55 protein-coding genes and 5 pseudogenes (2 of these 60 only partly in view) are annotated in these 56306 nt (G+C 62.6%); 33 read left to right on the top strand and 27 right to left on the bottom strand.

Features of this window, described 5'->3' with window-relative positions; genetic code table 11:
* The 3 genes from K6I40_RS14045 to K6I40_RS14035 form a co-directional block, all read left to right on the top strand.
* Positions 1-338, top strand: partial view of a M42 family metallopeptidase gene (locus K6I40_RS14045; protein ID WP_222919664.1) — the 3' end only. It extends 730 nt beyond the left edge of the window; 338 of the gene's 1068 nt are visible here — the last part of the coding sequence; the start codon falls outside the window, past its left edge; the stop codon is at positions 336-338.
* A gap of 185 nt (positions 339-523) precedes the next feature.
* Positions 524-769, top strand: coding sequence for a hypothetical protein (locus K6I40_RS14040; protein ID WP_222919663.1), 246 nt, complete (start codon positions 524-526; stop codon positions 767-769).
* A 142-nt stretch (positions 770-911) separates the two neighbouring features.
* Positions 912-2465, top strand: a complete 1554-nt coding sequence (locus K6I40_RS14035; RefSeq protein ID WP_255682049.1) for an SLC13 family permease — start codon at positions 912-914, stop codon at positions 2463-2465.
* Positions 2466-2920: 455 nt separating this feature from the next.
* Here K6I40_RS14035 and K6I40_RS14030 read toward each other — a convergent pair whose 3' ends face one another.
* The gene (locus tag K6I40_RS14030) at positions 2921-4342 is read right to left on the bottom strand and encodes a heme o synthase (RefSeq protein ID WP_222919661.1); all 1422 of its coding nucleotides are present in this window, start codon (positions 4340-4342) and stop codon (positions 2921-2923) included.
* Positions 4343-4488: 146 nt separating this feature from the next.
* Here K6I40_RS14030 and K6I40_RS14025 point away from each other — a divergent pair, with 146 nt between their 5' ends.
* Positions 4489-4815: a hypothetical protein gene (locus K6I40_RS14025; RefSeq protein ID WP_255682048.1), complete on the top strand. Its 327-nt coding sequence runs from the start codon at positions 4489-4491 to the stop codon at positions 4813-4815.
* A 32-nt stretch (positions 4816-4847) separates the two neighbouring features.
* Here K6I40_RS14025 and K6I40_RS14020 read toward each other — a convergent pair whose 3' ends face one another.
* On the bottom strand, positions 4848-5144 hold the full coding sequence (locus K6I40_RS14020; RefSeq protein ID WP_222919660.1) for a hypothetical protein: 297 nt from the start codon (positions 5142-5144) through the stop codon (positions 4848-4850).
* A 107-nt stretch (positions 5145-5251) separates the two neighbouring features.
* Here K6I40_RS14020 and K6I40_RS14015 point away from each other — a divergent pair, with 107 nt between their 5' ends.
* Positions 5252-6154 (top strand): DUF3267 domain-containing protein, encoded by a 903-nt coding sequence (locus tag K6I40_RS14015; protein ID WP_222919659.1) that lies wholly within the window; start codon positions 5252-5254, stop codon positions 6152-6154.
* A gap of 47 nt (positions 6155-6201) precedes the next feature.
* Positions 6202-6501 (top strand): PadR family transcriptional regulator, encoded by a 300-nt coding sequence (locus K6I40_RS14010; RefSeq protein ID WP_222919658.1) that lies wholly within the window; start codon positions 6202-6204, stop codon positions 6499-6501.
* A gap of 76 nt (positions 6502-6577) precedes the next feature.
* Here the strand turns inward: K6I40_RS14010 and K6I40_RS14005 are convergent, their stop codons facing one another.
* The 3 genes from K6I40_RS14005 to K6I40_RS13995 all read right to left on the bottom strand — a co-directional run bounded on the left by K6I40_RS14005 (position 6578) and on the right by K6I40_RS13995 (position 9467).
* Entirely contained in the window at positions 6578-7039 is a 462-nt protein-coding gene (locus K6I40_RS14005) for a hypothetical protein (protein ID WP_222919657.1), read from the bottom strand.
* 122 nt (positions 7040-7161) lie between these two features.
* Entirely contained in the window at positions 7162-8310 is a 1149-nt protein-coding gene (locus K6I40_RS14000) for an acyl-CoA dehydrogenase (RefSeq protein ID WP_222919656.1), read from the bottom strand.
* Between the two features lie 488 nt (positions 8311-8798).
* On the bottom strand, positions 8799-9467 hold the full coding sequence (locus K6I40_RS13995) for an SDR family oxidoreductase (RefSeq protein ID WP_222920373.1): 669 nt from the start codon (positions 9465-9467) through the stop codon (positions 8799-8801).
* Positions 9468-9598: 131 nt separating this feature from the next.
* On the opposite strand from K6I40_RS13995, the gene K6I40_RS13990 reads away from it, so the two are divergent.
* Positions 9599-10645: a phytoene/squalene synthase family protein gene (locus tag K6I40_RS13990; RefSeq protein WP_222919655.1), complete on the top strand. Its 1047-nt coding sequence runs from the start codon at positions 9599-9601 to the stop codon at positions 10643-10645.
* 59 nt (positions 10646-10704) lie between these two features.
* Positions 10705-11124, top strand: coding sequence for a thiol-disulfide oxidoreductase DCC family protein (locus K6I40_RS13985; protein ID WP_222919654.1), 420 nt, complete (start codon positions 10705-10707; stop codon positions 11122-11124).
* 23 nt (positions 11125-11147) lie between these two features.
* On the opposite strand, the gene K6I40_RS13980 is transcribed toward K6I40_RS13985, so the two are convergent.
* Positions 11148-12464 (bottom strand): hypothetical protein, encoded by a 1317-nt coding sequence (locus tag K6I40_RS13980; RefSeq protein WP_222919653.1) that lies wholly within the window; start codon positions 12462-12464, stop codon positions 11148-11150.
* A gap of 96 nt (positions 12465-12560) precedes the next feature.
* Positions 12561-13415, bottom strand: coding sequence for a 3-hydroxyacyl-CoA dehydrogenase NAD-binding domain-containing protein (locus tag K6I40_RS13975; protein WP_222919652.1), 855 nt, complete (start codon positions 13413-13415; stop codon positions 12561-12563).
* A 147-nt stretch (positions 13416-13562) separates the two neighbouring features.
* Between K6I40_RS13975 and K6I40_RS13970 the strand changes: the two genes are divergently transcribed.
* From K6I40_RS13970 to K6I40_RS13960, 3 genes and pseudogenes are all read left to right on the top strand, one after another.
* Positions 13563-14300 carry a hypothetical protein gene (locus tag K6I40_RS13970; protein WP_222920372.1) on the top strand — a complete coding sequence of 246 codons (738 nt, stop codon included), beginning with the start codon at positions 13563-13565 and terminating at the stop codon, positions 14298-14300.
* 251 nt (positions 14301-14551) lie between these two features.
* On the top strand, positions 14552-15346 hold the full coding sequence (locus tag K6I40_RS13965) for a class I fructose-bisphosphate aldolase (RefSeq protein ID WP_222919651.1): 795 nt from the start codon (positions 14552-14554) through the stop codon (positions 15344-15346).
* Position 15347: 1 nt separating this feature from the next.
* Positions 15348-16216 (top strand): annotated as a pseudogene (locus K6I40_RS13960) (class 1 fructose-bisphosphatase).
* A gap of 35 nt (positions 16217-16251) precedes the next feature.
* On the opposite strand, the gene K6I40_RS13955 reads toward K6I40_RS13960, so the two are convergent.
* Both K6I40_RS13955 and K6I40_RS13950 read right to left on the bottom strand, forming a co-directional pair.
* On the bottom strand, positions 16252-16488 hold the full coding sequence (locus K6I40_RS13955) for a hypothetical protein (protein WP_222919650.1): 237 nt from the start codon (positions 16486-16488) through the stop codon (positions 16252-16254).
* A gap of 63 nt (positions 16489-16551) precedes the next feature.
* Positions 16552-17724 (bottom strand): hypothetical protein, encoded by a 1173-nt coding sequence (locus K6I40_RS13950; protein WP_222920371.1) that lies wholly within the window; start codon positions 17722-17724, stop codon positions 16552-16554.
* Between the two features lie 517 nt (positions 17725-18241).
* Between K6I40_RS13950 and K6I40_RS13945 the strand changes: the two genes are divergently transcribed.
* The 4 genes and pseudogenes from K6I40_RS13945 to K6I40_RS13930 all read left to right on the top strand — a co-directional run bounded on the left by K6I40_RS13945 (position 18242) and on the right by K6I40_RS13930 (position 22473).
* A complete protein-coding gene (locus K6I40_RS13945) occupies positions 18242-20044 on the top strand; it encodes an acyl-CoA carboxylase subunit beta (RefSeq protein WP_222919649.1) in 1803 nt (600 codons plus the stop codon).
* Between the two features lie 143 nt (positions 20045-20187).
* Positions 20188-20580, top strand: a complete 393-nt coding sequence (locus tag K6I40_RS13940; protein ID WP_222919647.1) for a DoxX family protein — start codon at positions 20188-20190, stop codon at positions 20578-20580.
* Positions 20581-20842: 262 nt separating this feature from the next.
* A pseudogene (locus tag K6I40_RS13935) lies at positions 20843-21192 on the top strand (DUF5658 family protein).
* A 315-nt stretch (positions 21193-21507) separates the two neighbouring features.
* Entirely contained in the window at positions 21508-22473 is a 966-nt protein-coding gene (locus K6I40_RS13930; RefSeq protein ID WP_222919645.1) for a plastocyanin, read from the top strand.
* A 92-nt stretch (positions 22474-22565) separates the two neighbouring features.
* On the opposite strand, the gene K6I40_RS13925 is transcribed toward K6I40_RS13930, so the two are convergent.
* The 3 genes and pseudogenes from K6I40_RS13925 to K6I40_RS13915 form a co-directional block, all read right to left on the bottom strand.
* Positions 22566-23138, bottom strand: coding sequence for a PH domain-containing protein (locus K6I40_RS13925; protein WP_255682046.1), 573 nt, complete (start codon positions 23136-23138; stop codon positions 22566-22568).
* Positions 23139-23178: 40 nt separating this feature from the next.
* Positions 23179-23799: pseudogene (locus tag K6I40_RS13920) on the bottom strand (PH domain-containing protein); the annotation flags it as partial.
* Positions 23800-23803: 4 nt separating this feature from the next.
* On the bottom strand, positions 23804-24334 hold the full coding sequence (locus K6I40_RS13915; RefSeq protein WP_222919640.1) for a MaoC family dehydratase: 531 nt from the start codon (positions 24332-24334) through the stop codon (positions 23804-23806).
* A gap of 194 nt (positions 24335-24528) precedes the next feature.
* On the opposite strand from K6I40_RS13915, the gene K6I40_RS13910 reads away from it, so the two are divergent.
* Both K6I40_RS13910 and K6I40_RS13905 read left to right on the top strand, forming a co-directional pair.
* Entirely contained in the window at positions 24529-25908 is a 1380-nt protein-coding gene (locus tag K6I40_RS13910) for an erythromycin esterase family protein (protein WP_255682045.1), read from the top strand.
* Positions 25909-26219: 311 nt separating this feature from the next.
* Positions 26220-26936, top strand: coding sequence for a hypothetical protein (locus tag K6I40_RS13905; RefSeq protein ID WP_222919639.1), 717 nt, complete (start codon positions 26220-26222; stop codon positions 26934-26936).
* A 61-nt stretch (positions 26937-26997) separates the two neighbouring features.
* On the opposite strand, the gene K6I40_RS13900 is transcribed toward K6I40_RS13905, so the two are convergent.
* Positions 26998-28398 (bottom strand): NAD-dependent succinate-semialdehyde dehydrogenase, encoded by a 1401-nt coding sequence (locus K6I40_RS13900; protein ID WP_222919637.1) that lies wholly within the window; start codon positions 28396-28398, stop codon positions 26998-27000.
* A 119-nt stretch (positions 28399-28517) separates the two neighbouring features.
* On the opposite strand from K6I40_RS13900, the gene K6I40_RS13895 reads away from it, so the two are divergent.
* Positions 28518-28730 carry a hypothetical protein gene (locus tag K6I40_RS13895; RefSeq protein ID WP_222919635.1) on the top strand — a complete coding sequence of 71 codons (213 nt, stop codon included), beginning with the start codon at positions 28518-28520 and terminating at the stop codon, positions 28728-28730.
* 263 nt (positions 28731-28993) lie between these two features.
* On the opposite strand, the gene K6I40_RS13890 is transcribed toward K6I40_RS13895, so the two are convergent.
* Positions 28994-30280, bottom strand: coding sequence for an orc1/cdc6 family replication initiation protein (locus K6I40_RS13890; protein WP_222919634.1), 1287 nt, complete (start codon positions 30278-30280; stop codon positions 28994-28996).
* A 1219-nt stretch (positions 30281-31499) separates the two neighbouring features.
* Between K6I40_RS13890 and K6I40_RS13885 the strand changes: the two genes are divergently transcribed.
* The 3 genes from K6I40_RS13885 to K6I40_RS13875 all read left to right on the top strand — a co-directional run bounded on the left by K6I40_RS13885 (position 31500) and on the right by K6I40_RS13875 (position 34749).
* Positions 31500-32360 (top strand): CoA ester lyase, encoded by an 861-nt coding sequence (locus tag K6I40_RS13885; RefSeq protein WP_222919632.1) that lies wholly within the window; start codon positions 31500-31502, stop codon positions 32358-32360.
* Positions 32361-32578: 218 nt separating this feature from the next.
* Positions 32579-33835, top strand: coding sequence for a Glu/Leu/Phe/Val dehydrogenase (locus tag K6I40_RS13880; RefSeq protein WP_222919631.1), 1257 nt, complete (start codon positions 32579-32581; stop codon positions 33833-33835).
* 119 nt (positions 33836-33954) lie between these two features.
* Positions 33955-34749, top strand: a complete 795-nt coding sequence (locus K6I40_RS13875) for a DUF6517 family protein (RefSeq protein WP_222919630.1) — start codon at positions 33955-33957, stop codon at positions 34747-34749.
* A gap of 113 nt (positions 34750-34862) precedes the next feature.
* Here K6I40_RS13875 and K6I40_RS13870 read toward each other — a convergent pair.
* From K6I40_RS13870 to K6I40_RS28450, 3 genes and pseudogenes are all read right to left on the bottom strand, one after another.
* A pseudogene (locus K6I40_RS13870) lies at positions 34863-36004 on the bottom strand (acyl-CoA dehydrogenase family protein).
* A 123-nt stretch (positions 36005-36127) separates the two neighbouring features.
* Positions 36128-36904, bottom strand: a complete 777-nt coding sequence (locus K6I40_RS28455; protein ID WP_255682044.1) for a hypothetical protein — start codon at positions 36902-36904, stop codon at positions 36128-36130.
* Positions 36814-37368: a hypothetical protein gene (locus K6I40_RS28450; RefSeq protein WP_255682043.1), complete on the bottom strand. Its 555-nt coding sequence runs from the start codon at positions 37366-37368 to the stop codon at positions 36814-36816. The genes K6I40_RS28455 and K6I40_RS28450 overlap by 91 nt, the downstream gene beginning before the upstream one ends.
* Positions 37369-37522: 154 nt before the next feature.
* Here K6I40_RS28450 and K6I40_RS13860 point away from each other — a divergent pair, with 154 nt between their 5' ends.
* The 3 genes from K6I40_RS13860 to K6I40_RS13850 all read left to right on the top strand — a co-directional run bounded on the left by K6I40_RS13860 (position 37523) and on the right by K6I40_RS13850 (position 39888).
* A complete protein-coding gene (locus K6I40_RS13860; protein ID WP_222919628.1) occupies positions 37523-38332 on the top strand; it encodes an RIO1 family regulatory kinase/ATPase in 810 nt (269 codons plus the stop codon).
* 252 nt (positions 38333-38584) lie between these two features.
* Positions 38585-39415 (top strand): IS5 family transposase, encoded by an 831-nt coding sequence (locus tag K6I40_RS13855; RefSeq protein ID WP_222919627.1) that lies wholly within the window; start codon positions 38585-38587, stop codon positions 39413-39415.
* Complete coding sequence (locus K6I40_RS13850) at positions 39412-39888, top strand: hypothetical protein (RefSeq protein ID WP_255682042.1); 477 nt, start codon at positions 39412-39414, stop codon at positions 39886-39888. Before K6I40_RS13855 ends, K6I40_RS13850 begins: the two co-directional genes overlap by 4 nt.
* Positions 39889-40023: 135 nt before the next feature.
* Here K6I40_RS13850 and K6I40_RS13845 read toward each other — a convergent pair whose 3' ends face one another.
* Positions 40024-40197 carry a hypothetical protein gene (locus K6I40_RS13845; protein WP_222919625.1) on the bottom strand — a complete coding sequence of 58 codons (174 nt, stop codon included), beginning with the start codon at positions 40195-40197 and terminating at the stop codon, positions 40024-40026.
* Positions 40198-40443: 246 nt separating this feature from the next.
* Here K6I40_RS13845 and K6I40_RS13840 point away from each other — a divergent pair, with 246 nt between their 5' ends.
* On the top strand, positions 40444-42024 hold the full coding sequence (locus tag K6I40_RS13840) for an aldehyde dehydrogenase family protein (RefSeq protein ID WP_222919623.1): 1581 nt from the start codon (positions 40444-40446) through the stop codon (positions 42022-42024).
* A gap of 252 nt (positions 42025-42276) precedes the next feature.
* Positions 42277-43467, top strand: a complete 1191-nt coding sequence (gene glmU / locus K6I40_RS13835) for a bifunctional sugar-1-phosphate nucleotidylyltransferase/acetyltransferase (RefSeq protein WP_222920369.1) — start codon at positions 42277-42279, stop codon at positions 43465-43467.
* 441 nt (positions 43468-43908) lie between these two features.
* On the opposite strand, the gene K6I40_RS13830 is transcribed toward glmU, so the two are convergent.
* From K6I40_RS13830 to K6I40_RS13805, 6 genes and pseudogenes are all read right to left on the bottom strand, one after another.
* The gene (locus tag K6I40_RS13830) at positions 43909-44763 is read right to left on the bottom strand and encodes a carbon-nitrogen family hydrolase (RefSeq protein WP_222919616.1); all 855 of its coding nucleotides are present in this window, start codon (positions 44761-44763) and stop codon (positions 43909-43911) included.
* 27 nt (positions 44764-44790) lie between these two features.
* Complete coding sequence (locus K6I40_RS13825) at positions 44791-45225, bottom strand: SRPBCC family protein (protein ID WP_222919615.1); 435 nt, start codon at positions 45223-45225, stop codon at positions 44791-44793.
* 128 nt (positions 45226-45353) lie between these two features.
* Positions 45354-45578, bottom strand: coding sequence for a hypothetical protein (locus tag K6I40_RS13820; RefSeq protein WP_222919613.1), 225 nt, complete (start codon positions 45576-45578; stop codon positions 45354-45356).
* A gap of 112 nt (positions 45579-45690) precedes the next feature.
* Positions 45691-45876, bottom strand: a complete 186-nt coding sequence (locus K6I40_RS13815) for a hypothetical protein (RefSeq protein WP_222919612.1) — start codon at positions 45874-45876, stop codon at positions 45691-45693.
* A gap of 406 nt (positions 45877-46282) precedes the next feature.
* Positions 46283-47314: a phosphate uptake regulator PhoU gene (locus tag K6I40_RS13810; RefSeq protein ID WP_222919611.1), complete on the bottom strand. Its 1032-nt coding sequence runs from the start codon at positions 47312-47314 to the stop codon at positions 46283-46285.
* A gap of 153 nt (positions 47315-47467) precedes the next feature.
* Positions 47468-48651, bottom strand: a pseudogene (locus K6I40_RS13805) (ATP-NAD kinase family protein).
* A gap of 161 nt (positions 48652-48812) precedes the next feature.
* Here K6I40_RS13805 and K6I40_RS28445 point away from each other — a divergent pair.
* The gene (locus K6I40_RS28445; RefSeq protein ID WP_255682041.1) at positions 48813-48947 is read left to right on the top strand and encodes a hypothetical protein; all 135 of its coding nucleotides are present in this window, start codon (positions 48813-48815) and stop codon (positions 48945-48947) included.
* A gap of 16 nt (positions 48948-48963) precedes the next feature.
* On the opposite strand, the gene K6I40_RS13800 is transcribed toward K6I40_RS28445, so the two are convergent.
* The gene (locus K6I40_RS13800; RefSeq protein ID WP_222919610.1) at positions 48964-49647 is read right to left on the bottom strand and encodes a molybdopterin-binding protein; all 684 of its coding nucleotides are present in this window, start codon (positions 49645-49647) and stop codon (positions 48964-48966) included.
* A 167-nt stretch (positions 49648-49814) separates the two neighbouring features.
* Between K6I40_RS13800 and K6I40_RS13795 the strand changes: the two genes are divergently transcribed.
* Both K6I40_RS13795 and K6I40_RS13790 read left to right on the top strand, forming a co-directional pair.
* Positions 49815-50171, top strand: a complete 357-nt coding sequence (locus K6I40_RS13795; protein ID WP_222919609.1) for a helix-turn-helix domain-containing protein — start codon at positions 49815-49817, stop codon at positions 50169-50171.
* 287 nt (positions 50172-50458) lie between these two features.
* Positions 50459-51571: a hypothetical protein gene (locus K6I40_RS13790; RefSeq protein ID WP_222919608.1), complete on the top strand. Its 1113-nt coding sequence runs from the start codon at positions 50459-50461 to the stop codon at positions 51569-51571.
* 116 nt (positions 51572-51687) lie between these two features.
* Here K6I40_RS13790 and K6I40_RS13785 read toward each other — a convergent pair whose 3' ends face one another.
* Complete coding sequence (locus K6I40_RS13785) at positions 51688-52587, bottom strand: hypothetical protein (protein ID WP_222919607.1); 900 nt, start codon at positions 52585-52587, stop codon at positions 51688-51690.
* Positions 52588-52823: 236 nt separating this feature from the next.
* Here K6I40_RS13785 and K6I40_RS13780 point away from each other — a divergent pair, with 236 nt between their 5' ends.
* The 4 genes from K6I40_RS13780 to K6I40_RS13765 all read left to right on the top strand — a co-directional run bounded on the left by K6I40_RS13780 (position 52824) and on the right by K6I40_RS13765 (position 55478).
* The gene (locus K6I40_RS13780; protein ID WP_222920368.1) at positions 52824-53300 is read left to right on the top strand and encodes a 6-pyruvoyl tetrahydropterin synthase family protein; all 477 of its coding nucleotides are present in this window, start codon (positions 52824-52826) and stop codon (positions 53298-53300) included.
* Position 53301: 1 nt separating this feature from the next.
* The gene (locus K6I40_RS13775) at positions 53302-54102 is read left to right on the top strand and encodes a 7-carboxy-7-deazaguanine synthase QueE (protein WP_222919606.1); all 801 of its coding nucleotides are present in this window, start codon (positions 53302-53304) and stop codon (positions 54100-54102) included.
* A gap of 21 nt (positions 54103-54123) precedes the next feature.
* The gene (gene queC, locus K6I40_RS13770) at positions 54124-54867 is read left to right on the top strand and encodes a 7-cyano-7-deazaguanine synthase QueC (RefSeq protein WP_222919605.1); all 744 of its coding nucleotides are present in this window, start codon (positions 54124-54126) and stop codon (positions 54865-54867) included.
* A gap of 113 nt (positions 54868-54980) precedes the next feature.
* On the top strand, positions 54981-55478 hold the full coding sequence (locus K6I40_RS13765) for a hypothetical protein (RefSeq protein ID WP_255682039.1): 498 nt from the start codon (positions 54981-54983) through the stop codon (positions 55476-55478).
* A gap of 38 nt (positions 55479-55516) precedes the next feature.
* Here K6I40_RS13765 and K6I40_RS13760 read toward each other — a convergent pair whose 3' ends face one another.
* A protein-coding gene (locus K6I40_RS13760; protein WP_222919604.1) for a PQQ-binding-like beta-propeller repeat protein crosses the window boundary here: on the bottom strand, positions 55517-56306 show its 3' portion. It continues 836 nt past the right edge of the window; only the last 790 of its 1626 coding nucleotides appear in the window; the start codon falls outside the window, past its right edge; its stop codon occupies positions 55517-55519.

The raw sequence follows: 56306 nt of genomic DNA, 5'->3' as shown, positions 1-56306 counted from the left end.
TCGACGCCGGCGAACACGTCACCGAACTCGGCGAGGGGACCGCGATCAAGCTCAAAGACTCGAGCGTCATCACGAACCCGAAGCTTCACGGCCGCCTCCAGTCGCTCGCCGAGGATGGTGGGATCGACCACCAGCTCGAGATCCTGCCGTCGGGCGGCACTGACACAGCGGGGTTCCAGCAGGCCTCGGGCGCGAAACCCGTCGGCGCGATTTCGGTCCCGACCCGGTATCTCCACACCGTGACTGAGACCGCCCACGTCGACGACATCGCGGCGACGATCGACCTGCTCGAGGCGTTCCTCGCGACCGAAGACGGGGAGTACGACTACACGCTCTGACCGGCTCGTACGCAAGCGGTCCCGACGGTCTGTCCACCTCCATCGCAGATAGAGCGGATGGCGACCGGCGACGGCACCGACGGCGACGGTTCGACTCGTTCGGCGCGCCGAGCATGGCGGGTCTCAGCGGTGCCTGACGAAGCACATTTCAACGATGCCTTTCATGTCTCTCGTAGCTGACTATCATGGACGCTTCTGACGGTCCGGATCCGGACGCGGTCTCTCCACTTGCGTGGCGACTCCTCCGGGTCGCGGCCGGATACGACCAGCGGGCGGTCGAACGGGAAATCGACGAACTTGTGCAGGCCCATCTCTCGATGCTCGAGAGCGGGAGTCGGTCGCTGTCTCGTTCCCGCCGACAGACGCTCTTGGAACTCTACGGCTCCGAACTCACTGGCGATCAGGTACGGGCGGTCGTCGACCACTTCTAGCTGTCTAGCTGTCACTGTGCGGCGCGTTCGCAAATGGAAGAGTTTAACAATAATAGTGACAATCTTCGCTGTATCAATGATACATCGACTGCTAGGCGGCTCAAATGGCCGAATACTACAATTTCTCCTTGCAGGGATCGGGATGGTGGCGATCGCGGCCGCGCCCGCTCCATCGGGACTCTCGACGACGGGGCAGTACGCCATTGCGACGATGTTCTTCGCCGGCTTTCTCTGGGTGAGCGGCACACTCCCGCTGGCGGTCACCGCACTGACAATTCCCGTGTTGCTGACCGGTACCGGCGTCTACGACTCGATGGACGCCGCTCTCGTCGGATTCGCGGATCACATCATCTTCCTGTTCCTGGCCGGCTTCATGCTCGCGAACGGGATTCAAAAGTACGATATCGACCGGCGGATCGCGCTGTACTCCATCGCCAAGATGGGCAGCTCACCGCGACGGTTGATCCTCGCGATCATGATCGTGACTGCCATGTTGTCGATGTGGGTTTCGAACACCGCGACAGCCGCGATGATGACGCCCATCGCGGTCGGGGTCCTCACGCAGGTGCTCGATCGCGACGATCTCGCGTCGTCGCAGACCCAGACGCAGGACGCTGAGGCGTCTGAAACGATTGCCGACGGTGGGGCCGCCGAATCGACGGCCGAGTTCACGAACCTCCAGATCGGGATGCTTCTCGGGACCGCATACGCTGCGAGCGTCGGCGGCGTTGGAACGATCATCGGAACGCCACCGAACGCGATTCTTGTCGGCCAACTCAATGCCATTCTGGACTACGAGATTGGGTTCACAGACTGGTTCCTCGTCGGTTTCCCGGTCGTCGTCGTGACGCTCCCGCTCGTCTGGTTTATCTTGACATACGTGCTGTATCCGCCGGAGGTTCCGGAAGTCGGGGCGGCTCGAGCCACCGCCCGAGAGCAACTCGAGGCCATGGGCGAGCTCGATCCCCGCGGCAAGCGGGTGGCGGCGATCTTCGTCGCGACGGCCGGCCTCTGGATGGTCGGCGGGCTCGGCGAGTTCTTCGAACCGTACCTCTCGAGCGTCTGGCTGACGACGCTGTTCGGCGGGGACGGGATGACGGTCTTCGGCGTCGAGGGCCATCAGGGGCTGCTCTACTACGTGATGGTCGGCGTCGCCGCGGTTCCCGCGCTCGTGCTGGCCGATACGATGGAGTGGGATGAACTGGTCGACATCGACTGGGGGACGCTGTTGCTGTTCGGCGGGGGAATCTCGCTCGCGAACGCCCTCGCAGACACAGGTGCGACGGAGTGGATCGCGAACACGGCGTTCAGCGGGCTCGTCGGCGCACCAATCGTCCTCGTTATCGGCGCGGTCGTGTTGCTGGTCATCTTCCTGACCGAGATGACGTCGAACGCTGCGACGACCAGCATCATCGTCCCAATCCTGATCAGTCTCGGCAGCGTCTTCTCGGCGACGCTCGGGCTGACCGACTTCTCGACCGCACTCTTCCTCTCGGTCGCCGGGACGATCGCCGCGAGCTTTGCCTTCGCGCTCCCGGTCGCGACGCCGCCGAACGCAATCGTGTTCGGTAGCGGCTACGTCAAGCAGCGTCACATGCTCCGGACGGGACTCGTGCTGAATGCGATTATGACCGTCGTCCTGACGGGGCTCATCTGGGTCCTGTTTACGTTCGTCTGGCCCCACCTGCTCTGGTAAACGCACGGATTGCTGCGGTGAACGCATGGGTTTCAAGAGTACACGCAGTCGTTCACCGGTGACTCGGGCCTTCTTCTCCTTCGATATGGATACCGACGAGCGCTACAGGAAATCGTCCCATCGCTGACCGGTTCGGCAATGACGGTCGATCTGCTCGCCGTCCTCGCGAACGGCGACGGGGGCGACGGGGCGACGGGACCGACGACCGACTGTTCTATAGTACCAACTGAAACGATTTACACGCCGATCGCATAGTCCGCGGTTCTCGCTCACGTAGCTCGCTCCGAACCACGCTACCGTCGTGCGATCCGGTGTGCAGTGACTTTCAGTGGCTACTATATCTGGGAACGACGGTAGCCACCGTACTTGCGGAGTTCGCTTCCCCGCCCACAATCGACTCGACGTAGAAGAGCGACGAGCGGCGCTCCGGCTGTAGAATCTGCCGAAAGCCGGAATCAGAACGCGAGCGCGTCGATAAGAATCGCGACCAGTACGGCCCCGAGGAACGCGTTCGAGGCGTGGAACGACCGGAACGCGGCGGCCTCGGTTTGCTCGAAGTGGAGTTGCACGGCGGCCCAGAGGAAGATCCCCCCGAAGAGCACGACCGTGCCGGCGTACAGCGCGCCGAGGTCGGTGATCCAAGCCAGTGCGATCGAACTCGCGAGTGTCGCAGCGATGTAGTAGAGGATGTGCTTTCGGGTGACGGTCTCGCCGCGGACGACCGGCATCATCGGGAACCCTCCGCGGGCGTAGTCGTTCTTGTAGGCCAGCGCGAGGTTGTAGAAGTGCGCCGGCGTCCAGAGGAAGATGACGCCTGCAAGTGCGAGCCCGGGCCAGCCGATCTCGTTCGTGACAGCCGCCCAGCCGATGAGTGCGGGCAACGCGCCAGCAGCGCCGCCGATGACCGTGTTCTGGACCGTATTCGGCTTGAGCAAGAGCGTATAGATGACGCTGTAGAACACGATCGCGGCCAGTCCGAGCGCCGCGGCGAGCCGATTGATCGTCAGGAACGCGGCCAGCGACGCCGCGGTCAGTGCGAGTCCGAACGCCAGCGCGTTCCGGACCGGGATCAGGTCGACAGCCAGCGGCCGGTCGGCGGTGCGGGACATCTTCTGGTCGACGTCGCGCTCGAGGACGTGATTGAATGTCCCCGAGGCACCGATCGCGAGGACGCCGCCGCCGAGCGTCGCGATGATCGTGGCGATTTCGAGGCCGGGGCCGGCGGCCAGCGCCATCCCCGCGGCGGCGACGAGACAGAGCAGCCACATCAGCCGCGGTTTCATCATCTGAAAGTACGCAAAAGCGGTGAGTTGGGCGCGATCCAGTCGACTCGCGGGAAGCGTGCGTTCGGACGCGGTTGGGACTTCCTCCTCGAGGGGGTCCGGCGAGTCGATGCCGTCCTCGTCCTCGCTGCCGGTCGCGAGCTCGAGGTCCCACGCGAGCGCGAGGACGACGCCCGAGAAGATCACGAGGCCGAGCGCGAGGTGGAGGCCGGGGAGGACCGCTTCGGGGCCGATCGTTGCGGTGATGGCACCGACACCCACCTGAACGACGTAGAGCACGGCGGCGACGACGAGCGTCGCTCGGACGCGCCGCGAGGCGTCACCGAAGATGGCGGCATACGCTGTCGTGGCGACGAGTAGGCCGACGACGACGGCAGTGAGTCGGTGGACCCACGCGATCGCGAGTTCGGTCTGGTTCAGCGGGTTGACCGGGGCGTGACAGGTTGGCCACGTCGAACACGACGCGGCCGCGTTCGTGAGCGAAGTCGTCGCGCCGACGATCAACAGCAGGTAGACGCCCAGCGCGGTCGCTGTGAGCAGTGCGGAAAAGCGGCGCCGCGTGCCGATCGGACGGGGGAACGACTCTGTTGCCACGGCTATTCTCGTCTACACCGTTCGACTCCGCGTATTTAGGGCTCTCGCTTTTCCACCTGTTACGGACCCGTTCGGTGGGTCGGCCGGAGACGCAGTCCGCGAGAGCCGACCGAAGAGGGATTGGGCCGGACCTCGTAGCGCTGATCGTGTCCGGTGAATCGCGTCGTCACGCACCTGCAACCGATACCACGACTGCAGCGCCCGCATCTCCCGGCGGTCCCGAGATCAATCTTCGGGACGACGAACCGCCTGTCCGCTGTCCGTACTGCGACCGGCCGTTTCAGCGAGCGGAGTTAGAATCGCTTCACCGCGGGCTCGAGCATCCCGACCGCCTCTCCGATCGGGAGCGAGCAGCCGTCGAGCGGGCCGCCCGTGAGGAGCGCGTGGAACTGCGGCGCTTTCGAATATACGCGCTCGGCGTCCTTGTCGTGCTGTACTTTGGACTGCTCATCATCGCCGCCTTCGTCGTCTGATCGCTCCGTTACGTTTCGTCGGCCGTATCCGGCTACATCCCCATGTCTTCGGCGGCTGCCGGAATCGGCAGGTTGTGCGGCGAGACGCCGAGCAGCTCCCCGGCGTGGTCAAGAGCCATATCGAACCCGTAGTAGCGCTCGAGCTCGTCGCCGTCCGCGGACGGGCGCACTTTCAACATTGCGTACCCCTCGATGTTCTGTGCGATCGCGGCCGTCCCGGCCGCCCCGTACTCGCCAGCGTCGCGTTCGAACGCGAGGACCCGTTCCGTCTCGGTCTCCTCATAGGTCGCCTTGATCCCGTTGGCCTCGGCCATCCGATCGTCGGTCATACTCACCAGTCTGGACGCACCCACCGGGAACCTGTCGGTTCCAGTCGAGACGTTTGGGAGGGCGAACATCGACACCGATTTTTCGGTCGCCTTCGAGGGTTCGCCCAGTGAGCCGTTTGGATTCCCTTTCGGCCCGTCGACCGCTTGCCACGTTTCGACTCACGCGATCGGTCGCCATCCAGTGGCTCGCCGTCTCTGCGGTGGGATTCTTCGGCTTCGCCTACTCGTTCGGTCACGTCCTCGCGCGGCTCCGCGGGGCCTCGCTCGAGCCGATCGTGATCGCGCCATCCTCGCCGCCGACGGTAGTGGGCTGGCTCGCCGTCTCCATCGGACTGCTCGTCTGCGTGGTCGTCCCCCACGAACTGCTTCACGGGGTGTTCATGGCTCGCTACGGCGAGTCGCCGAACTATGGCATCGGTGTCTCCTATTTCGTGTTGCCCTACGCCTACGCGGAGACCAGCGGCGCGAGCTATACGCGGAATCAACTGCTCGTCGCCCTGCTCGCGCCGTTCGTCGTGATCACTGCCGTCGGTCTCGCCGCGATGGTCGTCGTCCCCACACCGCTGCTGATCGTCCCGCTGGCGGCGAACGCGGCCGGGTCGATCGGCGATCTCTGGATGGCCGCCGTCCTCTGTCAGTACCCCGCCGACGTTCGCGTTGGCGACCCGCCGGACGACGTTCAAGGCTTCGGGATTTACGGCACCGACGAGAAGGTGAACCGCCTCCCCGGGGCGTCGCTCCTGGCGCGGTTCCTGACCGGCAGCGTCGGCACCCTCGCAGCGGTCGCGGCCTACGCACTCTTCGCCGTGTTGCTCTCGCTCGCCTTCGGCTCCGGCGACGTCGTCCTCGGCGATCCGGATCGGGGCTGGCTCCTCTTCCACCACGACCGCCGGCCCGGCGGCACCGCCTTCCTCGAGATCGGCGATCGGGCGCTGCTCGGCGCGGCCACCCTCGGCGGCCTCGCGTGGACGGTTGTCGCGACCCTCCATCGGCGTCTCGAGTCCGAGTAAGAGCGGAAACCGTAACGCTCGAGCATCCATCGCACGGACAGCGACGTATGACCAAGTGGCTTCGAAGCGGCCGTCGCCGAGACATCTGTTTCCTGCTCGCCGCCGCCGAAGACGGCGAACTGCGCGGCCAGCAGCTAAAATCACGTCTCGAGTCCCACTACGACGACCGGCTCGATCCCAAATCGTTCTACGGCTCGCTGTCGGCGCTGGTCGACGCGGGCTTCGTCGAGAAACGAACCGAGGGGCTGCACGACGTCTACGCGCTGACCGATGGCGGGGAGCAGCGGGTCCGTGAACACGCCGAGTGGATTCGGGAGTGTCTCGTGGATACTGAACCGCGGGATTAGGCCTCTATCAGGTTCCGCGAATATAGATCGGTTCAGATCCGTTACACGTCGACGCAGTGACGGCGAGAGAATCGCCTCACTCGTTGGTTTCCCGCTGGAGCACCACGCGGATCACTTTATGCTTGTACGCGACGTATCTACCCTCCGGATGCTCGGACGGGTTTTTGACGGGCAGCCGCTCGTATACAGACGTCCCGTTGATTGCGGCATCGGAATCCGAACCGAATCGATTCGACCGCACGACGTCGTATTCTGTCCCCCCGATCGTTTCAGTTCCTCGCTGCCCGCTTTCAACCTCGGAGAACAGGTTCTTGAACAGTGCGATGTCGTTGAATACGTCGTTAGTGTGGTTTTTGGCGGTTATTTCGTCAGAACCGTTATTTGATATATAACCAACCAATTCCACGTGCTCTGATCCAATTGAATCTGTCGAATAATGCTTATTAGTATCCTCGTTGGGCGCTTCATCATCGTTTTTTACTGCTCCTCTGAGATTATTACTACCACATCCAGATAACAAACAGATAGCTGTTATCACCACACCTCATCTATACTGCATGAAGGTTTGTACCCTACTGGAAGTGATAAATATTATTCTATGATATAATTACTAACTATACACAATCTGAATACTATCCAACATACAGATAGTTGGTTATATTATGACTCTTCAAGCAGTTGATCGCCGATCGTGTTCCGAAGCACTTCGCTAGTGCCCTCGTAGATCTCGTTGAGCTTGGCGTCGCGGTAGAACCGCTGGGCGGCGAAGTCCTTGGTGTAGCCGTAGCCGCCGTGGATCTGGATGCCCTCGTTGGCCACCTCGCGGCTCACTTCGGAGGCATAGAGCTTGGCCTGGGAGGCGTCCTTGATGTAGTCCTCGCCACGGATCTTCTTGTCCGCGGCCTTGTGCATGAGCATCTTCGCGGCCTGGATCTTCGTGTCCATGTCCGCGAGCTTGTGTTTGATCGACTGGAACTCGCCGATCGGCTGGCCGAACTGCTCGCGTTCGTTGGCGTAGTCGCGTGCCGCTTCGAAGGCCGCGCGGGCGATGCCAACGCCGCGAGCGGCGATCGTGATGCGGCCGCCGTTGAGCGTCTTCAGCGCGTGGACGAAGCCCTCGCCCTCCTCGCCGAGCAGTCGCGATTCCGGGATACGGAGGTCGTCGAACCGCAGTTCGGCGGTCGGACAGCCCTTGTCGCCGAGTTTGTCCTCCGTGCCCTCGACGATGAAGCCGTCGTCCTCCTCGGGCCGGACGATAAAGGAGGAGATGCCCTTGTTGCCCGCCTCGGGATCGGTCTTCGCGAAGAGCGTGACTGTCTGCGCCACGGAGCCGTTCGAAATCCAGAGTTTGCCGCCGTTGATGACGTACTCGTCGCCCTCTTTCCGGGCGGTGGTCTCCATCGCCGGCACGTCGCTGCCCGCACCGGCCTCCGAAAGCGCGAACGCGCCGATATCCCGGCCCTCGGCCAGCGGCGTCAGGTACTCCTCTTTCTGTGACTCGTCGCCGAACTCGTAGAGCATGTTCCCCGCCAGTGAGGTGTGGGCGGCGACGATCGTTCCCAGGCCGCCCGAGCCCCGAGCGATCTCCTCGAGGCCGATCGCATAGGAGTGATAGTCCAGCCCGGCACCGCCATACTCCTCGGGGAAGGGCATTCCCATCAGGCCCAGTTCGGCCATCTCGCTCACGAGGTCGGCAGGGTACTCATCCTCGTGGTCGATCTCCTCGGCGACGGGGACGACCTCCTCGTCGACGAACTCCGAGACCATATCTCGAATCTGTTGCTGCTCGGCCGAAAGTGCGAAATCCATACGTTCGAATGGGCGACCTCGCCCCTTTATTGTTCGCTCTCCGGTCGATACCGTCTCGAGAAGCTGGCACCCCTCGAGATTCGTGCCACAGATCCGGGGATCTCCAGCGGACTGTGACGTTCGACTGCGGTGGCGCGCGCTGTAGCGCAGCGAGCCGTGTGAGACCGAACGAAGTGACGGCCTCGGTTAGCGAACGGGGAGCGAAGCGACCCGTGAGCCGACGGCGAACTGCGCGACGAAATTGCGCGAGGTTGTCGCAAACTCGTGAGTGACTGCTCGGACGGCGCAATGCGTCTTCCGGTGGATAGGCGAGCGCTGTGAGGGTGAACGGTGTGGATCTCCTCGCCAGCGAACGGTGACCTGAAGGAACCGTGAGTAGCGAGCGGATTGGTTAGGGAGGGTGTGAAACTCTCCCGTTCCAGTATGTGCAGGATGCTCGCTTTTCGGTGTCTCACGGTTCAAATCTCGTATACCGTTTCCGTCTGCCGTCAACTCGAGCTGACTGCCTCGAGCGCGTCCTCTATCGACTCCTCTCCCGACAGAATTTCGAACGTCTCTCCGTACACCGGTTCGAAGTCGATCGCTGTCACGAGCGTCTGTGCGACGTCTTCACGGGGAATATCACCGGAATCTAGCCCGAGGTCCTCGCCCGCTCGTATCTCACCGGTGCCGGACTCGTTGGTCAGCTCACCCGGCCGAACGATCGTATAGTTCAACTCGCTGTTACGGAGGTACTCGTCGGCTTCGGCCTTCGCGATCAGATAGTCTCGAAGGGGTTCTGGTCCCGACTCTGGATCGTCCGCCCCCATCGAACTGAGCATGACGAACCGGTCGACGCCCGCTTCGCTGGCCGCATCGATCAGATTGATCGCACCGTCGCGGTCGACGCCGTAGACGTCCTCGCCGCCGGAGCCAGCCGCGAAGACGATCGCGTCACAGCCCTCGACCGCGTGGTCGACGTCTGCGGTCAGGTCCGCCACGACCGGTTCTCCACCCAGTGCCGCCATCTCCTCGGTCTGGGACTCCTTTCGGACCATCGCTCGAGCGGTCCGATTACCTCCACCGAGTATCTCCGTGATATGGTGTCCGACTTGGCCGTGCGAACCGGCGATAAGTATGGACTGGCTCACGATCGTGACTTCGCCGCTCGCCGGCATACCAGTTGTGTCGTGATACGCCGGGACGAGGTCAGTTCGACGCCCTCCGATAGCCGCGTTCACCGCTGGGCGGAAGATCACGCCGCGACCGCGGCGTTTTTCCCGGATGGTCACGAAACTAACTCGAGTAGATGACCACGGGCCAGCCCGAACCCCCCACTGACGCCGACCTCGAGTGGTGTTATGATGCGGTTCACGGCGTTTCGCGGACCTTTTCGATCACGATCGATCGGCTCGAGGAGCCGATGGCGAGACACATCTGTGTCGGGTACCTCCTCTGTCGAATCGCAGACACGATAGAGGACGCGGGGCATATCCCGCCGGAAAGGCAGACTGAATTGCTCGCCGAGTACGATCGGCTGCTCGATCCGGACGCCGAGGAATCGATCGCGACCTTTATGCACGATGTCGAGCCGTGGATTCCCGAGGACCGAAACGACGACTGGGAGGTCGTCGCCGAGACGCCGCGAGTCCTCCGAACCTTCGAATCGCTCGACGAGGAGCCCCGCGAGATCATGCGCGAGCCGGTCCGCGAACTCGTCGACGGCATGGCGATGTTTACCGACCGGTATGCCACCGAGGGTGGCCTTCGACTCCAGACCATCGAGGAACTCGAGGAATACTGCTGGTACGCCGCCGGCACCGTCGGGACCCTGATCACGGGTCTGGTCGCTCGCGGCACCTCTCAGGAGCGAGCGACGGAGATGCGAGAGAACGCCCGTTCCTTTGCCCTCCTCCTCCAACTGGTCAACATCGCGAAGGACGTGGGAGACGACTATCATGAGGAGAACAACGTCTACCTTCCCGCTGAGTGGCTCGCGGCGGAGGATGTCGATGTCGAGGCAGTTACCGACGAGGTCCACCACGGTGGCGTCACGAACGTCATCCAGCGGGTGACAGGCCGCGCCGAGAACTACCTCGACGACGCCCAGCGCTACCTCGAGGTCGTGCCCGAACACAACGGCAACCGGCTCTCCGCGTGGGCGATCCCCTACCTGCTCGCCGTCGGAACGCTCCGAGAACTTCGCGAGCGCCCCGAGGATGTCGTTCGCGAGGGCGACGTCAAGGTGTCTCGAGCGGAGGTGTTCGCGCTCCTCCAGCAGTTCGAGGACGGCGTCTCCCGCTCGCGCCTCGAGGAACTCCGCAGCAAGATGGCGGAACAGCCGCTTCACCAGTAGGGGCGATACCTCGCCGATCGGTACGTTGAACTCCTGCCAGTACTAACCAACAGTATCCAATGAGTTCGGAGATCCCGGACGACCCGATTATTCTCTTCGACGGCGTTTGCAACCTCTGTAACGGATTCGTCCAGTTCATTCTGCCCCGGGATACCGACGGGAAACTACGCTTCGCCTCGCTCCAGTCCGACATCGGCAACGAGTTGCTCGCCGAACACGGTCTCCCAACCGACGAACTCGAGTCGATCGTCCTGATCGAGGGCGACGACCATTACGTCAAATCCGCCGCAGCGATTCGGATTGCGAGACACCTCGGCGGTGTCTACGCCCTGCTCGGCCCGTTTCGCTTCCTCCCGCGCCGACTCCGAGACGGCGTCTACGACTTTGTCGCCGCCCGCCGCTATCGCTGGTTCGGGAAGAAAGACCAGTGTGCCATGCCGCCGGCGGACGTCGATGTCGGTGCCCGGTTCCTCGAGTAACGGTACTCGTGTAGGTTCTTCGTTCAGGTCGTCGCCAGTTGTCGCCCGAGCAGCGCGAGCGGGTAGCCAAACAGCGCGACGGCGACGAACCACGGGAGAAACACGAGGATGGCGAGCACGCCAGTCAAGACGTTCACCCTCATCGGACCACCGAGGGCGAGCATGGCGCTGGGAAGGATACCGACAGCCACGAGGAGCGCAATCGGACGCCGACCGCGCTCAAACGCGTAGCCGATCGGCAGGAAGAGTGCGGTGGCGAATCCGAACAGAAGCGGCGGATAGAGCACCACTCCGGCGAGCAGTCGGGTGTAGCCGGCGGCGGCGATCGTCGCGAGTAGCGCGAGGCCGACAAGTCCGCGCGTCTCGATCCGACCGCCGAGACGGCGTGTGAGCGTTCCGAGCAGCGCGTATCCGAATCCCAGCGACGACAACACGACGGCGTCCAGCGGAAATGTCCGACTAGTCGTCACCGCCCCGAGAACGAGTAGTCCGACCGCACCGACGGTACCGACGGCGACGACCAGTCGATTGAGCGTCACCGCGTCGACCGTCGGTCGCTCGAAGCCGAGGCGGCCCACCGTTGCGTCATACGCAGCGCGTCCGACGGTGCCACGACCGATCACGACTCCGAGGAGGCCGATCATCACGCCGGGGACGAACCCGACGGCTACCCCGTGGACGAGCGCCGTCGGACCGACCTCGAGACCGATCGTCGCGTACCCCCTTGCGGTGTCGAGGAGGCCGCCGTCACCGTAGGTGATGTACGTCTGATCGTCGAATACGTCGTCGGTCCACGTCGCGGTGTTCCCGTCGACCGCAGCGGCGCTGATGTGATTTGTAATCGCCGTCCCGTCGGGGGTGTGGATCGTCACTCGCTCGGCCACGACCTCGTAGCGTGTGGTCGAGGTTCCGGTCATGAAGTAGACGAGGAGCCAGGTGTCTCCGACGCCGCGTTTGGCCACGTCGGCCACGGTGTAGTTTACAACAACCGTCTGGTTCTCGAGCGTCGATTCCACGGCCCGAACGTCACCGTCGGCGGCGTGGGACCGCGCCCAAGCGTCGTCGACCGCGGCCTCGAGCGCGGTCGCGTTCGCCTGATATCGCTCGGCGGCCGACTCGTTGACGGGCACGCGAGTGTGCCATCGCGAGTTGCCGGTCTCGTCGACGTAGATATCGAGCGTTCCCTGGCCCGTCGCACCGGTGATTTCGGCGTCGTTCGCGGTGCTGGGACCACAGACGCCACAGAGTTGCTCCGGAGGGGGTGCGCCGGCGACGGCGGTGACACCGACCACGCCGAGGCTACAGAGGACGATGATGACAACGGGGCGGCTGATTCGCATCGTCTCTGAATACGGATGTCACCCTAAAATAAATTACGTCTATTTGAAACGAATTGGGTCGAGCGCAGTACGTTCGGTCCGGTGACCAACGGTTGACTACTCGTACTCGTAGAACCCCTCGCCCGTCTTCTTCCCGAGGTCGCCCGCCTCAACCTTCCGTTTGAGGAGGTAGGCGGGCTTGTATCGATCGCCAAGTTCCTCGTGGAGTGTTTCGGACGCGTGGAGACAGACGTCGAGACCGATATGATCGGCGAGCGTGAGCGGTCCCATCGGGACGTTCGTCCCCAGTTCCATTCCTGTATCGATGTCCTCCTTCGTGGCGACGTCCTCGTCGTACGCGCGAATTCCCTCGTTGATCCAGGGCATCAGGATGCGGTTCGTGACGAAGCCGGGCTTGTCGTCGGCCTCCCAGGTCGTCTTGCCGAGGTCCTCGGCGAGTCGGTTGGCCAGCGCAGTCGCCTCGTCAGTCGTCTTCTCACCGACGACGATCTCGACGCCCTCCATGATCGGGACCGGATTCATGAAGTGCAGCCCGATCACGCGCTCGGGGTGCTCGAGGTCGCTCGCGATCGAGGTGATCGAGAGCGTACTCGTGTTCGTTGCCAGCAGGACGTCTTCGTCACAGATCCGCTCGAGGTCCGCGAAGATTTCCTGTTTAACGCTCAACTCCTCGAGGGCCGCCTCGACGACGAGATCGCAACCCGCGAGGTCCTCGAGGAGCGTCGTTCCCTCGATTCGGTCGCGGATCGTCGCCGGTTCTTCCTTGAGGTCGCCTCGGGTATCGAGTCGCTCGAGGCTGTCGTCGATGGTGTCGAAGCCGTTCTCGACGAACTCCGATTCGATGTCGCGCATCACGACGTCGTAGCCGCCGGTCGCCGCGACCTGTGCGATGCCGCTACCCATCGTTCCCGCGCCGACGACGCCGATCCGGTCGATCTGCTCGCGAACCATACGAACGCTTCCTCGGTCGGAGCCGTAAGCGTGCTGGTCGGTCCCACTGCCGGGACCACGTCATCAGTTCGGTTCGGTCCGGAAGCTGACGGTCGAGGATAAGTTTCAAGATGAGACAGTGTGAGCTACGGACAACCGGTGACCCGCGTGAGCAACAAAAACGCCGTCAGCGACACGGAAACGGGGACGACGACTGAGAGCGACGAGGGGGGACGTGTCGTCGATATCGGAATTACCGTCGACGTTAGCGATGACGGTAACTCAGCCGCCGATACCGACACCGCCGTCGAACTCGAGTTTGACGAGGCGGAGCTGTCCGAGGCAGCCGAGGCCGCGACCGACGCGGAACCCAATTCGGAGACCAACGCGGCGATCGAACCGGGCGAGCGCGACGTCCTTGAGGCGGTCGATATCGACCCGGACACCATCGCCGACAAGGTGTATTCCTACCGGATGTTGCTCGACGAGGGCGTCGACGAACCGATCGCGGACACCCTCCGTCGGCGCTACTCGCTGCCGTGGTCGTTCGAGAGCGAGGGCGACCTCGACCGGCGCTCGAACGAAGTGCGGGGCCTGGGCGATGCCGAACGCGAGTGGATCGCCGTCAGCGACGACGAGGACTGGCAGACCTTCGAATACGACCACTCGGCACCCATCGCGCTCGAGCGAGAGCCCCCGTCGGAACGGCCGTATCCCAGACCGACGTCGGTCACGGCGGTCGCAGGGGTCGGCCCCAACGACGCCGACGCATTGGCCGAGGCCGGCGTCCGATCGGTCAAGCGACTGGCGACAATCGACGCGATGACCGTCGCCAATGCCCTCGAACTGAACGTCCTGCACGTCCGGACGTGGCGACACAACGCGCGCGAACTCCGTAGCAACTGACCCGCTTGATGTTGAAATCCGGTGCATCGACTCGAGCGGCTGACCTCGACTCGAGCAGAGATTATAACTCGAGCGGAGCGGAGATCACAACTCGAGCGCGAAGTGTCGCTTTTCGGATCGGTGTCAGGCAGTAATCAGTCAATCACGGATCACGATTTGCGGTCAAAATCGGTGTGATTACTACTTTTATACTCAATTTCGATAACTTGGACCATCAGAGATTTATAGCGGCCTGTTGGACCGTCTAACAGATGATTCCGATCGACGACTCTCCGATCGTTCGTGACGGTAAGTCACTGATTCTGGCGATGGATCACGGGCTCGAGCACGGGCCCGTCGACTTCGAAGAGGTACCGGAGAAGCTCGATCCGTCGACGGTCTTCGAGACGGCGACCCACGACGCCGTCACCTCGATGGCCGTTCAGAAGGGGATTGCGGAGGGGTATTACCCGAGCTACGAGGACGACGTTAATCTCCTCTTGAAGCTCAACGGGACGTCGAACATGTGGATGGGCGAACCCGACTCCGCGATCAACTGCTCGGTCGACTACGCGGCCGAGATTGGTGCCGACGCGGTCGGCTTTACCGTCTACAGCGGCTCGAACCACGAGGTCGAGATGTACGAGGAGTTCCGGCGAGTTCAGGAGAAGGCCCGCGAGTACGACCTCCCCGTCGTCATGTGGTCCTATCCGCGTGGCCAGGGACTCAAGAACGACACCAAGCCGGGCACCATCTCCTACGCGACCCGCATCGCTCTCGAGGTCGGTGCCGACATTGCGAAGGTTAAGTACCCCGGCAGCCCCGACGCCATGGAGCACGCCTGCACGGCCGCGGGCGACATGAAGGTCGTCATGAGCGGCGGCTCGAAGACCTCCGACTATGACTTCCTCTCGACCGTCGAGGCCGCCGTCAACGCCGGCGCGAGCGGGCTCGCAGTCGGCCGCAACGTCTGGCAGCGAGAGGACCCGACTAAACTTCTCGACGCGCTCGAGGAAGTCATCTACGAGGAGGCAACTGCTGATGCTGCACTCGAGGCCACCGAATAGGATGACGGTGTCCGACCCAGTTGTCGAGAACGTCGTGGCGACAATCGGTCGCTCGGCGACCGAGATCCGGCAGGGGCTAATCGGCCGCCGCGGGACGGTCGACGGGGAGAACCCCAGCGGCGAGACCCAGGCCGAGGCCGACGTCTGGGCCGACGAGTTGCTCGGCGATCGCATCGCCGGAATCGACGGCATCGGCCAGTACGCCAGCGAGGAACGCGCCACGGTCGTCGACTGCGGCGACGATCCCTCGTCGACCGACGCGTACGCCGTCGCGGTCGACCCACTCGATGGCTCCTCAAACCTCAAATCGAACAATACGATGGGGACGATCTTCGGCGTCTACGACGCCGCCCTTCCGGCCCGCGGTGACACGCTCGTCGCGGCCGGCTTCGTCCTCTACGGGCCGATCACGACGATGGTGATCGCGACCGACGACATCGTCACCGAGTACGAACTCTCCGACGGCGAGCGGACGGTCGTCGAGCACGATCTCACCATTCCCGCGGAGCCGGTCGTCTACGGCTTCGGCGGTCGCGTCCCCGACTGGCCCGCTGACTTCCGCGAGTACGCCCGCGAGATCGAATCCGAACTCAAACTCCGCTACGGCGGCGCGCTGATCGGCGACGTCAACCAGGTGCTCAGCTACGGCGGCACCTTCGGCTATCCGGCACTCGAGTCCCGGCCCGAGGCAAGCTCCGGCTCCAGTTCGAGGGGAACCCGATCGGCTACGTCGTCGAGCGGGCCGGCGGTCGCTCCTCGAACGGCACGCGGTCGCTGCTCGCCGTCGAGCCCGATGACCTCCACGACCGGACGCCGGTCCACATCGGGAACGAGGAGTTGATCGAGCGACTCGAGGCGACGCTCGCGTAGCGACGCTGCGGGTCATCGCAGCGTTTCAGGTCGCATCAGTTATCGCCGTCTCTCGTCCAGGCCGCCGTTACGGTTACGTAGACTGCGACGCCGATCACGAGCATGGCATAGAACACCCAGCGGGGCCAGGCGGTCTCGAGGAAAAGTAGCGTCAGAAACAGTACCCACAGCGAAACGGCGAGCAGGTCGCCGAGGAGTCTGAGGACACCGCTCGCGACGGTTCGGACGGGACCGCGGTCGGAACGGGAGTGTCGGGAAGTATCGTTACTCATCTATGGACCTTCAGGGAATCGGTCGGGCGCGTGAGAGTGTGAGAGCGGGCCGGCCGGTGGTAGTCAGAAGTGATAGCCATGTTTCTCGGTCAGTCGATAGGCACCGACGCCCCAGACGTAGCTCTGTCCGGGCCACCAAGTGCGGGCGTTGTTGAACCCCGCGACGAGCACGTCGTCGTCCTCGCCCTCGGGGTAACGGTGATAGCTCACGGAGCCGCTGTCGCCGTCGGTCAGGTCCATTTCGCCGCCCCAGCGGATCTGTCCGCGGCGACAGAAATCGTCAGTGAAGCAGGTGACCGCGTCGATGCCCTGAATCTTCCCCGTCGTGTGGCCGCTCAGGGCACCGACCTTCTCGAGTTCCCTGTCGCGGGCGACGAGATCGGCCAAGCCGAACTTGGTGAACTGGCCGCGCACACGGGGTCGCGACGGCGCGTCGATCCTGCTCGCGGGCTCGATCCAGCCGTTGGGCTCGACGGCAGCGACGTCCTCAACCGGGTGGTAGTGGACGACGCTTCCCAGTTCGATGGGGTCGTCGCCCTCGCGCGGCAACAGGAGGGCGTCATCGGTCGAGTCGTGATTCTCGCCGAAGGCGTGGTCTGCCGTCACGAAGAACCGCTGTCGGCTATCTGAATGGTATAGCGCCGGCCCGAGCGTGGCCATGCTCGAGGGGGTTTCGCAGACAACGCCGCTCGGAACGCGTCCGTCAGTCGCGGTGTTGGCGAACCGAGGTTCCCGGGACTGGGGCCCGTCCTGAATCTCCTCGACGTCGATGATCGTCTCGGCATCGATGTTGATTCCCTCTGCCAGCTCGCTGAACATTTCGCCAAGGGAGTGGCCATCACTCGAGAGGCCGACGGAGACGGTGGCGGTCCCGCTCTCGTAGCTGCCCGGAACGACCGCACTGCCGAGATAGCCGGTAAAGGTCATTCTGGCCAGTCGGTCGTTCAGCTCGAAGGCCTTCTTGACGGCGGCGTACCACTTTGCGGGGACGGAGCGCGTCCGTTCTCGGACCGACCACGGATCGTCGGGGTCGTCCCTAACGAGAGCGGTGACGACGGGGACCTCGCCGTCGTCGGTGGCGAGGAAGTCGTCGACGCCGAGCCACTGGGCCATCCCGACGGCGAAGCCGCCGCTGACGACGGTTCGTAGGAACTCTCGCCGATCCATTCCCGTCTCGATTCGGTCGCGAAGCGCTGCGAGCCGCTGCACGAGACGATCGGTGCGTGCCTCCGACATGCCGCGATGCAGGTGTTCGGTCGCTTTGCGCCCCGTTCCGCCAAAGCGTCTATTCACGGACACGGGATCGATAACCGTTAAAAGGAACGGCAAATCCAATAAAAGTGGTTCTGCCTGCAGGTGCCGCCAAAGGTATCGGGCCCACAAAATGGCAGCCATCGCGTCCCTGTTCGGTCGAGTGGATTGATGACTGTCCCTCGAGAGAGCGATCGTCCGATGGAAATACCCCATTATAATAGCTGCACGACTACACCCGAGCGTTCGTGTCATCCCCTCGTTCAGTATGCGTTGTCTCTGTGTTGGTGACCACGGAGGCAGACACGCACTCTCGATCGGTCCGCGCCGAGGCCGCGAATCCTCCTCCCCTCGCGGCGAGTTCCGGTGATCAGCGGTGCTCAATTCGGCGCGATCCGATCTCTCCGTTCTTCCCCTCTTCGCCGCCGAGCTGGCGGATCCGACTCCCGAGCGATCGCGAATCGGGGAAAACGGTATGTGATCGCCCAACACAGCACGTAGCATGCGAGTTCGTATCGCGGCTGGAGCCGACGACGACGAGGCGACGGCGATCGCGGCCGCTCTCGCGGAACACGTCGGCGAGACGGTCGAGGTGTACCGCGGTAACCAATCAGAACCGACGGCGGTGCACGAAATCGAACGGGGAACCGGGATACCAGCCGACGGCGGATCGAACGTCGACTCCGGCGAGGGTGTCGCCGAGCGAGACGATGGCGATCTCGGACCGAGCGAGCGCGAGCAGCGACTCCGAGACGAAATCGCGGACATTCTCGAGGGTGGCCCCGAGAAGTACAAGGAGCAACTGCCCGAGGAGGGGAAGCTGTTCGTCCGCGATCGGCTCGAGCTATGGTTTTCTGGCGAGGACAGCGAGTTACGCTTCGAGGACGGGAAGTTCGCCGCGTTCGACGACTGGCATCCGAGCGGGGCCGAGGCGGACGAGGACACTGACGACCGGCTGCCAGCGGACGGGCTCATCACGGCCGCGGCGACCTTCGAGGGGCGAGACGTTCACGTCATGGCCAACGACTACACGGTCAAGCGCGGCAGTATGGCTGCCAAAGGCGTCGAGAAGTTCCTCCGAATGCAACAGCGCGCGCTCAAGACGGGGAATCCGGTGTTCTATCTGATGGACTCCTCGGGCGGCCGGATCGACCAGCAGACGGGCTTTTTCGCCAACCGCGAGGGGATCGGGAAGTACTACTACAACCACTCGATGCTCTCCGGGCGGGTGCCCCAGATCTGCGTGCTCTACGGCCCGAGCATCGCCGGCGCGGCCTACACGCCGGTTTTCGCGGACTTCACGATCATGGTCGAGGGGATGTCCGCGATGGCGATCGCCTCTCCGCGGATGGTCCGAATGGTCACCGGCGAGGACATCGATCTCCAGGAACTCGGCGGGCCACAGGTCCATATGCGCGAGTCGGGTTCGGCAGACCTGATCGCCGACGACGAGGACCACGCCCGCGAGCTCGTGGCACAGCTGATCACGTATCTGCCGGATAACGCCGACGAGAAGCCACCGAAACGGGAGCCGACGGCACCCGCGAAATCTCCGGATGGGATCGACGCCATCGTTCCCCAGCAACCGAACAAGGGGTACGACATGACCGACGTCATCGATCGGATCGTCGACAACGGCTCCTACTTCGAGTTACGAGCTGATTACGGGCCGGAGATCGTCACGGCCTACGCCCGGATCGACGGCCGTCCGGTCGGCATCGTCGCCAACCAGCCCGCCCACCGCGCCGGGGCAATCTTCCCCGATGCAGCCGAGAAGGCCGCGGAGTTCATCTGGAAGTCGGACGCGTTCAATATTCCCTTACTCTACCTCTGTGACACGCCCGGCTTCATGGCCGGCTCGCAGGTCGAGAAAGACGGCATCTTAGAGCAGGGCAAGAAGATGATCTACGCGACCTCCTCGGCAACAGTCCCCAAACAGACCGTTGTCGTCCGCAAGGCCTACGGCGCAGGAATCTACGCGATGGGCGGCCCCGCCTACGATCCCGAAAGCGTCATCGGGCTGCCGTCGGGCGAGATCGCGATCATGGGCCCCGAGGCGGCGATCAACGCCGTCTACGCGCGCAAACTCTCCGAAATCGACGACCCCGAGGAGCGCGAACGGCTGGAACGGGAACTCCGCGAGGAGTACCGCGAGGACATTGACATCCACCGGATGGCCAGCGAGGTCATCATCGACGAAATCGTCCCCCCGAGCACGCTGCGCAAGGAACTGGCCGCACGATTCGACTTCTACGAAGACATCGAGAAGTCCCTGCCGGACAAAAAACACGGGACGATTCTCTGAGGGCCGTCGACCGACGGTTCGAACGAACGGGTCCAGCGGGACGACCCAGGTTTCACCGCTGCCGGTCACGTCGATTGACCGAGATCCCGGCAACTGCTTCGAGAATGCCAGCAATTATACTGATTCTCCCCTATGATTCAACGATGTCGGACTCAGAATCTACCGTCGATAGTGTCCCGTCTCGATTGGGCCGCTTCCTCTTCGCGAGCGCGCTCGCCGCCCTCGCGGTTCGTAATCTCACGAACCTCGAGGGTCGCATCGCCTATGCGGACGCGAAAGGCGTTCCGTCCGCCGATTCGATCGTCCCAGCAGCGAGCGGGCTCCTCCTCGGTGGGAGCGTCGGAATCGGGCTCTGGAAGCTTCCGAAGCTGTCGGCTGGAAGCGTGATCGCGTTCTTCGCGGGCGTCACACCCGTCATGCACGACTTCTGGGCGGTCGACTCGGAGTCACGCGGTGAAGAACTTACGTCCTTCCTGCAGAACCTTGCACTACTCGGCGCTGCAATCGCCTTCTTCAAGCGCGCACTCGAGAACTGACGACCCGTCGCTGTCTTCTCCGTTCCCGCTTTGAACGATGAATTTCTGTTCGAACGATAGGTTTCGGTCCGTGACACGAAATTGCGAGCGCCGTCTCTCGAAATTATACCGTTCCCCAGTCGTCCTCGAGTGGCTCGAGCAGTTATGACGGCTTACCGACGACGGGGTTCGTCCTACGCCTGGCATAACAATACCACGCCTGATCGAACCGATGCGTGCTCCCAGGGGCACGACGATCCGGTTCGATTCCGGCAGGGAGCCTATGAGTTCCGAGGGCGCGTTCCTGCGCCACCGTCTCCCAGGCGACGTCACGCCCGTCGACCTTGAGCGACTGCTCTGGGGGTCGTCCTCCTGGCACTGGCCGCCGACGTCATCACGACGTTCGTCGGCCTCCACGTCGGACTCTCCGAGTCGAACCCGGCGGCTCGCGGAGCGATCGAGGGCCACGGGCTGGCCGGGATGCTCGCACTGAAGGCGTTCGCGATCGGCGTCGGGCTCGTCTGTCGGCTCCTCCTCGAGCGAGAGTACCGCCCGATCGTTCCGGCCGGACTCGCCGTGCCGTGGCTGGCCGCCGCAATTCTCAACGTCTACACGATCTCGAGCGTTCTCTGATCACTCGAGAATCGTCACGAGGACTCGCCGATGGGTCACAAGCGGCTGATCTGTATCGTCGCCTGTGATGGCCACTGTACTCCCGATCGCACGACGGCTTTGCAATTGGTGTTCCCTCAGCCGTCCGTCCCACGTCTCTCCGTGTTTATAAACGATTACGACGCGAGTGACTGTATGGTTCGCCATCGAACGTCGACTCGACGACGCTGGCTCCGTCGCTGTAGTACGCTCGGCGTAGTTAGTCTTGCAGGCTGCCTTGATCCGTTCGCTGCAGCAACAGATATCGGGTTTCCACCTGGACTGAGTTCCGATGGCGTGGACGATTTCGACGCGCTTCTCGAGGCACACAGAGAGAGCATGGCAACGACATCCTTTACTGGCGAATACGACTACCGCGTTTTCCTGACGGTTGAAGAAATCGAGGAGGTCAAAAGGGAACTATCAATCGAGAAGTCATTCGATATCCAGGCCGAACCGGTCGACGAACGCGCTGCGAGAACGAGTTACGGATTCGGTTCTGAACCCGGACAGAAACGATCGATCTACATCGACGGCGACGACAGAGCGACCAATTATCTCGACCCTATTACGCACGAAAGTTCCGGCGATCTCATCGACGAATCGCTCGAGAGAATCGACGGCTGGATGCTAGAGCCAATCGCGGACTACCGTGGAACGAAAACCACTGAGGCAGGTCCCGTTCACGAGTACCGTCTCTCAGGGATCGATTCCGAGATGATACCCAGAGCGTTTCCGGGAGCGGAGACTGACGGTGACGGACACATTCTCATCGACGAAACGGGGCGTATCCGTCAGTATCAGACCACACAGAGTGGGGAAAGTGATGGAATAACGATGGAAATCGAACTTGAGTTTAAATTCGACCAGTTCGGAGAGACGACTGTTGAGGAGCCTGCGGGGGTCAAAGAAGTCGGGCCGGGGGGCTATCAGGTGATCGAGCCCGGAACTCGAATCGAACTGGGCGCGCAGCGCAACGGCTGGACCGGTATCGAGCTGTCGTTAATAGCGGACCTCGATAACCCGATCCTCGCACTTGAGGCCGGTGAACCATACGAAATCGGATGGACTGCGGGGAACGGTGGGGTTCACAACCTCGAAATTGTGAACGCAGACGATTCGGTCGTCGACGAACTCGCGACCGAGCAGACCTACGACCGAGAGGAGGAGAAGTGGCTCAAGTTCACTGCAAGCGAGGAGATGGTAGCGTACAGGTGTGAATCGGACGAGGAAATCGCGACGGGAACGATCGTGGTTCGCTAACTCGCCTCAGTCAGATCGATACTGTCGGAGTCCTGTCGTCGGTCAACGGTGACAACGGACGACGCGGGAGGGAGGGAGCGAGCTCGAGTCGATCACGGATTCCGCTCGAGACCCCGTCGCCATTCCTGGACCTCGGCGAGGACCGCCTCCCACTGGTCGCGTCCGCCCGGAATCTCGCTGCCGGTCAGTCGTTCGCGCTCGGTCTCGAGTCGATCGCGAATCTTACCCGGCTCCTCGATATTTCGGAATCGGAGTGCTCGGCCGCCCGCGGTCTCGATCGTGACGGTACCGTAGCCGACGAATCGACCGATCGGATCCTGTTCGATGGTCGTGTTCTGGATTCGCTCGAGGGAGACGACCCGAACGGTTCGCCCGAGGACACCGCGTCGTGTCGCAGCGACCTCGTTCGTGACGACGAACGCCGTTCGCGAGACGCGAGCGTACTGCCACAGTGCCGGTGCGACGACGGCCGGAATGCCGGCGATAGCGAGGACTGGCAGCACCTCGACGGCGATGGCGGCCAGGAGGATCACCGTTCCGACAATGGCGACGGCGACCCACGGGAGGACGGTCTGGATCCGCGGCCCCGCCTGCCAGCGGACGCGGTCGCCCTCCTCGAGCGGGAGCCACGACGGGTCGGACGTGGACGGATCGTCGCGTTGCATCGTGCTATCGACACTCGCTCCCGATTCCGCGTCGGGCTCAGACGGACTGGTCCCCATCATACTCGTATTGATGGTCGTCGTTCCGTCGAACGGTCGAACCGGTCTCGGCGGTGGACTGACCGCCACCGTCGCCGTCGACAGCCGCCCGAATCGCCCGGAGTTCGGTGAGGATCTCCTCGAGGACGTCGTCTTTCGTCCGATCGTCGCCGGACTCGCCGCGCTCGCGTTTGATCTGGTCGCTGATGCGCTGCTGAACGCCCCTCGGATCGGGAACCGATTTGAACGCCATCTCGATGCCGGAGCCGCCGGCGGTACTGACCTCGACGGTGCCGTACCCGAAGTGGGTCCCCAGCGCGCTCTGGCTGTAGGAGATATCCTGGACCTTTCCGTGTTCGATCCGCTTGACGTCCCGCGAGAGCACGCCCGTTTTCTTGTATAGCGCGCGGTTCGTCACGACGTAGTGAGTGTTCGTCACGCGGAGGTACTCGCTGGCGATGATGACGATCCCGATCAGGACGATCGAAAGTGGGAGCCCGATCGCAAACGCTGGAATAAGCGTTCGCCGGTCCGGGCCCCCGGCCCAGATCACTGCCTCGTCGTCGTCCAGCGACAGCCACTCGAGGTCCCCCTCGGCGTCTCCGGCTGCGGGTTCGGTGGTCATCGTGTCACTCCTCGTCTCCGTCACCGTCAGCGTGCTCGCGTTTCAGCGAGAGGACGGTCCGGTCAAACTCACAGACGAGCGGTTCGTCCGCGCCGTCGGACTCGTCCGACGAAGTCCCGTTCGCTTCGCTCTCGGAACGATCGTTGACTCTGAACGCCTCGACGTGCATGGTGACGATCCCACGCTCGCCGTCGCTGGTCTCGCGCTTGTCGGTGACTGTCGACTGCGCGCGAATCGTATCGCCGTGGAAGACCGGATTCGGGTGCTCGACGTCGTCGTAGGAGAGGTTCGCGACGATCGTCCCGTCGGTCGTCTCCGGGATCGAGACGCCAACCGCGAGCGACATCGTGTAGAGTCCATTGACCAAGCGCTCGCCAAACTCGGTGTCGGCCGCGAACTCGGCGTCGAGGTGCAGCGGCTGCTGGTTCATCGTCATCTCACAGAAGCGCTGGTTGTCGCTCTCAGAGATCGTCCGCCGGCGCTCGTGTTCGATCGTCTCGCCGACCGCGAACTCCTCGTAGTACAGTCCTGTCATACGTTCGCAGTCACGCAGTACCCACAAAAACGTGTCTCTTCCTCGAGAAGTATGCGAGATGACCCGCGTCCGTTCGGTGCTCAAGGGCAGCGCGGTCGGCGGGCGGGCGGACGTCCGCTCGCCGAAGGGTGGCCGACGCACGCAAGGGTCATTCAAAACCCGACTCGAGCGCGACCGCCGTATGGGTGAGTCACGTGACCGCACAACGCTTCGAATCGGCCGACACCGATCCGGATCGGGTGGCAGCGGCCGTCGCCGACCGCGCAACGGCGGTCGACGAGGGGTTCGACGATCTCGCGGACGGGATCGCGGACGCTGACGTGGTCTTGCTTGGCGAAGCCTCTCACGGCACCTCGGAGTATTATCAACTGCGAGCGCGGCTGACGGCCCGACTGCTCGCGGAGCACGAGTTCGAATTCGTTGTGGTCGAGGGCGACTGGACGGACTGCTACGAGGTGACGGAGTACGTCACCGGCCGAGCCGAGGCCGAAGATGCCGGCGAGGTGCTCTCGTCGTTCGAGCGCTGGCCGACATGGATGTGGGCCAACTGGGAGGTCGCGGAATTCCTCGACTGGTTGGCCGACTACAACGCGGACCGCGCAGTCGGCGAGCGAGCGGGATTCTACGGCCTCGACGTCTACAGCCTCTACGAGTCGATGGCCGCCGTGATCGATTACCTGCAGGATCTCGACCCAGAGCTAGCCGACCGCGCCAGGGACGCCTACCACTGTTTCGAACCCTACGGCGAGGATGCCCGCGAGTATGCCCAGTCGATCAGGCTCGTTCCGGAAGATTGCGAGGAGGAAGTACTCGAGGTCCTCCGCGAGCTCCGCGAAGAGGTCGCCGAGCGCCACGCCGACCGCGCGGACGAACGCAGTGAGTCCGCCGACGGCGACGATCCGCTCGCCGACTTCGCCGCCGAGCAGAACGCTCTCGTCGCGAAGAACGCCGAGTCCTACTACCGCGCGATGGCCCGCGGCGGCAGCGAGTCTTGGAACGTTCGGGACCGACACATGAGCGAGACCCTCGAGCGGCTGCTCGAGTTTCACGAGGGACCGGGGATCGTCTGGGCGCACAACACGCACGTCGGCGACGCCCGCGCCACGACCATGCAGGATCGCGGGAAGCTCAACCTCGGCCAACTGGCCCGCGAGGAGGTCTGCGACGACGATTCGGACGTCGCCATTGTCGGCTTCGACTCCCACCGCGGCAACGTCATCGCCGGCGACGAGTGGGGTGCAACGATGGAGCGGATGCAGGTTCCGGAAGCGAAGGCGGGCAGCTACGAGGACGTCTTCCACCGGGCCGGGTTCGGAGATGGGATCCTCGAGTTTGAGCGCGGATACGGGGTCGCCGACGGCCTCGGCAGCGACGGCGAGCTACTCGCCGACCCGCGCGGCCACCGCGCGATCGGCGTCGTCTACGATCCTGCCTACGAGGGCGGCAACTACGTTCGAACGGTGCTCCCGGACCGATACGACGCGTTCGTTCACGTCGATGAGACGGAGGCGCTCCACCCGTTCGACATCGAGGGCGGCGAGACGCCGCCGGAGACGTACCCGTGGGGCGTCTAACGGTAGTCGGCGATAGGCCCTCGGCATCGAGATATCGAGCCGGACGTGAAACCCGGATCGCGGTGCCGCGACGGATTCGGCACGTGCGTATTAGCCGGCAACCGTGGCGAAAGACGCGATCGACGAAATGTTGTGATAGTTCCCTCGATGGCGCTGTCGGCTTCGTCCTACCCGTAAACGGATGGACTCTCGACTCGCTACCGGTGTAACCCCGATTAGCCGTAGCCGACTCGTCGGTGCGACGGTGTCGCCTTCAATTTCTGCAAACCCGCCCACTTCCTAAACCGTGGTTCGTCGTACGACCTCCCTCAATGAAACGGAGACGAGTCGTTCGATTGGTCGCACTGAGCGGTCTCACACTCCCACTCGCCGGCTGCTCGGACGAGGCGGCCGAGGGCAGTGACGGGAACGATGGTGCTGCCGATAACGACGGTAACGATAACGACACTGACGGAGGTGATTCGCCAGAGGAAGAGGAACCCGCGGACGGACCTGACGATCAGGAATTCTCCGGGACCGGAGACGCGGCCATCGGGGACGTCTCCATTGAGGGCGGCCTCACCGTCGTCGACGCCACGCACGAGGGCGAGGGCGACTTCGAAGTCCGCCTCATCCCGGACGACGACGGCGACGAGGCCGGTGCGCTGTTCGCCTACTCGTCGGGTGCGTCCGAGGGACAGACGGCCCAAAGCGTGGACGAAGGGACGTACCAGCTCAGCGTCGTCGCCAGCGGCGACTGGGCGGTGACCGTCCGGCAGCCGCGTGATACGAGCGGCGAAAGCCCTCCGCTCTCCATCAGCGGCACCGGAAACGAAGTTCACGGCCCGTTCGAATTCGACGGTTCCTATCAGTCGTCCGGTGAATACGACGGGGAGAGCATCAGCGTCAACATCCTCTCGTCTACGGGAGCGTCTCGCCAGTTCGTGTTCCACGAGGGCAGCATCGACAATCCGCCCGAGTTCACGTACGAGGACGTCGGCTACATAGAAATTAAATCCGACGGGGAGTGGTCGGTCGAAATCAAATAGCTACCGCTCGGCCGGACTCTGACGGATTGAAATGCGAACTTCACTCGGTCCGAGGGCCCGATTATTCGACCATGTCGGTCTCCTCACCGGCGTCCTGCTGGACCCAGATGGTCTTCGTGTTGACGAATTCCCGAATCCCGTGACGTGCGAGTTCGCGTCCGTAGCCCGAGTCCTTCACGCCGCCGAAGGGGAGTCGGGGATCGGACTTGACGAGTTCGTTGACGAACGCCAGTCCGGACTCGAACTGGCGAGCGACTCGTTCCCCGCGCTCGAGGTCTTCCGTCCAGACGCTCGCGCCGAGCCCGAAGCGGGTGTCGTTGGCTTTCTCGATCGCGGCTTCCTCATCGGGGACCCGGAAGACCGTCGCAACGGGACCGAATAGCTCTTCCTGGTCCGCGGGGGCGTTTTCGGGAACGTCCGTCAGTACCGTCGGTGGATAGAACGCACCGTTGCGGTCTATTGGCTCGCCGCCCAGTTCGATCTCGCCGCCCTGATCGACCGTTTCCTCGACCTGATCGTGGAGTTCCGCCATGAGGTCCTCGCGGGCTTGTGGTCCGAGGTCAGTATCTTCGTCCATCGGATCGCCGACGGTCTGGTCCGCCATCTCGTCGGTGAACCGATCGACGAACTCGTCATAGACATCCTCGACTACGACGAACCGCTTGGCCGCGATACAGGACTGACCGTTGTTGATGAGTCTGGCCTGCACTGCCGTCTCGACCGTCTCGTCCATCGGTGCGTCCTCGAGCACGACGAAGGGGTCGCTCCCGCCTAACTCGAGGACGTTCTTCTTGAGGTGGCTGCCCGCGGTCTCGGCGACGGATCGGCCCGCGCCGTCGCTACCGGTGATGGTGACTGCCCGAATGCGATCGTCCTCGATCACCTCGTCGATCTCGCTGGAACTGATCAGGAGGGAGGTGAACGCGCCCTCCGGGAACCCCGCCTGCTCGAAGACATCCTCGATGGCCCGCGCACAGCCCGGGACATTCGAGGCGTGTTTCAACAGTCCGACGTTACCCGCCGCGAGATTGGGCGCGGCGAAGCGGAACACTTGCCAAAACGGGAAGTTCCAGGGCATGATCGCCAACACCGGGCCGAGCGGCTGGTAGGCGACGACCGTGCGAGCGCTCTCGTCGCTCGCGACGACCTCGTCTTGGAGGTGTTCGGCGGCGGTTTCGGCGTAGTAGTCACAGACCCACGCGCACTTCTCGACTTCATCGTGAGCCTGGCCGATCGGCTTTCCCATCTCCTCGGTCATCAGTTCGGCGTACTCGTCCTCGTTCTCCCGAAGCACGTCGGCCGCCTTCGCTAAGAGCCGCTGGCGCGTTTCGATCGGCGTCTCGCTCCACTCCTCGAAGGTCTCGGTCGCTCGCTCAAGGCGCTCGTCTCGCTCTTCGTCGGACGTTTCCTCGAAGCTATCGACGACATCTCCCGTCGCCGGATTCGTACTTTCGATAGACATGTGAGAACTGACTACGACGAACCGCTTAGTACGCAGGGCTGCCAACTAAAGGAGGGCCGGTTCGTCACGATAGTTCGTCCCACACAACCCCTATACCCGTCGAATTCCTAGGAACGACCATGTCGACATACACGTATCACGACGATTCGCACCCGCCGCCAGCGCAGCGAAAGACTGTCCTCTTCTGTCCAGAGTGTGGTCACGAGAGTCCGATCACCGGTGACTGGGAGACCACGACGGTCGGCGACGAGCGATTGCTCGTCTGTACCGACTGCGGATCGGTTGTCGACCGCCGAACTCGGCGTCGATCCGAACTCGCCGAAGTCGCGTAACCGGGGAACTGCGGTCTCCTACCAGCCGACGTGCCCGAGTCAAGACCGCGCCTCTCGTTCGGGGACTCGTTATTCAGGGGCTTGTTACTCAGGGACTCGTTGTTTCACGGGACCCCCACCCCTGATTCAGAGTGAAAGCGCAGTTACGAGGTGGAGGGGTCTCTCGCTGATTTCGCTATTTGGGACCGGACCTCGCCGATTCCGTGGTTAGGAGACGGCTGTTTCGTGACACTCGCCGATTCCGAAATCGAGACACGACTGTCTCACGAAAAAGAGGTGAGATCGACGTCATGGCTCCCCGTCGATGGACTGGTCTCGCAGAGCCGATCATACGTCGGAAGGTCATCAAGCGAGGAGTCCCGACGGACCGCCTTGACGATGTGTTTCGGATCAGTGACGAGACGATGCAGGAGGTAACTCCCCTGTGAGCGACCGCCGCCGGTCTTTTCGGACTCGATAACGCCCAGAAACGCCTGCTCCTTTAACTGTCGATACAGTCCGTTTTCAGTAATCGGATCGGTGGCGACCAGTTCACAGATACCGACGTAGCGCTCGTAGACCTCCCGAGTCTTGTACGTTTCCCGATCACCCGTGATGATGCAACTCGCGAGCGCATACAGTGCGAGTTTCGCGTGGACGGTCGCACCGCTGGTGAGTTCTTCGATACGATTGATTTCGGCGACTTCCTGTGCCTGCTGGATGTGATCCTCCGAGACCGTCTCGCTGCCGGTACGCCGGGCGAGTTCGCCGGCTTCCTTGAGGATCTCGATCGCTTTCCGCGCGTCGCCGTGTTTCTTGGCCGCGAGAGCAGCACAGAGTTCGATCGTTCCACCCTCGAGGACGTCGGGCTGAAAGGCGTCCTCACGATTGCGCATGATCTCGCGAAGTTGCGAGGCGTCGTAGGGATGGAAGAATAGCTCTCGATGGCCGAAGCTGCTGTCGATACGTTCGTCGAGCGTCTCTCGATACTGGACCTTGTTGCTAATCCCGATGACACCGATGTAGGCGTCCGTCTTCCGTGCCTCGCGAGCGCGCGAGAGTTGCATCAAGATATTGCTGTTGTCCAGTTTGTCGATCTCGTCCAAGATGACGATGACCGCATCGAAGCAGTCCTCTAGAATCCCCCAGATGTGCTGGTAGTATTCCATCGTCCCGACCCCCCGAAGCGGGATATTCTGCTGATAGTCGGTTTGTTTTTTCAAACTGAGTGCTAACTGTCGCGTCGTGCGGGTTTCCGTGTTTGCCTCGGAGCAGTCGACGTAGAGAACGCCACAGTCGATATCGTTGTCTCGTGCGGCGTCCTGGGCCCGCGTCGCGACGTGTCGAGAGATCAGACTCTTTCCGGTCCCGGTTTTGCCGTAGATCATCACATTGTTCGGGGGGTCGCCTCGCGTGATCGCACCGACTTCGGCGGCGACGGATTGGATCTCGTCGTCACGCCCGACGATGCGGTCCTCATCGGGAACGTGACCGACATGGAGGAGTTCCTTCCGATTGAAGATGGGATCGTGAGATTCGAAGAGCGGGTCCCCACCCGTCTGCTCAGCCATAGTTCTGTTCTGGAAGACGTCCATTATAAAACTATGGAAGGTAGTTCAGACTGATAAGGTCAGAATAGAGGTCTCATATGGGCCGTTTCATCGAGATACGCAGTAGTTGGACTCTCTGCCGGATGCAGACTGAACTTCCGCTCATCACTGTCAGAGATGGAGACTACATTTCCGCTCATTGCTGCCGGACATGCAGACTCTATTTCCGCTCATTGCCTGCTAGGTGCAAACTGAACCTTCGCTCACCGGAACGTCCTCCCCCCGTTCAGACTGAAACGGGTCATGAAGGATCCTTGGGACGATTCTGCAAGCGGGATCGACGAAACCCCATGAGTTCCGGTTCCGACCCTCGCGAGTTCGGATCCCAATCGACACACCGGTCCTGACCCCCGCGAGTTCCGGCCCCGACCCCTGCGAATCCTGGTCCCGACAGACACGAATTCGTTTGCTGAACTGTCGATCGAACGCTACCGATTCCCTGTTAGGTTTATATGTTTTGATAGGAGCTTAAATTGCAGGAACATACCATCGATTCAGCATCGATCGCGGAAACTCATCTTGGAGACAGGACTAGGTATCGACTTCCAGAGATTGACAGCACTGATTTATCGGAGACCAATCGACAGATATGTTGGCGAGAGACCGGTGTATCGGCCCGCAACGAACGGTATACGCCAACACCTTCCGGACGAATCGATTCGAAATCGTTCTTGTCCGAGTCCACCGACCCCAGCTCCGTTCAATCGATTTTCACTCTGAACAGGGGGTGTGGGTCCCCCTCTTCCCACTTCGTGAAACCGAATTTCGTCGGGCCGCCCCTCGTTCAGACTGAAACAGATAGTAATAACTGGAACGATTGACACACCGATCGTACAGCCATCGTTCGATCAGGCGCGCATTGACTTTCAGTAGTGACTATAGTTTCGACATCTCGGACCACTTTCACTCTGAATGAGGGGTGGGACGACCTCACGGACCCTGGCCGCCCGATCACCGAGACGGATCCGAACACCCCGATGTATCGGCCGGATTTTCACTCTGAACAAGGGGTGTCTGTTGTCAAGCCACCGCACCTCTCGAGGACGATCCGGTTGATCCGCCGATGTTGTAGTACCGCCGAGCGGAGACATACCGTCCGAGCGACCGGTGACGGCTCGCCGCCCGGTGACGACTCGCCGCCACACTGACGACTTTCCCCCTGGCTGTTCGAGAGAACAGCATGGTCCGTAGAAGCGTGCTGTTCACTCCCGGTGACCGCCCCGAGATGTGCCGGAAAGCGCCCGGTTCGGGAGCGGACGTAATCGTCTTCGACCTCGAGGACGCCGTCGCTCCCCAGCGCAAAACCGAAGCCCGCGACGCCGTTCGCGACGTGCTGTCCGACCCCGATTTCGGTCCCGACTGCGAGGTCTGCGTTCGGGTCAATGCGTCGGAATCGACGCTCGGGGACGACCTCGAGGCCCTGCTGAGAGACGGTACGGAACTCCGGCTTGATAGTGTCATGCTTCCGAAGGTCAGCTCGGCCGACGATATTCACGCGCTCGTCGACGAACTCGAAACGTATGAGACGGTGGTGCCCGTCTTTGCGCTGCTCGAGAGCGCCGCCGGAATCCTCGCGGCAGCCGAAATCGCGGCCGTGTCCGCGACCGATGCGCTGGTCTTCGGCGCGGAAGATCTCTCGGCGGACATCGGTGCGACGCGGACGGCAGCGGGAACTGAAGTGCTCTATGCCCGGGAACGCGTCGTGCTCGCGGCCGCGGCCAACGACTGCACGGCGATCGATACCATCGTGTCTGATTTCGAGGACGAAGACGCCCTTCGCGAAGACGTCGGGTTCGCGATTCAACTCGGCTATGACGGGAAGTTAGCGATCCACCCTGCGCAGGTCGGCCCGATCAATGAGGCGTTCTCCCCGTCGGACGAGCAGATTGAGTGGGCTAGACGTGTGCTCGACGCCAGAGACGAGGCCGATGCCGAGGGCCGAGGCGTCTTCGCGGTTGACGGCGAGATGATTGACGCGCCCCTGGTCGCTCGTGCCGAGCGAATCCGTTTACGTGCCGTGGCCGTTGACGCGTGGTCCTAACGCGGCACACCGACCAGATACGTTCCGTTTTGTCGATCGGTCGCGTGGATGACTGTGTCAGTAGCGATCGTTAACCTGCCGGCAGCCGCGATCGTCAACCCACCGGAAGACGTGACAACTATACAATATATAAATATATCCGAATACCTTATATTGTAACTTATGCCCTATGAGGGGCATTCGCCACGTTTATTTTGTTTCCTCGGAACTTACGCTCAATGTCCGACGAAGCCAACCCGTTCGAAAGCCTCCAATCGCAGATCGATGAGGCTGCAAACTACCTCGACGTTGACGGCGACGTGATCGAGCGGCTCAAACACCCGGAGCGAGTCCTCGAGACCAATCTCACGATCGAACGCGACGACGGGGACCTCGAGCGCTTTACGGCCTTCCGCTCGCAGTTCAACGGCGACCGCGGCCCCTACAAGGGCGGCATTCGCTACCACCCGCAGGTCTCCCGCGACGAGGTCAAGGCACTGTCCGGCTGGATGACCTACAAGACCGCGATCGTCGACATCCCCCTCGGCGGTGGCAAGGGCGGCATCGCGCTCGATCCGGACGACTACTCCGAAGCGGAACTCGAGCGACTCACTCGCTCGTTCGCGAAAGAGCTGCGACCCCTGATCGGCGAGGACCGGGACGTTCCCGCGCCCGACGTGAACACGGGCCAGCGGGAGATGAATTGGATCAAAGACACCTACGAGAGCCTCGAGAACACGACCGAGCCGGGCGTCATCACGGGCAAAGCACTCGACTCCGGCGGCAGTGAGGGCCGCGTCGAGGCGACTGGCCGCTCGACCGTCCTCGCCGCCCGCGAGGCCTTCGACTACCTCGACAAGGATCTCGAGGGCGCGACCGTCGCCGTACAGGGCTACGGAAACGCCGGCTGGATCGCCGCGAAACTGATCGACGAGATGGGCGCAACCGTCGTCGCCGCCAGCGACTCCTCAGGGGGCATCTACAACTCCGACGGGTTCGATCCGGTCGCAGCGAAAGACCACAAGAACGAAACCGGCAGCGTCGTCGGCTACGAGGAAAGCGAGGAGGAGATCACCAACGACGACGTCCTCACCCTCGACGTCGACCTGCTGATTCCCGCGGCACTCGAGAACGCGATCGACGCCGACCTCGCCGAGGACGTTACGGCCGACGTCATCTCGGAAGCCGCGAACGGGCCGCTGACCCCTGCAGCCGACGAGGTACTCGAGGAGAAGGACGTCTTCGTCATCCCGGACATCCTCGCGAACGCGGGCGGCGTCACCGTCTCCTACTTCGAGTGGGTCCAGAACCGTCAGCGCTTCTACTGGTCCGAGGAGCGCGTCAACAAGGAACTCGAGACGATCATCGTCGACGCGTTCGATGCGCTGGTCGAGACCTACGAGGAACACGACCTCGAGAATCCACGAACAGCCGCTTATGTCGTCGCAATTCAGCGCGTCGCCAACGCCTTCGAGGAAGCCGGCAGTTGGCCCTGACCCCGAAGCGCGTCGCCGTCTCGAACGTCTGGAATCGGCCGTATTTTGACCTCTTTTCGGGTTGACAGACAGTCTCCGTTTCAACAAACACTTACCAACTGAATCGCCATTTATAGGAAATGAATCGACGAACCGTCATCGCTGGACTCGGGGCCACCGGCCTCGCCGGTCTGTCGGGCTGTCTGGGATTGATTGGGATGGCCGAACACGAATCGTCACCCGCCGGCGTTGAGACCGGCGTTCGCGAGGAAACGGGCTACGAACAGACCGTCATCGAATCGCTCCCTGTCGAGCGGGACGTCGGGCCGACGAACGAGACCGTCACGGTCACCAATCACATGACCAAACACGAGAAGTCGGTCGACATGGGGCTGCTCGGTAGCCGCCGCGGTGCCATCTTCAATGTGTTGACAACGCCGCAGGTGAGCATCTTCGGCAAGGAACTCAACCCCGTCGAGGAGATGTCGACGCAGGAACTCATGGATCTCGTCAGGAGCAACTATGACGGGATTGACAACATTTCCCACGACGAGGATTCCGATATCACGATCCTCGAGCAGTCGACGACCCAATCGCAGTTCACCGCTGACGCAGAGTTCGACGGCGAGGACGTCCCCGTCAACATCTCCATCACCGAGGCTGTCGAGGCCGACGAGGACCTGCTCGTGACTATCGGCGTCTATCCCGAGTACGTCGAGCGCCAGGAGAAACCGAACGTCTCAGCGCTCACCGAAGCGGTGACCACCGATGTAGACGAGGGGGCCTCGAGCGGAGACGGCGGGTCCGACGACGGGAACGAGGGCACCGACGACTCCGAGAACACGGACGGAAGCAACGACACCCAAAGTGACGACGGGAGTGGCGGCGACAACGAAACCGACGGTAATGAGAGCGACGACGGCATTCTCGGGTAATATCGACGGCATTCCTGGCTGATATCGATGATATTCTCGGCTGATGTCGATTGTAGTGGAGCGGATTCGGATCACGTCACAATTCGTGGCTCGAGCAATCGCTCGCGGTCCGCTCAGAGCCCGAGTTCCCGGCCGATGACCAGGTGTTGAATTTCGCTGGTTCCCTCGCCGATCTCCATGAGTTTCGCGTCACGGTAGAACCGTTGCGGAGCGAAATCGGTCGTGTAGCCGTAGCCGCCGAGCACCTGAACGGCGTCCTCGGCGACCTCGCGGGCGGCCTCGCTGGCGTCGAGTTTCGCTAGCGCAGACGCCTTGGTCACCGGATCCCCTGATCGTATTTTCGGGCGGCCTTGCGGGTGAGGAGTCGCGCTCGCTCGGTCTTCCGGTGCATATCGACGATCGTGTCCCGGATCGCGTCGAACTCGGAGATCGGCTGTCCGAACTGCTCGCGTTCCGTACTGTACTCCTTGGCGTGCTCGTAGGCTCCCTGTGCGAGCCCCGTCGAGAGCGCAGCGATCGAGATGCGGCCGCCGTCGAGGGTCTTCTTCGTCTGCTTCCAGCCGTCGCCTTCCGCGCCGAGCAGGCGATCCTCGGGGAGGCGCACGTTCTCGAGTAAAATCTCGCAGGTCGGCGATGCGTTGAGTCCCATCTTGTCCCAGACGGTCGTCACCTCGAAGCCGTCATCCTCGTGCGGGTCGACGATGAACGTCGAGATGCCGTCGTAGCCCGCATCAGGCTCTGTAACCGCTTTCACGAGGATCGAGCCCGCTTCGGAGGCGTTCGTGATGAACTGCTTGGTGCCATTGAGCTCCCACATGTCACCGTCTTTCACTGCGGTGGTGTCCATATCGGACGCGTCGGACCCGCTTCCGGGTTCGGTCAGCGCCCAGCCGCCGAGGGACTCGCCTTCAGCGAGCGGGCGCAGCCACCGCTCTTTCTGGGCGTTGGAGCCGAACAGTTCGATGGGCTTCGACGCGAGCGACGTGTGGGCAACGTAGGAGAGCCCGATCGCACCGGAGACGCGGCCGAGTTCCTCGGCAACCAGTGCGTACATGAGTGTATCGCCGCCGAGTCCGCCGTATGCGTCGTCGATAGGCACACCCATCATATCGAGATCGGCGAGTTGCTCGAAGATCTCCGCGGGGAACCGATGCTCGTCCTCAATCTCCTGGGCGATCGGCTCGATCTCCCGCTCGCAGAAGTCCCTGACGGTCTCCCGGATCATCCGGTGTTCGTCGGGCAGGTCGAACTCCATACGTGATACTTGCTAGCGTCCGAAATAAGCGCACCGGCGAGGGCCACGAACCGAACTGGAGGCACCGACTCCACAGTACTCGAGGTCTCGGCTCCAAGTACTCGAGGCACCGTCTCTGCCCTATCACCAGCCGTAATCGTCGTCTTCGTCGCGGTCGCCCGGTCGATCTCGCTCGTCTCGATACTCGGTGTCATCCGCCTCATCGTCCTGCCTACCCGTATCGCCCCAGTCGCTCGTATCGTTCCAGCCACCCGTGTCGTTCCGGTTGCTCGAGCGATCCGAATCGGACTCGGCGGCCCCGAATCCAGAGGGGCCGTCTCCGTCGCCACGATCGCCGCCGTTGACCGGTCCGTCACCGTGATCGCTACCGTCGACCGGTCCGCCGCCGCGGACCGCTCCGCGTCGATCGGGGATGAGATCGAGATCGGCGTCGGTGTCGCCGAGGAGCAACAACGCGTAGTAGCGGAAGTAGGTCGCAATCGGGACATAGAGCAGCGACGCCAGGACCAGAAAGAGAACGAATCCGACGATGGCAAGCAGAACCGCCAGAAGGAGTCCTACCGTATCAAACGCGACCACCAGCAGGAAGATGACGATACCGAACGGGATCGCCAGTAGCACACCAGCGAAGCCGATAACGAACGAGGCGGCGATGCCGACGACGAACTGGAGGATCCAGACCAACAGGAGATAGACGCCGTAGTCGCTCCAGTTCGCTTTCATCGTCGGCCAGAACCGGCTCCAGCCGTCGAGGACGCCGCGATCCGTCAGTAGCATGGTCGGCGTAACGAACTCGGTGGTAAATCGCATCACGACGGAATAGAACACCACCAGGACGAGCGCATAGAGGAGGTAGAGCAAGAACAGGCCCGCCAAGATCCCGTTGATGCCCGACTCCATCGAGAGCAGGAGGGCCGCAGCCGGGACGATCCCGAGAACCGCAAACAGCACTCGGAGACCGAGTCGAAACAGGAACAACCACAGCCCTTCCCGAAGTTCCCAGCGAAGTACCGTCTCACATGGACCTCGGACGACCGAAGCGACTCGAGGAAGACGAACTCCATGACCGCGGCGATAAACTCATAGAGCAGCCAGAGTACTAAGACGATCGCGACGACGACGAGCGCCCAGAACACCAGCTCATCGGTAGCTATCCCCTCGAGTTCTTGTGGCCGTTGCTCCTCGACCGTCGGATCGTCGGTGACCATGCCGGTGTCCCCGCTCGGAATCATCGGCCCGCTCAGTCCGAGGGAACTCACGAAGAAGACGATGAGCGCGAGCCTGAGCCAAGTCCCCGTCCGAACCGGTGTCAGCCGGTTCCGGGTGACATCGATCGCATCTCCGAGATCGTCGATTGCGTCCATATTATTCGATGATAGCATCGTATCAGTGATAATAATGCTGTTCTGACGAACTGATCCGGTACGATACGGTTGCGGACCGGACTGACCAGCAACGAATACGTTCTCCTGGTAACACTTCGAGGGGCATTTAACCCTAACCGTCGACAGGTTCTGTATGGACATCCGCCGGCTCGCACGAGGATCGATCGAGTGGAGCCGCATCGAGCGTGTCGTCCGCACGCTGGCGGATCGCTACGATCGCGAGGAGGTCCGCGTCGAGTTCCTCGAGGCCGACAACTGGCTCTCGACGCCGTGTGTGATCGACGACGAGTGGTTCGTCAAGATCGTCTCCCGACAGAACGCGCTGGTTCATGCGGTGTTGACGACCGGTCGAAATGTCGGCGCGTTCTCCTCGGGCAGTGAGGGTTTTTTCGATCGGTTCGACACGCCCCGCGAAATGGTCGAACACGAGTACGCGGCGACCGAACGGATGCAGGAGATTGGCATCAACGCGCCCCAACCGATCGACGCCTTCGAAGTGAACGGACTCGGCGTCCTCGTCCTCGAGTACCTTCCAGATTTCCGGTCGCTTGACGATGTCTCCGATGATATGGTCGCTCAGCGTGCACCGGAACTGTTCGCGATGCTCGCGACGCTGCACGAACACGGTCTCGCCCACGGCGACCTGCGGGCCGAGAACATCCTACTTTGTGACGGCGAGTTCTACTTCATCGACGCGACCAGCGTCCACGACGACCGCGTCGACGAGACGACGGCCTACGATCTGGCCTGTGCGCTGGCCGTCCTCGAGCCCCGCATCGGGCCGCGTAAGGCCGTCGACGCGGCCGCGACCGCCTACGAACCCTCGCATCTGCTCGCCGCGCGGGAGTTCCTCGACTTCGTCCGGCTCCGACCCGACCACGAGTTCGACTCGACGACCTTACGCAGCGAACTCGAGAAGGCGGCCGATCTGGGCGGGGAGTAACCCGGCATCGACGGCGGTGGACAGTCGTCGACTGACCGGCCAGTGCAGGCACCACGGGTTTTCCCGGAGTGACGCTATGCCGACGTATGTGCGCAACGTTCACCGACGACGACGTCGGCAAGCGGGTCGAAACCGCGGGCGGCGACGTCTTGGGCACCGTCAAAATAACTGAGACGGCTGTGTTGAATCACTAGACGGCGTCGGAATGGTTCGCTAAACCGAAGGTCTTGAAGCGGGAGATTTCAGTTGTCCATGACCCAAATCTCCCGCTTCATTGGGGTAGTTGTGCCGATTGCTCAAAACGTTACTGGCGATGGAGACGAATCCGCCGCCCCGAAAGGTGGCGGCGGATTCGCCGACTATGCCCTCGTTTCCCTGCATTGTCTGCGGATTTACCTCGATACGTCCTATCGAATGACGATTGATCTGCTGAAGGAGATGCCGCAAATAACAGGGGAGATCGGCCTTGATACGGCCGATCTCCCCGCACCATCTACGCTGTGTAAGGCGTTTGATCGGATCGAGATGAGCGTTTGTCGAGTGTTGCTGTGCCAGTCGGCGCAGCTACACGACCTCTCTGAGCACGCTGCGATCGACGCTACGTTCTATGAACGAGATCGTGCAAGCCGTCACTACTGTCAACGAACGAATTATTGCGTTCAGACGCTCAAAGTAACCAAACTCGTCGATACAGCAACGCAAGCTGTGCTTGATCTTCACTGCTCGACGACGTTAGAAGGCAGCGATGCAGATCTCTGTAAGCAGATCGCCCGCCGAAACGCGGGCGATCTGCGGTCTCTAGCCGCTGATAAGGGCTATGACAAGCAACAACTCCGCGAACGACTCCGTGAGCTCGACATTCGCCCGCTGATCAAACACCGGATCTTCGCTCCGTACGATCACGCACACAACGCCCGCATTGATGAAGATCGGTACGCTCAGCGGTCAATGGCCGAAACCGTCAACTCAGCCGTCAAGCGCTCGCTCGGCTACGCCGTGCGAGCGCGTAGCTGGTATCGAGAATTCCGTGAAATTTCTCTGATGTGTGTCGTCTACAACATCAAACGTGCCGTCAAACAGTGAAATCCACCGCCTTACAGCGATTCAACAGAGCCACTGAGACGGAGACGGCGTACGTTGACGTGAACGACGACGCGAGGAGCACGATCCGGGCGATCCTCGAGTGGGAGAGCGAGGAGAATATCGTCCCGATGGACGCGAGCGCCGTGAGCGAGGTCACCGGGACCGCGATCCGGCTCGAGGATGATCGATCGTCGCCGAACGAGCAAGCCGATGCGGGGACTGATCCCGTTATTCAGCGCGACGAGAGCACCGAGCAGCGAGACGACAGCGACGAGCAGCGGACTATGGGGCCACAGCCGGGGTCGCCCGACGAACCGGCGTCGAGCGAGGAGGGGCGGACGGGCGAGGGCCTCGAGCCCTCGACTGAGGGGATGACGGAAGCGGGCGACGAGCGCCATCCCGATATGGAGGATGCCCCACCGGAGGGAGAGCGGACCGTCACCGAGGAGCGCGGCGAGGAGGAGGATCGATGATCGGCGTCGGGACGGAGCGGACCAGTCGACGCTGCCGGCAGTGTTCGGATCGGTTCGACGAGTAACGGCAGTAACGTATACTCGGCAGACGGCTCTCCGACCTCCGGGTCGGGGAATCAAACCTGGGCTGACGGCCTATCGCATGTCGTCCAGCGTTCGGACGGTGTCCGACATGATCCAGGCTGTCTCGCTGTCCGGCTCTTCGAGACAGATCGCAAAAAACGAGTCGCGGCCGTCGTCGACGGTGATCCGGTACCCGCGACTCGTCAGCGTTCGACCCTCGTCGGAGCGAGGTTCAGGGGGAGTCACACACGTCTTCAGGGACGCCAGCGGATAACGAACGCGATTTCGGAGCGGGGCGACGGAGCCCGGCAGACCCGTTCGTCGGCGTTCCCGTCCCCGCGGTCCATCAGCGTTCCCGCCCCCTGTGATCAGCCGGTACCGATCGCACCGCCGATCGGCCGACGGGAGCGGTTCGAATCTCGAGTTCCGTCGTCGATCCGTGCTATGTGAACCACCATCAGGATTTTCACTGCGCCCGTCGTTTCTTCTCGTATGAGCCAGCAACTCACCGAACAGGGACACGGCCACTACATCGGCGGCGAGTGGATCGACAGCACAGGACGGGGTCCCGCGAGCAGTCGGACGCAGTCCGACGACGATGGGAGCGAGCGGACGTTCGAGAGCGAAAACCCCGCTACCGGCGAGACGCTGGCGACGTTCCAGCGCGGGACTACGACCGATGTCGACGCGGCCCTCGAGGCCGCCAACGATGCCTTCGAGGACTGGCGCGACCTGTCCTATATCGACCGTGCGGAGTACCTCTGGGACATCTACCACGAGCTACGGGACCGCCACGAGGAACTCGGGGAGATCGTCTCAAAGGAGTGTGGTAAGGAAATCTCGGAGGGGAAGGCCGACGTCACCGAGGCCTGGCATATGGTCGAGTGGGCGGCGGGCAACGCGCGTCATCCCCACGGCGATATTGTCCCCTCCGAAGTCGCGGGCAAGGACTCGTTCATGCGCCGGAAACCGCGGGGCGTCATCGGCTGTATTACGCCGTGGAACTTCCCGGTCGCGATTCCGTTCTGGCATATGGCCATCGCCCTCGTCGAGGGCAACACCGTCGTCTGGAAGCCTGCCGAGCAGACGCCATGGTGTGGCCAGATTATCGCCGAGATGATGGACGACGCCGGGATTCCCGATGGCGTCTTCAATATGATCCAGGGTTTCGGCGATGCCGGTGCGGCCATCACCGACGACGACCGCGTCGATACCGTCCTCTTTACCGGCTCCGCTGAGGTTGGCCACGAGATTGCCGGCAAGGTCGGCAGCGAGCCCGGCAAACTCGCGGCCTGTGAGATGGGCGGCAAGAATGGGATCGTCGTTACCGAGGAGGCCGACATGGACATCGCCGTCCACTCGGCAGTCATGTCGAGCTTCAAGACCACGGGCCAGCGCTGCGTCTCGAGCGAGCGCCTGATCGTCCACGAGGACGTCTACGACGAGTTCAAAGCCCAGTTCGTCGACATCGTGGAAGACATCGCCGTCGGGGACCCGCTCGAGGAAGACACGTTCATGGGGCCCGCGATCGAGGCCGACCACGTCGAAAAGATCCGCCAGTACAATGATCTCGCCCGCGAGGAGGGTGCGAACGTGTTGGTCGATCGGTTCGAACTCGAGGACAGTGAGATTCCAGACGGCCACGCCGAGGGCCACTGGGTCGGGCCGTTCGTCTACGAGATCGATTACGAGCCCGACCTGCGGTGCCTGAACGAGGAGTGTTTCGGCCCGCACGTCGCCCTGATCGAGTACTCGGGTGACGTTGAGGACGCGGTCGAGATCCACAACGACACGCCCTACGGGCTGGCGGGGGCGATCATTTCGGAGGACTACCGCCAGCTCAACTACTTCCGTGACCGCGCAGATATCGGCCTCGCGTATGCGAACCTGCCGTGTATCGGCGCGGAGGTCCAGTTGCCCTTCGGCGGCGTCAAGAAGTCCGGAAACGGGTATCCCAGCGCACGTGAAGCCATCGAAGCCGTCACCGAGCGCACCGCCTGGACGATGAACAACTCAACGGATATCGAAATGGCACAGGGTCTCTCGGCCGATATCAAAACCTCCGAGGATTGATAGCCTCTGAGGACTGACGGCCTTCGAGGAGTGACGGCGGTCAGCGACGGAAATCGACGACTCGAGCGGGCGATGCGTGGGGCCCTCGAGTCCGTCCGGCTGCCGGTAGCGGTGTCTACTCCCGGTCGACTGTCTCGGTATCTGGTTGACGTATTACCGAGGGAGGCGACGCCGTCGTATCAATGACGGTACTGGATCTGCCTGCGAGGTAGCGAATCGCTTATCCGAGAGGTCATGGAACCGTCCGCACACATGAAAGCAGTCGTTCTCGTGGCGGGTCAGGGAACGCGGATGCGACCGCTGTCGGAATCAGTGCCGAAACCAATGCTTCCGGTCGCCGATCGACCGCTCGCGGCCCACACTGTCGACGCGGCAATCGACGCTGGAGCCGACGAAATAATTCTCGTAATCGGCTACGAAGGCGAGACGGTCCGAGACTACTTCGGCCCCGAGTATCGGGGCGTCCCGGTCTCCTATGCCGTTCAGGAAAAACAGGCCGGGACCGCCGACGCCGTCGACGCTGCCCGGGCCCACCTCGAGGGCCCCTTCGCCGTCCTGAATGGCGACAACCTCTACGATCAGGCGGCGATCGACCGGCTGTTCGATTCCTGTCCGGCCGTCTGCGCGATCGAGGTTGACGACCCGCGCAACTACGGCGTTCTCAGTACCGAACGCGGCAGCGACGGCCGCGTCACCGAAATCGTTGAGAAGCCCGACGAACCGCCGACGAACCTTGCCAACGCTGGGGCCTACGCCTTCCCGGCCGAGGCCCGCGAGTGGCTCGCGGTGCCCGCAAGCGAGCGCGGAGAACACGAAATTACCGACGTCGTCGCGCGGGTGATCGACGAGTACGACATGACGCCGGTCACCCTCGAGCGATGGCTGGATGTCGGCCGACCCTGGGAATTGCTCGCGGCAAACGAGTGGAAACTCGCTGAACTCGAGGGCCGGATCGACGGCAACGTGAGCGAGGACGCCCACCTCGAGGGCGATGTCGTCGTCGAGGCAGGTGCGACGGTCGAACCCGGCGTGGTGATCGGAGGACCGGCTCTGATCCGCAAGGGAGCAGAAATCGGGCCAAACGCCTACGTCCGCGGCGCGACGCTGATCGGCCCGGACGCGGAGATCGGTCACGCAGTCGAAATCAAAAACAGCGTCGTCTCGCGCGGGACGTCGGTCAGCCATCTCTCCTACGTCGGCGACAGCGTCCTCGGCCGGGACGTGAACGTCGGGGCAGGGACGAACGTAGCGAACCTCCGACATGACGACGCGGATATCGAGTTCACCGTCAAGGGTGACCGCGTCTCGACGGGGCGGCGGAAGTTCGGCGTCGTCGCCGGCGACGGGGTCAAGACCGGCATTAACACGAGTCTCACGCCCGGGCTGAAACTCGAGACTGGTGCGACCACGATGTCCGGTGAAACCGTCGAACGGGATCGGTAACCGCCTCAGGCTTAGCGGACTCGTCCTCGAATCACCGGGTCCGCGTATGAAATCACGACAGTCACGACCGGGGACCGCAGTGCAGGCCGCTCGGACGAGAATCGGAGACACTCGACGACGTGTTCCTCGCGCTCACCGGTGCCCGTACGGAGTCGGCCGCGGAGCACGAGCGGAACTCTCTCCTTAGCGGGCGCTACTAGCAGAATTCAGTCGGTTGAACCCGCTTCCGAGACGGATCTCTCGAGGTGGACTGAAAACGGAAAGGTGGGACGAGGAGACGGGCGCGGGCGTGGTTGCTCGGTTCCCGGGAACCGAGCGCGCGACGGGCCGGAGCGACGCGCAATGCCGGTTGGACGTGAAAAGCGCCTGTCCCGGCATCCGTACCAATGGTATGCCGAAGTAAAAAGTCAGCGGTCGGCGAGGATCGCGGTCCCACGTCGGTTACAGCCGTCGGTCCCGCAGCGCCGGGAACTCCTCCCGGACGTCCGCGACCGCCTCCGTGTCGATCTCGGTCGTGACAAGCGCCGGCTCGTCGCCGCTCGAGGCCAGCGGGACGCCCCAGGGGTCGTAGACGCTCGAGCGACCCAGCAGCGTGGCGTCGTCGAACTCGCCGGAGCCGTTGATCGTCGCCACGTAGGCCTGATTCTCGATCGCGCGGGCCCGCGAGAGGGTCTCCCAGTGTTCGATGCGCGGGTAGGGCCACGCGCTGGGAACGAGTACCAGTTCGACGCCGTCGTCGACCAGTCGGCGATAGAGTTCGGGGAATCGCAGGTCGTAACAGGTCGTCACGCCGACGGTGAACTCGCCGACCGTCGCCGTCTCGACATGCTCGCCGGGGACGAGCAGATCGGATTCCGCGGACTCGTAGCCGAAGAGGTGGTGTTTCCGGTAGACTAGTTGCAGTTCGCCGGCGGCGTCGAACAGCGCGGACGTGTTCGCGAGCCCCTCGTCGGCGGGAGTTTCGATGCTCTCGGTCGCCGACAGGTCCTCGACGATACTGCCCGCGAGGACAGCGATCCCGTGGTCGGCCGCCGCCGCTCGGAGTCGGCCGAACGTCTCGCCTGCGAACGGTTCCGCATTGCGCGCGTAGAGGTCGAACGCGAAGTAGCCTACGTTGAACAGCTCCGGCAATGCAACCAGGTCTGCGCCGCGGTCGGCGGCCCGCGACACCGCCTCGAGCGCTCGGTCGACGTTCGCTTCGACCTCGCCGGCCTCGACGTGAATCTGTGCGAGCGCGAGTGTGAGGGAGTCCCCGCTATCGGCGTCGGAAGCGTTGGCGTCCGTCTCGGCAGTCATGGTTCCACTGTGGCCGCCCCACGATCGTTACTGTGTCGTCTGCAGGTCTCGCTCGAGGTCGCGCTGGAGATTCTGGAGTTCCGAGTCGAGATTGCGTTTGAAGAACTTCTCGACGCCCGGCAGTTTGCCGTCGACGACGAAGTGGTTCTCGAGGCGAGTGCCGTCCTCGGTGTCGACGATTTCGTGTTCGCCGGTGACCTCCATTACTTTGGATTTGCCGACGAACTTGACGTACTCGGGCGGTTTGCGCGTGACGTCCTCGGTGTTTACGGTCACGGTTTTCCGCACGAGTGGGATGGGAAGTTTCACCTGCCAGGTTACTCGCCGTCCGTTCGAATCGTCGACGGAGTACTCTTGGACGACGCTAATCGCCCGAGCGCGGTTTGCCGGATCGGCGATGAACTCCCAGACCCGCTCGGGTGACGCCGCCACGTCGAATGATCGGTCGACCTGTACAGTCATGCCCGTACGTGTGCGATTGTCGGATAAAAAGACCGTGGACCGCGTGCGGTCACCGCTGCCGATTCGAGCGGTACTGATCGGGTCTCGGTCAGGGTCCAACTGTGATGACGTCCGATCCCCGCCGCTGGTCAACTGATCGTGACGCGCCAGGTCGTCGACCGAGCACGGCCCCATTTTTCGATGTCGACTTCGTCCGTCTTCTCCGCGAGATGGGGGAGGCGAGCGCCGACCTGTTTCGACGAGAGTCCGATCGCGTCCGCGATGTTTTTCGCCCGGAAGTACTGCTCGCCGCGTGCGGCGCTATCGCGGAGGTACGAGATGATTCGCTGCTCTTCGTCGGAGTAATCGGTCATCGTCCGTATGTCTCTGTAGGGAGTCGTTGGTCTTAACTCTTAACGGCCGGTACGGCCCCGGTCGACGCGGATCACCACTTGGGCAGCGGCTTCGATCGTCATCAGTGTCGGGTTAGTGCCAGTAGAGGTGGATACCGACGACCGCCAGCGAGCTAAAGAGAACGGCCGCAGCGAAGCCCCACGCCGCCGTCAGGTCCGGTGCGCCGGTATACATCAATAGTGCGCCGATCACCGCGAGCGCGCCCAGTGCGAGCGCCAGTCCAACGCCCTTGTCCGTCGTCTCGGTTTCCGTAGCCATGCTCGGGCGTTGTGTGTGGGGTCTCTTAACTTCACTCATTCCTGAGCGCCTGAGATCCAAAAGCAACACACTGGAGACCTGAACTTTCAGTAAGCTCGTAGAGCCAGTCATAGAGCAATAAGATTCCACCATCTTTCATTTTCATAAGTAATCTGAAAGAGAAACAGCCTGCAATACCTCTCCTCAAACGGTTTGAAAGTGCGTTTCACTCGCTTCCAGCAGCAGTGTGGTGGTGAGTCCGTTCGGTACTATCACGCTGAAACGCATCTCACACAATCGAACGGGGTAACGCTGATGTGAAGTATGATAGGCTGACGAGAGAGATAACTGAGAAATTAGATTACTATCAGTGATACCATCTTGTCCTACCTGTCGGGAAATCCCGGCGTGACTGCCGGGGTGGCTATCACTTGATCGTGGTGTGTTCGGACTCCTCGTTCAGCGCGAGATTCGCTGCAATTTCGGCGTTCCGCATCGCGTATTGGGCGGTCTGCTGGAGGCTGACCAGTACTTCTCGGATCCGCAGCAGATCCTCGTTGTCCATCTCCGGGAGCCCCGAGAGAATCTCCTGCTCGAGGTCGGAGATGTCGTGGAACAGCGCCCGGACCTCGTTGGACTTGTCGTAGTCACGTTCGACGGCCGCTTCGACGGCGCGGGACGTGATCTCGTCGACCAGATCGTTCAGCTCTCGGATCTCGCGCATCACCGAGCTGTCGACGTTCAGGGTGTGGCCCTCGGTCTCGATGACGATATCGGCGATGTCCTCGCCGTTGTCGGCGGTCAACTCGAGGTTCTTCGCGATCGAGCGGTAGCCGATCAGCGGGAAGCCGGTGTTGAGGCCGACCGCTCGCGCGAGGTTAGGGTTCTGGTAGGCCGTAAAGATCAGTCGCAACAACAGGACGAAGATCTTGTTGGCCTGTCGCTCCCGGTTCAGGGCGCGCTGGGCCAGATCGGGGTTGCCGTGGGCCAGCGCCTTGATCCCCTCGCCACGCATCGTCTGGCCGGTTCGCTCGAGGCGCTCGAGTAAGTTGTCGAGCGTGAAGTCCTCGGGGTCGACCGAACAGCGAATCGAGATGCTCTCGGGGGTCTCCTCGATGACGCCCAGTCCCATCAGTTGCGTTTCAGCCTGGTAGACCGCGTTGATGTGGTCGGACTCGAGGGCACCGTCCTCGCGTTCGATGCGGATGATGCGCCGGCCAAGGACGTACTGGGCGACGATTGCGCGCTCGACAGCGTCGGCGTCGAGTTCGTCGGTGTGAATGATCGATTCGGTTTCCTCCGAGCTGGCGGACTCGGGCATCACGGTCAGGGTTCCTTTCCCGCTGGTCCGAAGCGAGACTTCGTCTCCTTTCTCGACGCCGTGTTCGGATGCCCACTCCGCGGGGAGCGTCATCGCGAGCGTCGACGGACCAAGTCGTTGCACTTTCCGCGTTTCCATACGACACCGTAGGACCGAACCGACCTTAATCTTGACTATATGCTCATTATATAGGATCGAATCGTTATATGGTTGATTTCAGTGACCGTTTCAGTCGACACCTTAGACATTCGCGGTCTCGAGGGGATACCTTAGTCTCTATGGCAGTATCCCCTAGACGACGTTCACGAGGCGAGTGGTAAACCGGCCGGTCCGTACTCGGAGCCAGCCACGAAGTTCGTCGTCGATCTCTGCGTCGTCGGTGTCGACGCGCAATGAATCAATGTCATTGAGTTTCTCGCCGGCAGCCACGACCTCGATGTCGTCGGCCCGCCGGATCACTGCGGGTGAGATCTGGTGATTGCCGCGCCCGAAATAAAGCCCTGTCCGCCGATCGGTGAGACGACGATCGTGACGGGGTCCGCGAGGACCGCGAGGATGTCCGACTCCGCAGCGTCGCGAACGAGCAGTTCCCCATGCTCTGGGGATGGACCGCCTGCGTCGCCGTCCGAACCCCCCGAGCCCCCCGTTTCGGCGGCTCGCCAGACATCGACGCCCAGCGGTGAGGGGTCGATTCCCAACTCCGCCTCAATCGCGCCGACGGTACTGCCGGGACCAAAGACGTAGGTTCGCCCCGGTTCGACTTCGCGGGCGAACCCCGCGGCCAGCGAGTCGACGCTCCCGCTCGAGACCTGCTTGCCCGACTGGACGGCCGGAGCAACGGGAACCGGGACGATGGCCTTGAGCGCCGTCCGAACCTCCCCCTCGCGGTACGCGTCCTCGTCGATGTCGTTGACTTCGCGGCGCTCGACGCGGTCGAACTCGGCGGCGATCCGGCCGGCGTCGGCCGGCGTCACGCCGAAGACTGACGAATAGATCTTGACGCCGGCCGGCACGCCGAGCATCGGCGTGTCGCCCCCATCGGCCTCGAGTACTTCGGCGACGTCGACGGCGGTCCCATCGCCGCCGACGAAGAAGATGAGATCGACGTCGCGCTCGAGGAGCGCTCGAACGGCCGCCCGCGTGTCGGCCGCCGTTGTCTCCGCGGTTGCTGGTTCAGTAGCGCTTGGCGAATCGGCCGACTCGGCTCTGTGGTTCCTATCCGCCGGCTCGTAGACGACTTCGGGCTCGTAGCCGACGTCTCTCGCCGCGCGTTCGCCCAGCACACCCGCGGCCGTGAAGACAGAAACCTCGGGCGCACGCCGGTGCAATGATCGCAGCGCCTCGCGTGCACGGTCCGGCGCCCGTGGCTCGGCACCGCGGCGACGCGCTTCCGCGACGTTCCCGTCAGTCCCCTTCAGTCCGACCCGACCGCCCATCCCCGCGATCGGGTTGACGACGACGCCGATGGACTCCATAGCGAGGCATGGGGACGCCAGTGGCAAAGCCGTATCGCAGGGGGATCACCGGGTCCGCGTCTTGAGGAGGAGTTCGACGACTGTGCCCGCGCCTCGAGATCGCTTCGGGAGACCGGCTCGCTTTCTGAAAGGTTAAGAGGGATGCGAACCGATCGCCGATCATGACTGCACTGATCGAGGCCGCCGTTCTCGCGACGGAAACCGAACCGGAGCTGCCGATGCAGTTCGTCGGCTGGGGCGCGCTCGCCCTGGGCCTGCTGGTGACGATCGCTTGGTTGCTCTCTTTCTACCGCTAACCTGCCCGGCCCGACCTTACGGTGAGTCGACCCGTTCGCGGAGCCACGCGGCCGCGTCTGCGACGGTCGCCTCGTCGGTCCCCTTGAGTTCGATCCGGACCGAGTCGCCCGGATAGCTTCCCACGGAGACATCGAATTGCTCGCGGAGTTCGGCGATCCGGTCGAGTAATGCGCTTTCGGGTTCGTCGGCGACGACTGCGTCTCGATACGTCGGTGTGCCCGTGAACTCCTCGGCGATGGACTCGAATATCGCTTTCATCTCCGAGGGGACGCCTGGAAGCACGTAGACGCCCTCGAGGACCGCGCCGGGGGCAACGCCGGTCTCGTTGTGGAGCGCTCGTGCGCCCGCCGGCAGGTCCGCCGTTCCCGACGCGAGATCGTCGCGGGTGTAGCCGTCTTCCTCGAGCCAGGCGAGGGCGGCGTCGTGTTCCTCGACCGAGCGGCCGAGCGCAGCGGCGACGCCGTCCATGGTGATGTCGTCGTGGGTCGGCCCGAGGCCTCCGGTGACGATGACAGCGTCGTATTCCGCGCGGTATTCGTTGACGACGCGGGCGATATCGCCGATCCGGTCCGGGACCGTGGTCACCCGCTCGACGGTGACGCCGCGATCGGCAAGCCGTTCACAGAGCCATGTGGCGTTCGTATTCGTCGTTCGTCCGGCGAGCAGTTCGTCCCCGACCGTTACGACCGCGACGTTCATACCGACTCGTTCGAGCCCGGTCCTCAAATGGGTCTCGCCCTCGTCGCAGTCGGTTCCGAGTCGACGAAATTTCGGTCATTGAATCGCGACCGTTCCTCTCAGTGAATATATAGCACCATTCACAGTAACCACAAGATTCAATCCAGATTATTGGTAAGAGGGAGAGTATGTCTCGGAGTCGGACAGAATACAACGAAGTGGATTCGGCTGCAGTCCTCTCTGCGCTGGGGAGTAAATATAGCGCAGAGATTCTCTGTGCTGCGGGCACACCGAAATCGGCACAGTCACTGAGCGAAGATATTGAGATACCGATCGCGACCTGCTATCGTCGGATCGAAGAACTCGTCAACGCCGGGTTGTTGACCTGCGAGGGGCGACAACTCTCCGACGAGGGCCGACGAACGAACATCTATCGACGAACGCTCGACGAGATCGAAATCGACTTTTCGGACGATGTCCCCACGTTCTCGCGAAAACGGCGCACCGAGGCCAAGAACAGGTTACAGGATCAACTCGAGGACTGAGTCCGGGTCCGAGCCTCCACGTAACTACCCCTTCTCTCAGTCGTCTACCAGTCGTGATCGCTGTCGACTGAACTGCAACACCCCGCCGATTTCGGCGAGCGATGTCACTCGAGTACCGCGTCGGTAGGGGCCACGTTCGCCGCACGGTCTCCATCTGCCCGTCTCCGATATCGACGAGTGTCATCTCATCGACAACTGTCTGAACTACGTCGATGCCTAGAGGATTCGACGTATATTATAAGAACGTCTACACTATTTATTCCCCTCGAGTCGCTTCGATAGGGTGCATGTGGGAACTCGGCCCTGATGCGGACGAACCGGAGTGGCAGTCAGTCGAAACGCCGTTCTCGATCGATCTCTTCGAGGTCGTGGACACGGTTGCTGGTCCTTACGCAATCGGTGACGACGGTGTCATTGTCGCCAACCGCGGCGACGGTTGGGAGGTGATCATCGACGACGGTCCCAACGTCAGGGACAACCGGCTTCGGGGACTGGATGTCACGGACGATGGCGGCCGGATCTGGTTTGCGGGCTCGAGCGGTGCGATCGGCTGTTACGACATCGAGACGCGGCGGAAGTTCGACTACTCGTATCCAAAGGAGATGACGAGCACTTGGGAAGGGATCGCTGTCTCAGGGGAGACGGGTGACGAGAAACTCCTCGTTGCAAACGGCTCCGGCGAAATCCTTCCAGTTACGCTCCACGGGTTCGATGTGAACTGGGGCGTCACGAGCAAGCCAAACGAGAAGGGATCAAAAGTAGCCGGCCTCGCGGCCTCGCCGAACGGCTACGGCTACGCCGTCGACACGAGTGGGAACGCGTTCAAAACCACCGAAGACGACGGCTGGGAGGACATTGGAATCGTCAATGCGCAGGTAAAGTTCTACGACATCTGGGCGGGCGAGGACGAACGCGTGTACGTGGCCGCTGGTGATGGCCGTCTCTACCGGTACGATGACTCGTATCAGGACTGGACCCCAATCGGGGTCGGCGAAAAGTCACTCTACGCCTTCGACAAGTACGACGACCAGCTGGTCGCTCTCGGAGACGGCGGTGCCCTATTCCAGCGCATCGACGGTGGAGAGCGGTGGGAGAAACAACACACACCTACTGACAGCGACCTCAACGACATCGCACTCGGCGATCCGGATGTCGCGGTCGGCAAAAGCGGGCTCATTATCAAACGTCTCCGTGGCGAACCCCGTGATGCGCGAACGAGTCCTGACGGCGACAACTTCGACGGTCGGGGTGAGAATTTCGAACCCGACGAAACCCCTCACGAGAGTTCGACGACGACATCGGGTGACGACAGTAGCAGCAAGCAGGAGGGACCGAGCAAGTCGGAACACGCCGACGAGTCCGAACCGGACGAGGAATCGACCGACGACACGGATAACTAGCAGCCGTTATAGCTAGCATCCGTTCCATCATCGAACGACGGGCACCGAATGTCGGGATCCGGCTCCAGTCAGACATTCAGGAGTGAGTCGACAATAGCATCGACGATCCGACTTACTTACTCCGCCCTGCCCTCGAGGATGAGACCGTTTTGTCCGACGGCGATGCTCGGCGAGCCGACGAGGACGCCGTGAATCGTTTCCGTCCCGTTCCAGTCCGTTTCGCGCCATGTATCGCGTTCCCGAACGCGGAGGAGGCCGCTCTCACCACCCGCCAATCGCTCTCGTCCGTTCACGTCCAGACACTTGATGGCGGCGTCGCCCACGGAGTGTGGAGTCCACTGGTCGGCCTCGGTGCGTTCGTACAGTCGGCCGTTCCCGCCACTGACGACGAGAGTTGACGCCCCAGTCGCGGCCGCGTAGAGGCTGTGCTCCACATCAGTGAGGCCGATCCGTTCCCACCCTTCTGGGGCCGTCTTCCACACGTTCGCATTGTCGTCGACACCGTATCCGACTCCCTCACCGTCGGCTGCAAGCGCCGTGACTGCGGTTCCATCAGCGGGAGTCGTCCGCCGGTTCCAGTCCGGTTGATCACCGGCGACGATTCCGGGGAGGACAACGCCGTTTCCGTCGGCGAGCAGGAGCTTCTCGGAGCCGCGAGTGCCGGCGACAGCGAGCGCGTGAAACGTGACGTCCATTCCATCGGGTCTGGAGTGATCGACCCGGGTACCGCTCGGGAGGTCGTAGTAGCCGACCGCTCCTCCCGAACCGGAGAACCACACTCGCCGTCCGTCGTCGGTGGCAGCGACTGCGTGGAGTGTTTCGCCTCGTGCTGCGGGGCCATCCGGTACGACGATACCCCAGGATCCGTCCGCGGCTCGACCGACGACGGTACCGCCGCCACCGACAGCACAGGGGCCGTTCGCCGCGTCCGTGACGTCGTAAACGGCACCCTCGATCGGCGTCGAGGTTGCCGTCCACGTGAGTCGATCGTCCGTTCCCGATTCGAACTCCCACATACGGCCCGTTGGAACTCATCGTGTAAGAGCATCGGTTACCGCTCGGAATCCTGCAGTATCTCGTCAGGCACTTCCTCCCGAAGCACCACCCCGATCACGACCGTTTTCGGTGCTAGCACCGACAAAAACGACTGATCGACCCGACTCGGCAGGACGGACCGACTGGGCCGGAAGCCCTGCGCCTGATCCTCCAGGTTTAAGTATTCCCAAGATAATATCTGGGTATGACTGAACGCATGGGAAGCCAGGCAGCTGAAGACGCAGTTGACGGGAGTCCCGTCGATGACTCGGTTGTCGGAACCCGGCGCGTCCTCCACGTCGGCTACGACCGGCCGATACGGATTAGCGCCGGTCACCGGATCCAACACCACGATGGCAAGTGTTCGCGACCCCACGGCCACAACTACGAGGTTGCCGTCACCGTCACGGGCGAGCTAACGGAAGCGGGATGGATTGCGGACAAAGGAGATATTACTGACGTAATATCCGAGTGGGACCACATGTTCCTGCTCGAGGCTGACGATCCCCTTGTCGAAGCCTTCGAAGCGGCTGGGGACGACGACGGTGTCATCGTCCTCGAACACCCGCCGACGGCCGAAGTGATGAGCATCCTCCTGGAGCGGAAACTCGAGGCGGCGTTGCCCGAAACGGTCACCGACGTCGCAGTACAGGTCAACGAAACGAGCGAACTCTGTGGCGGGAGCGAGATCTGAGATGCCTGTTTCCGATTCCGTCGACCTCGAGTCCGAAACCGATTCGGATACTGCTGCCGAAGCCGAGAACGAGGAATCACCCGACGGACTGCCGATCAACGAGTTATTCTACTCCCTGCAGGGCGAGGGAACCCTCGCTGGCGTCCCGTCGGTTTTCGTCCGCACGAGCGGCTGTAACCTTCGATGTTGGTTCTGCGACTCTTATCACACTTCCTGGGAACCGACCCACGCCTGGCTGGACCTCGAGGAGATTCTCGCCGAGATCGAGTCCCACGACGCCGACCACGTGGTCCTCACCGGCGGGGAACCGCTGATTCACGAGGAGAGTGCCGCCTTGCTCGAGGCCCTCGACGATCGGGGGTATCACACCACCGTCGAGACCAACGGGACGATCTACCGGGACGCGCCGATCGATCTCGCGTCCGTGAGCCCGAAACTCGAGAGCAGTACACCGACGCCCGACCGTGATCCCAAAGGGGAGGGCGAGTGGGAAGAGCGCCACGAGCGCGACCGGATCGATATGGACTCGCTCACCCGACTCGTGAAGAGCTACGACTTTCAGTTGAAGTTCGTCGTGACCGACGCTGAGGACATGCCGGAGATCCTCGATCTGCTCGCGGACCTCCGCGACGCCGCCGACGTCCCGGTCAGCGACGACGACGTGCTTTTGATGCCCGAAGGGGCGACCCGAGAACGACTCGCAGAGACCCGCACCAAAGTCGCAGACCTCGCGATGGAGTACGGTTTCCGCTACACGCCGCGACTGCACGTCGACCTCTGGAACGACGCGCCTGAGACGTAATCACAGCAACTCGAGATCACTATGACCGACGCGACCACTGACGCCACGACCGACGAATCGATGTCCGAACGCGCCGTCGTCCTCCTTTCGGGCGGCATGGACAGCGCCACCGCTGCCGCTGAGGCCCGCGAGCAGGGCTACGAGATCTACGCCCTACACACTACGTACGGCCAGCGCACGGCGGACCGCGAACTCGAGTGTGCATGCCGACTCGCCGAGGAGTTCGACGCGGCGGACTTCCTGCAGATCGAGACGGGCCACCTCTCGGCGATCGGGGACTCGAGTCTGACCGACGAGGAGATGGACGTCGCGGACGCCGATATGGAGAGTGACGAGATTCCCACCTCGTACGTCCCCTTCCGGAACGCGAACCTGCTCGCGATAGCGGTCTCCTACGCCGAGGCCAACGACTGCGAGGCGGTCTTCATCGGTGCCCACAGCGAGGACTTCTCGGGGTATCCTGACTGCCGGCCCGCATTCTTCGAGGCCTTCGAGCAGGTCGTCGACGTTGGGACGAAACCCGAGACCGAGATTTCGATCGACGCCCCCTTCGTGGAGTGGTCGAAGACCGACATCGCCGAGCGCGGCGTCGACCTCGAGGTGCCCTACGAACACACCTGGAGTTGCTATCGCGAGAACGAACCGGCCTGTGGCACCTGCGATGCATGCGCGTTCCGGTTGCAGGCGTTCCAGAACATCGGCGTTCGCGACCCGATCGAGTACGCCGAGCGACCATCGTACGCTGACGAAACTACTGGTCTGTAGTCCGCTCGCGATCTGTCACGATCCGTCGGAATGCCTCAAAATTCGTTAAAACCCGTCCGGATTCCGGAACACGATAAAAACCTTCAACAGCCGACACGTCGAACTGGTCGCTCGTGACGCACTCCGTGTTTCGATGGTTCCGAGACGACGACGGGGGTTGGCAGTTCCCCGAGGGGCGTCGCGGCGAACTCGTGACGCTAGCCCTCGGCCTCCCGTTCCTTGCCGGGTTCGTTCACAGTGAGATGGGGCTTCCCCGGCCCATCGAGTACTGGCCGACAATGCTCCTCAGTACGTGGTGTGGGTTCCTGTACGCGACCTATTATCGGACGGCAGTCGTCGAGCGCGTCCCCGACTGGGTCTCCGTCGGACAGGTAATTTCCCTCCTGGCCGGCGGGTTCGGTCTCACTGTCCTCAAGATCGTCCACGTCGCCGACCTGACGGTCCTGTTCGTCCTCGCTACCGGCGGGACCATCTTGGCAATCTACGTCGTCAGGGCCTGCTCGCCGCTCCATCCCGGCCTCGAGCCGCCGCGACGCGGTGTCAAATCACCACCGGCGGTCGAATCGGGTTCGAAGAGGGGGATGGAGGCAACTGCGAGTCGTAACCGCTGACGGCGATCGTCGCTACCACGCCGCCGCGAGTCTGCGTTTCACTCGTCGATGTCGGTCCGTCGGCGCAGCCACTCGAGGGCGAGTGCCCCGCCACCGATGCTCGTACCGGCGGTGAACCCGGGAGTTTCATCGGAATCGTTGGACGATTCGGTATCGGTGTTGTCGGCCGCTTCGTTCTCGGAGCCACCGATCGACTCGTTTCCGGCACCGGCTGATTCGTTTCCGGCATCAGCTGGTTCGTTTCCGGCATCGGCCGATTCGTTCCCGGCATCGGTCGATTCGTTCCCGGCATCGGCCGATTCGTTCCCGGCATCGGCCGATTCGTTCCCGGCATCGGTCGATTCGTTCCCGTCGTCGGAGGTGTTCTCGTCGCCGTCGTCGCCCTCGTCGACTCGATCTTCGCCGTCGGTTCGGATCGCGAACAGGGCATCACCGCTGACGTAGACGGTTTCGCCGACGACCGCCACCTGTCGCGGCTTCGTACCGGTGTCGACGTGCCAGTCGCCGCTTCCGTTCGTTCGGTCGAACGCGGCCACGCCTGATTCCTCGAGCCCTACGTAGACGGATTCGGAGTCAACGACCGCCGAAGCGAACGACCTGTCGCCGTCCGACGGTTGCCAGACGCGATCCCCCGTCTCCGAATCGTAGCCGGTGACGGTCTTCCGTTCGCCGTCTTCGTCGTCGGTCACGGCGTAGACGCGATCGCCGGCGAGTACGTCCAGCGAGTGGGTAGGAGCCGTCGATCGTTTCGTCCCGGTTTCGGCGTCGTAGACCGTTACGACGTCGTTTTTGACGGCGGCGACGACACCGTTGGCGGCTACCGGACGG

The organism is Natrinema sp. SYSU A 869 (assembly GCF_019879105.1).
GTDB lineage: Archaea > Halobacteriota > Halobacteria > Halobacteriales > Natrialbaceae > Natrinema.
This window is presented reverse-complemented; position numbering and strand designations above follow the sequence as displayed.

Coding starts and splice junctions, on each gene's coding strand:
- K6I40_RS14010 (WP_222919658.1), top strand. CDS start 6,202: ATGACCAAGTGGCTTCGAAGCGGCCGTCGCCGAGACATCTGTTTCCTG.
- K6I40_RS13815 (WP_222919612.1), bottom strand. CDS start 45,876: ATGGCTACGGAAACCGAGACGACGGACAAGGGCGTTGGACTGGCGCTC.
- K6I40_RS13860 (WP_222919628.1), top strand. CDS start 37,523: ATGGACATCCGCCGGCTCGCACGAGGATCGATCGAGTGGAGCCGCATC.
- K6I40_RS14035 (WP_255682049.1), top strand. CDS start 912: ATGGTGGCGATCGCGGCCGCGCCCGCTCCATCGGGACTCTCGACGACG.
- K6I40_RS13820 (WP_222919613.1), bottom strand. CDS start 45,578: ATGACCGATTACTCCGACGAAGAGCAGCGAATCATCTCGTACCTCCGC.
- K6I40_RS13980 (WP_222919653.1), bottom strand. CDS start 12,464: ATGCGAATCAGCCGCCCCGTTGTCATCATCGTCCTCTGTAGCCTCGGC.
- K6I40_RS13830 (WP_222919616.1), bottom strand. CDS start 44,763: ATGACTGCCGAGACGGACGCCAACGCTTCCGACGCCGATAGCGGGGAC.
- K6I40_RS13940 (WP_222919647.1), top strand. CDS start 20,188: ATGTCGGACTCAGAATCTACCGTCGATAGTGTCCCGTCTCGATTGGGC.
- K6I40_RS13965 (WP_222919651.1), top strand. CDS start 14,552: ATGATTCCGATCGACGACTCTCCGATCGTTCGTGACGGTAAGTCACTG.
- K6I40_RS13950 (WP_222920371.1), bottom strand. CDS start 17,724: ATGTCGGAGGCACGCACCGATCGTCTCGTGCAGCGGCTCGCAGCGCTT.
- K6I40_RS13840 (WP_222919623.1), top strand. CDS start 40,444: ATGAGCCAGCAACTCACCGAACAGGGACACGGCCACTACATCGGCGGC.
- K6I40_RS13985 (WP_222919654.1), top strand. CDS start 10,705: ATGAGTTCGGAGATCCCGGACGACCCGATTATTCTCTTCGACGGCGTT.
- K6I40_RS13895 (WP_222919635.1), top strand. CDS start 28,518: ATGTCGACATACACGTATCACGACGATTCGCACCCGCCGCCAGCGCAG.
- K6I40_RS13785 (WP_222919607.1), bottom strand. CDS start 52,587: ATGTGGGAGTTCGAATCGGGAACGGACGATCGACTCACGTGGACGGCA.
- K6I40_RS13800 (WP_222919610.1), bottom strand. CDS start 49,647: ATGAACGTCGCGGTCGTAACGGTCGGGGACGAACTGCTCGCCGGACGA.
- K6I40_RS13975 (WP_222919652.1), bottom strand. CDS start 13,415: ATGGTTCGCGAGCAGATCGACCGGATCGGCGTCGTCGGCGCGGGAACG.
- K6I40_RS14000 (WP_222919656.1), bottom strand. CDS start 8,310: ATGGATTTCGCACTTTCGGCCGAGCAGCAACAGATTCGAGATATGGTC.
- K6I40_RS13875 (WP_222919630.1), top strand. CDS start 33,955: ATGAATCGACGAACCGTCATCGCTGGACTCGGGGCCACCGGCCTCGCC.
- K6I40_RS13900 (WP_222919637.1), bottom strand. CDS start 28,398: ATGTCTATCGAAAGTACGAATCCGGCGACGGGAGATGTCGTCGATAGC.
- K6I40_RS13955 (WP_222919650.1), bottom strand. CDS start 16,488: ATGAGTAACGATACTTCCCGACACTCCCGTTCCGACCGCGGTCCCGTC.
- K6I40_RS13855 (WP_222919627.1), top strand. CDS start 38,585: ATGACCCAAATCTCCCGCTTCATTGGGGTAGTTGTGCCGATTGCTCAA.
- K6I40_RS14020 (WP_222919660.1), bottom strand. CDS start 5,144: ATGACCGACGATCGGATGGCCGAGGCCAACGGGATCAAGGCGACCTAT.
- K6I40_RS13925 (WP_255682046.1), bottom strand. CDS start 23,138: ATGCAACGCGACGATCCGTCCACGTCCGACCCGTCGTGGCTCCCGCTC.
- queC (WP_222919605.1), top strand. CDS start 54,124: ATGACCGACGCGACCACTGACGCCACGACCGACGAATCGATGTCCGAA.
- K6I40_RS13995 (WP_222920373.1), bottom strand. CDS start 9,467: ATGCCGGCGAGCGGCGAAGTCACGATCGTGAGCCAGTCCATACTTATC.
- K6I40_RS13790 (WP_222919608.1), top strand. CDS start 50,459: ATGTGGGAACTCGGCCCTGATGCGGACGAACCGGAGTGGCAGTCAGTC.
- K6I40_RS13885 (WP_222919632.1), top strand. CDS start 31,500: ATGGTCCGTAGAAGCGTGCTGTTCACTCCCGGTGACCGCCCCGAGATG.
- K6I40_RS13825 (WP_222919615.1), bottom strand. CDS start 45,225: ATGACTGTACAGGTCGACCGATCATTCGACGTGGCGGCGTCACCCGAG.
- K6I40_RS13775 (WP_222919606.1), top strand. CDS start 53,302: ATGCCTGTTTCCGATTCCGTCGACCTCGAGTCCGAAACCGATTCGGAT.
- K6I40_RS28445 (WP_255682041.1), top strand. CDS start 48,813: ATGACTGCACTGATCGAGGCCGCCGTTCTCGCGACGGAAACCGAACCG.
- K6I40_RS28450 (WP_255682043.1), bottom strand. CDS start 37,368: ATGGACGCAATCGACGATCTCGGAGATGCGATCGATGTCACCCGGAAC.
- K6I40_RS13880 (WP_222919631.1), top strand. CDS start 32,579: ATGTCCGACGAAGCCAACCCGTTCGAAAGCCTCCAATCGCAGATCGAT.
- K6I40_RS14040 (WP_222919663.1), top strand. CDS start 524: ATGGACGCTTCTGACGGTCCGGATCCGGACGCGGTCTCTCCACTTGCG.
- glmU (WP_222920369.1), top strand. CDS start 42,277: ATGAAAGCAGTCGTTCTCGTGGCGGGTCAGGGAACGCGGATGCGACCG.
- K6I40_RS13890 (WP_222919634.1), bottom strand. CDS start 30,280: ATGGCTGAGCAGACGGGTGGGGACCCGCTCTTCGAATCTCACGATCCC.
- K6I40_RS13915 (WP_222919640.1), bottom strand. CDS start 24,334: ATGACAGGACTGTACTACGAGGAGTTCGCGGTCGGCGAGACGATCGAA.
- K6I40_RS13810 (WP_222919611.1), bottom strand. CDS start 47,314: ATGGAAACGCGGAAAGTGCAACGACTTGGTCCGTCGACGCTCGCGATG.
- K6I40_RS13780 (WP_222920368.1), top strand. CDS start 52,824: ATGGGAAGCCAGGCAGCTGAAGACGCAGTTGACGGGAGTCCCGTCGAT.
- K6I40_RS13990 (WP_222919655.1), top strand. CDS start 9,599: ATGACCACGGGCCAGCCCGAACCCCCCACTGACGCCGACCTCGAGTGG.
- K6I40_RS13905 (WP_222919639.1), top strand. CDS start 26,220: ATGAAACGGAGACGAGTCGTTCGATTGGTCGCACTGAGCGGTCTCACA.
- K6I40_RS13945 (WP_222919649.1), top strand. CDS start 18,242: ATGCGAGTTCGTATCGCGGCTGGAGCCGACGACGACGAGGCGACGGCG.
- K6I40_RS28455 (WP_255682044.1), bottom strand. CDS start 36,904: ATGGAGTCGGGCATCAACGGGATCTTGGCGGGCCTGTTCTTGCTCTAC.
- K6I40_RS13795 (WP_222919609.1), top strand. CDS start 49,815: ATGTCTCGGAGTCGGACAGAATACAACGAAGTGGATTCGGCTGCAGTC.